This is a genomic window from Streptomyces sp. PsTaAH-124 (genome assembly GCF_000373685.1).
Classification (GTDB): domain Bacteria; phylum Actinomycetota; class Actinomycetes; order Streptomycetales; family Streptomycetaceae; genus Streptomyces; species Streptomyces andamanensis.
The window spans coordinates 1-56,145 of the sequence record NZ_KB892206.1 but is presented as its reverse complement, the minus strand read 5'-3'; the positions used below and the strand labels follow the sequence as shown (position 1 = coordinate 56,145).

The window sequence follows — 56,145 nt, the reverse complement described above, 5'->3', positions numbered from 1 at the left end:
CGTAGCGCTGCCAGATGCCGGATATCTGCTTGACCAGGTACGTCGTCCCGGTCGTCGTCAGCGCCAGGTCGGTCACCACGCGGCGCAGCGCGCGGGCGTGCCGGTCCGGTCGCATGAGGGCGATCTGCGCGCGCGTCCAGTCCAGCACCCAGGCGCCGATCGGATGCCGCTCGGCGGTGTAGGTGTCCAGCAGCGACTCGGGCGCCAGGCCGCGCGCCACGGCCGCCAGCTTCCAGCCGAGGTTCATCGCGTCGCCGAGACCGAGGTTCAGTCCCTGCCCGCCGAACGGCGAGTGCACATGGGCGGCGTCCCCGGCGAGCAGCACGCGGCCCCTGCGGTACGTGCTCGCCTGGCGGGCGTTGTCGGTGAAGCGGGTCACCGAGCGGATCCCCGTCACCGACACGTCGGGGACACCGGAGACCCGGCGCAGGCTGGCCTGCAACTCCTCGGGGGTGACGGGCGCGGAGCGGTCGGCGGGCGGCCCGTCGAACTCGACGGTGAGGACCCGGCCGGGGAAGGGGCCGTGGACGTAGGTGCCGACCTCGGTGGTGTTCCAGCCCTTGCCCAGCTTCTCGGCGCCGGTCAGGTCGGCGATCGCCTGGTAGCCGGTGATCTCCGGGTCGGTGCCGGGGAAGTCGAACCCGGCGAGCTTGCGGACGCTGCTGCGCCCGCCGTCGCAGCCCACCAGCCACCCGGCGGAGACGCGCCGGGGCGCGGAGCCGTCGGCCGGGGCGAGCTCCACGGTGACGCCGTCGTCGCCGTGGTCCCGGAACCCGGTCAGGGCGACACCGCGGCGCACCTCGACGCCGGTCTCCGCCGCCCGCACGGCGAGGATCCGCTCCAGCTCCGCCTGCGGGACACCGAGCCCGGCGTCCGCGGCGGGCCCCAGGTCGGCGTAGGCCGGGTCGGACTCGTCGAACAGGGCCGCGTCCAGCATGATTCCGGCGAAGTGCCCGGCGAACTTGGGCGGCATACGGTCCTGGAGTCCCGCCTCCCCGCCCTGGCCTTCCTGGCCTTCCTGTTCCTGGCCCTGGGGCGCGTTCGCGCGCATGAAGGCGAGGATGCGGGCCGCCGACTGCTCCCACACCCGCGTCACCTCGGGCAGCAGCCCCCGCCGGTACAGCGCCACCGCGCTGGGCGTGTTGATCGCCCCCGCCTTGATCGTCTCGTCCACCTCGGCCAGCCGCTCCGCCACCAGCACCCGCGCCCCGCCGAGCCGCAGCTCACAGGCGAGGAACAGCCCCACCGGACCGGCGCCGGCCACCACCACGTCGTAGTCAGTCATGGGTTCACTGTAGCGACTAAAAGTTTCTATCGGCTATATTTTTCTTCATGAACACACAGCGGTCCACCGGCGAACCGGGTCTGAGGGAACGGAAGAAGCGCGAGACCCGGCAGCGGATCTCGGACGTGGCGACCGGGCTCTTCGTGGAGCGCGGCTTCGACGAGGTGACCGTCGCGGAGATCGCCCGCGCGGCGGAGGTGTCCCCGATGACGGTCTTCAACTACTTCCCGCGCAAGGAGGACCTGTTCCTCGACCGCATCCCCGAGGCGGTGGACCTCGTCGCGGAGGCCGTACGCGGACGCGCCCCGGGCGAGCACCCGCTCACCGCGCTGCGCCGCCTCGCCCTCGGCCTCCTCGACACCGGGCACCCGCTGTCCGGCGCCCGCGCCCGCTTCCGCCCCTTCCTGTACGTCGTCGCCGCGTCCCCGGCGCTGCGCGCCCGCGCCCGCGAGGCGGTGGACGAGGTGGAGCACGCCCTGGCCGAAGCCGTGGCCGAGACCGCGCCGGACGTCCCCGACCCCCGGCTCCTGGCCGCCCTCGCGATCGCCGCGTACCGCGCGGTCGGCACCGGTACGGTCGCCCGCCTGCTGGCGGACACGGACGCCACCCCCGAGGACGCCCTCGCCGAGGACCACCGGCTGCGCCTGACCGCCGCCTTCGACGCCCTGGACCGCGCCTTCGCCCCGCCCGCCCCCTGACCCGGGCGCGCGCACCGGGCCCCCGGCCGCCCGGTATCATGGTCCGTACGGCAGACGAGCCGGGCGGACGGCCGCGTGAAGTTCCCGCGAGGGACTTCCCGAGGAACGTCCGGACTCCACAGGGCAGGGTGGTGGCTAACGGCCACCCGGGGTGACCCGCGGGACAGTGCCACAGAAAACAGACCGCCGGGGACCTCGGTCCTCGGTAAGGGTGAAACGGCGGTGTAAGAGACCACCAGTGCCCAGGGTGACCTGGGCAGCTAGGTAAACCCCACCCGGAGCAAGGTCAAAAGGAGACACCCCGGTGTCTCTGCGCGGACGTTCGAGGGCTGCCCGCCCGAGTCCGCGGGTGGACCGCACGAGGCCGGCGGCAACGCCGGCCCTAGATGGATGGCCGTCTCCCCGGCCGCCGCGAGGCGACCGGGCGACAAAATCCGGCGTACAGCCCGACTCGTCTGCCGCCCAGGCCGCTGCACCGCGTCTCGCGGGTCAGCGGCCTTTTCTCACGGAACCGCGGGCGTCGGCCGGCTGCCGGAGCGCGGCGGGTGCCGCGGGCCGGCCCGTCAGGGTGCCGGAGGCTTCCGGTGTCTGCCGGTCCCGGGGCCGAGCCTCGGTGTGGCCGTGGGGGCGGGTGAGGGTGCGGAGTCGGCCTCGGTGCGGGGGAACAGGACGCGCCGTGCTTCCGCGAGGTTCGCCGCGAAGCCGTGCGGTTCCCACAGGTGGCCGTTCCACCGCTGGATCGCCCGGGGCGCCTCGGGGTTCAGATGCGATGCCCTCGGGCCGTCGCCGGTCACGAGGGGTACGGCGCGGAGCTGCCCGATCCTCGCGTCACGGCGCTCGGCCCATCGGGAGAGCGGTTCGTCGTCCATGTCCGGAGCGTAGTGGGCCGGGCGATCCGGTGCTCCCGGCGCAGGGAGGCCGTCCGTACCCCCGATGGTGCGCCGGGTGCGTCCGGTGGCGTGATGACGGACACCGTCCGGGGGTGCGCCCGGGGGAGGTGCCCGGGGCGGCGTCTTGAGTGAACCGGTAAGTCGTACCGGTGCCCTTCCCGCCGATGTGTCGTCGGTCGCCGCCCCCGGGAGCACGCCGTATGGACCCTCTTCAGAAGCTCCACCGCATCCTGCTGATCCTGATCGTCGCGGGGCTCGTCACCTATGTGGCGTTCCTCGATCCGCTGCTCGGCACCGCGCTGCTCGTGGGTGTCGGGGTCGCCCTGTTCGTGCATCAGCTCCTGAGCTGAGGGGCGGGGCCGGGGACTCCGTCCCCGGCCGTCGCTCGAAGTCACGGAAAGTCGCGGAGACCGAAACGCACCCCACCGGCCTCCCCCGCACGGCACAAGTGAGTGAGAAGCCCCCAACCGCCGGTCGCCGGCCGCTCGGTCGGCCGCGCTACGGGAAGGACTGGTCCAGATGCACAATGCCCCCGATGTTCGAGGGCCGACGGACCCGCACGACCTGCCGCGTACTCCGCAGGGACTCGTCCCGGAAGCACGCACCGCTCCGGAAGCCAAGCCGCGCCGCCGGCTGACGCCGGACCAGGTGGACGAACTCCAGCGGCTCAAGCCCTTCCTGGAAGGCATGGTGCGCCAGGCCCGCATGCAGTACGCGATGGAGGACCTGGTGCAGACCGCGGTGCTCCAGCTCGTACGCGCCTGGTCCCGCCCGGACTTCGTGCTGGACCGGCGCGACGGTGGCCGGGCCTTCGCGCGCAAGGTCATGCGGAACGTCATCGCGGACGCGGCGCGCGGCAACGACCGCGACCGCTCGACGCCGGTGGCGGAGGTCCCCGAGACGGTGGCGGTCGAGCCGGACGAGGGCGACCACATCCGCGACGACCGGCTCAGGGCCATCGACCGGTTCCTCGCGGCCACGCTGCCCGACCGGCTGTACCCGGTCGCCCGGCTCGCGATCGTCGAGGGCCTGACCCAGGCGGAGATCGCCCAGGTCCTCCGCGTCGACCGGCACACGGTGGCCCGCCGCTACACGAAGGTGCGCCAGGCACTGGAGCCGCACCGCGCCACCGTCCACGACGAGGTGCTCGGTGACGTGACGAGCTAGTGCCGTTACTCGGACTCACGGGAGGGGGCACGCACGTCGCCTCCCGTGAGTCCAGGTTGGGTCCTAGCGACCCGTAGGACAACAACGAAGAACAGTGGCGAACCATGAAGAACAGCCAAGCCATGAAGAACAGTCAAGCCATCAAGAAAAGTCAAGCGTCCGCTCGAAGCCCATACGCACCACTCGGGAGGGACACACGGAATGTCTGAAACATTCGATCACCTCCGCCGCCTCGCGGAGGAACACCGGGAGGGAACCCGGCAGCAGAAGGACGGGGACGGGATCGACCCCGTCAGCTGGGAAGCGCTCCTGGACCGGGTCGAGGACCAGCTCGACGAGGACGAGCGGGACGGTGGCGGCGTCCCGGCGACCGCCGGACCCCTACCGCCCCAGCCCCGCAGGCCGGTCGCGATCCCGCTGTCGCTCTTCACCGGCGGCGCGCTCGGCGCCGCACTCGTCCATCCGGCGGTGGGCGCACCCGGCGGCGCACCACAGGTCGTCCAGTGCCTGGCCGCGGGAGCCGCGCTGGCGGGACTCGGGCTGGCCGCGTCCCTCGACCGCGGCCCCCGCCGGGGACCGATGCGGGAAGGCGGTGTCGCGATCCGCTAGCGACCGACCGGAAGCGGCCGGATCGGTCCGGTCGCGCGGCAGTGGCCGTGACAGTGGGGCGCCGCCATGGCGCCGGGTGCCGGATCCCCACGGGGGGTGGATGCGGCGCCGGACAAGAACCGCCGGTCGGGGCTGACCGGCCGCGGCAGCGTGCGACGGCGTGCCGCTCCGGCTCAGGGAGTACGGGGCGGCACGCCGTCGCCGTTCGTCGTGCCCGTGCCTGTTCCCGTGCCCGTGCCCAGCGAGCGGTCTCTGACCCGTGCCAGATGGCGCCCGAAGACCTCCTCGGCGTCCGGGGTCAGCGTGCGCAGGGCGACCAGGGCCGTGATCACCACGTCGCACAGCTCGGCCTCGACGTCCTGCCAGGTGTGGGTCGTGCCCTTGCGCGGGTTCTGGCCGGTCGCGCCGATGACCGCCTGGGCGGCCTCGCCGACCTCCTCGGAGAGCTTGAGCAGACGCAGCAGCAGCGTCTCGCGCTCGCCGTGCGCGCGGTGGCCGTTGAGCCAGGTCCACAGGGCGTCGACGGTCGGCCAGAGAAGAGGGGTCGCGGGGGTCGCGGAGGGCGAGGAAGGGACGGAGGGGGCTGCGGGGTCCGGGGCGGTCATGGGCGGCAGCCTGCCACGAACCCGGGGCGGCTGCCCTCTGCTCCTGCCCTCTGCTCCGCTGCTCCTGTACTGCTCTACTCCTCGAACAGCGCCTCCTGCTGCCCCTCCTTCTGCCGCCGCAGGTACCGGACCCGGGCGCCCAGGACCGCCGCCGTGCCCGCCGCCGTCGCCGCGAGGGCCGCGGGGACCATCCAGCCGCGGTTGACGCTGTGGCCGAGGGCGTGGTCGAGGGAGAGGCGGCCGGGGCCGGTGATCGCGAGGCCGGTGGCGGTGAGGCCGAGGGAAGCGGCGTACTCGTAGCCGCCGCCCTGCGCGAAGAAGCCGTTGGGGGTGTGCACCGCCGCCGCCCCCGCCATCGCGCCGGCCGCCGCCGCGCCCGCCGCCGGAGTGGCCAGGCCCAGCGCCAGCAGCAGACCGCCGCCCGCCTCGGCGAGACCCGCCGCCGTCGCGCTCGCCCGGCCCGGCCGGTAGCCGACCGACTCCATGAACCGGCCCGTCCCCTCCAGACCGGCCCCGCCGAACCAGCCCAGCAGCTTCTGCGCGCCGTGCGCGGCCAGCACGCCGCCGGTGCCCAACCGGAGCAGCAGCAGGCCGAGATCACGTCGGTCGCAACAGGTCACGGTGACTCCTCGGGAGAAGCGGAGAAGCGGGCAAGCAGAGGGGCGGAGAAGCGGCAACGCCGTGACCACCCTCGCACCGGTCGCGCTCCGGCGGCCCGTTCTGCATGCCGTTCGGGTGGCGGGCGCTGTGAGCGGACCGGCCGGACACCGGGGCCGGACCGATCGGTGAGCGGGGCCGGACCGACCGGGGCCCGGGTGCGCGACACGAGTGATCCGGCGTCCCTCCTTCGGTGATCTTTTGATCAGCCTTTGAAGACCTGTCGTGCGCGGGCCCGCCCCGGCTTTGTACGGTCCCGGAGTGCGCGATTCCTCTCTGTCCCCCCGCTCCCCCCGCCCACCCCGGTCCGCCGCCCCGTCCCCCCTCCCGTCGCGGCGCTCCCTGCTCGCCCTGTGCGCGGCCGCTCCGGTCGCCGCCGTCACCGCCGGTCACCCCGCCTCGGCCGCGTCCCCCACCGCGGCCACCACCGGGACCGCCACGACCGCCACTACCGGCATGACCGCCACTACCGGCATGACCACCACGACCGCCACGACCGGCATGACCACCACGACCGGCACCACCGCCTCCACCAGGTCCACCGCCGTCATCGGCGGTGAGCGGCTGGCCCGTACCGGAGTCCAGGTGCGCGCCGCCGCCCGGCTGCCCGCGAAGCTCTCCGCCCGTGCCTGGCTCCTCGCCGACTGGGCGAGCGGCGAGGTACTGGCCTCCTACCGCGCGCACCAGCGGCTCGCGCCCGCCTCCACGCTGAAGATGCTCTTCGCGGACACGGTCCTGAAGAAGTTCGACCGCACCGCCCGGCACACCGTCACCGCCGCCGAACTCGCCGACATCCCCTCCGGCTCCAGCCTCGTCGGGATCCAGGCCGGGATCACGTACACCGTCGAGCAGTTGTGGCAGGGCGTGTTCCTGCGCTCGGGCAACGACGCGGTGCATGTCCTCGCCCATATGAACGGCGGGGTCGAACAGACGGTCGCCGAGATGCAGGCCAGGGCGGAGGACCTCCAGGCCCTGGACACGCACGTGGTCAGCCCGGACGGCTTCGACCACCCGGGCCAGATCTCCTCGGCGTACGACCTGACCCTGTTCGCCCGGCACGGGCTGCGCAACGCCGACTTCCGCGGCTACTGCGCCACCCGCACCGCCGACTTCCCGGCCGGCGGCCGCAAGACGTTCCAGATCCAGAACACCGACCGCCTGCTGACCGGTTCCTGGGGGCTGAAGCCGTACGACGGCATGATCGGCGTGAAGAACGGCTACACCACCGACGCCGGGAACACCTTCACCGGCGCCGCGGTCCGCGGCGGCCGTACCCTCGTCGCCACCGTGATGCACCCCGAGAACGGCGCGAACGCCGTCTACGAGGAGACCGCCGCCCTGCTCGACTGGGGCTTCGCGCAGGGGAGTTCGGCGCAGGCCGTGGGCACTCTGGTGGAACCGCTGAGCGAGGGCGGCGCACCGGCGGGCGGTGCGCCCGGCTCGCGGGCGGCCGGGGCCGGTTCCGGGACCGGGGCGGCGGCGTCCGCCGGGGATGCCGGACCCTCCACCTGGCGGCTGCTGGAGGGCGCGGGCGGCACCGCGGCGCTGCTCGCGGGCGGCGTCTGGGCGCTGCGCCGGCGCCGGGCCGCCGCGCGGGCGGAGGCGCGGGCGGCGGCCCGGGCGGGCACGGGCGGACGGCATCGCCGCTGAGTCACGTCATCGCGGCGTCTGACAGGCCGTCGCGATCTGCACATACGGAAGAGAAGACTCCGCACCCTGCGGGCTGCTCGGCGACATATGCTCGACTCCTCCTTCACCGGAGCTTCACAGTTGGAGCTCTGGGCTTCCATCAGGCCATGTCCAGGGGGGTAGGCGGCGGCCGTTCCACGGCACCGGCTGGGGGTGGACCTCGCGGGACGCGAGGTGCGCACCGGTCCGTGGGCGGCCGCCGCGCCATATCGGCGGGCGGGCCCGGCGTACGGCTTCTCAGCCGCGCCCGATGTACGGCATCGCCGTCGCCAGCACCGTCGCGAACTGCACATTGGCCTCCAGCGGCAGTTCGGCCATGTGCCGTACCGTGCGCGCCACATCGGCGACGTCCATCACCGGCTCCGGCACCGTGCGCCCGTCCGCCTGGAGGGCGCCCGCCTCCATCCGGGCCGTCATCTCGGTGGCCGCGTTGCCGATGTCGATCTGCCCGACCGCGATCCGGTACGGCCGCCCGTCCAGCGACAGCGCCTTGGTCAGGCCGGTCAGCGCGTGCTTGGTGGCGGTGTAGGGCGCCGAGTGCGGCCGGGGCGTGTGCGCCGAGATCGAGCCGTTGTTGATGATCCGGCCGCCCTGCGGGTCCTGCTCCTTCATCTGCCGGTACGCCGCCTGCGCGCACAGGAACGCCCCGTTGAGGTTGGTGTCCACCACGTGCCGCCACGCTTCGTAGGACAGGTCCTCCACGGGGACGCCGCCGGGGCCGAAGGTGCCCGCGTTGTTGAACAGCAGGTCCACCCGGCCGAACCGGGCCGCCGTCGCCGCGAACAGCGCGGCCACGTCCTCGGGGCGTGCCACGTCGGTGCGTACGGTGAGCGAGGCGGCGCCGGGCACCAGCGCCGCCGTCTCCTCCAGGGGCTCGGCGCGTCGCCCGGCCAGCGCCACGGACCATCCGGCGCGCAGCAGTTCCACGGCGACGGCCCGGCCGATGCCGGAACCCGCGCCCGTCACCACGGCGGTCTTCGACGTCTCGGTGTCAGTCATGCCACCGCAGCGTACGAGCGCGGTCCGCCATGCGGAATCCCATGTCCGCCATACGGATGCCCTGTGCGCCCACGCACCTGCGCGGGCCGGACAGCCGTCACGCGCCCGCGAGCACCGGATCCGCCGCCTCGCCCGGCTCGCCCGTGTCTCCCGCCCCGTCCGCCTCTCCCGTGTCGCCCGGCTCTCCCGGGTAGCGGACCCCGATCCGCTCCCGGACCGCGTCCAGCGTCCGCATCACCGCGAGCGTGCCGTCCAGCGGCACCAGCGGCGACTCGGTCTCGCCCGCCCGCAGCGCCCGCATCACCTCCAGCGCCTCGTGCCGCAGGGTGCTGCGCGGGCCGTCCGCCGGGTCGGCCGCGAACTCCTCCGGGTCGCGGCCGTCGCGGTGCAGCACGAACCGGTCCGGGTGGAAGAAGCCGTACGGCACGTCGATCCGGCCGCGTGAACCGGTGACCGAGGCCGTCGTCCCCGTGTCGCCGGTGATCGAGCAGTGCAGCTGGGCCAGCGCCCCGCCGTCCCAGGAGAGCAGCGCGCCGGTCTGGAGGTCGACGCCCTCGGGGGAGAGCACCGCCTGGGCCAGCACCTCCGTCGGCTCACCGAGCAGCAGATGGGCGAACGACACCGGGTAGACGCCGAGATCGAGCAGCGCGCCGCCGCCGAGCCGCGGGTCGCGCAGCCGGTGGGCGGGCGGGAACGGGCCGGCCAGCCCGAAGTCCGCCCGCACGCTGCGCACCTCGCCGATCGCGCCGTCGTCGACCAGCGCCTTCAGCCGCCGGACCAGCGGATTGCAGTACATCCACATGGCCTCCATCAGGAAGCGGCCCTGCCGCCGGGCCAGCGCGACCAGTTCACCGGCCTCGCGCACGTTCAGCGTGAACGGCTTCTCGCACAGCACGTTCCGCCCGGCCCGGAGGCACAGGCCCGCGGCGGTCCGGTGGGCGACGTGCGGGGTGGCGACGTAGACCACGTCGAGGTCGGCGTCGTGGGCCAGCTCCTCCCAGGTGCCGTACGCCCGCGGGATGCCGAACCGGTCCGCGAACGCCCGCGCCGACTCCGCGCGGCGCGAACCCACCGCCACCACCTCGGCGTCCGGCAGGTCCACCAGATCCGCCGTGAACGCCGCGGCGATCCCGCCCGTCGCGAGGATCCCCCAGCGGACCTTCTCCTGCGCCCCACCGGATATTCCAGGCATCACGGACCCCACCCTCGCTCATGCGTTCCTCGGCACGGTGTACGAGCTGAGAGCATAGGTGGCGGACCGGTCGGAGAGGGAGGGACACATGTCCGAGGGTGGGGCGTCGGCACCGCACAGGCAGGCCGCGGGGGAGACGGCCGCCGCGCGGACGGCACCGGGACCCCTGCCACCGCCGGGACCCCAGGCACCACCTGGGCCCCGGCCGTCACCGGGATCCCAGCCGTCACCGGGATCCCAGCCGCCGCCGGACCGCTCGGCCCGCCGTACCGGTGTGCTGGTCACCCTGATCCTGGGCGGCCTGACCGCCACGCCCCCGCTCGCGATGGACATGTACCTGCCCTCGCTGCCGGAGGTCACCCGCACCCTCCACGCGCCCGCCGCGACCGTCCAGCTCACCCTGACCGCCTGCCTGGCCGGGATGGCGCTCGGACAGCTCGTCGTCGGCCCGATGAGCGACCGCTGGGGCCGCAGGCGCCCGCTCCTCGCCGGGCTCGCCCTCTACGTCCTGGCCACCGCCCTGTGCGCGGTCGCACCGAACGTCGAGGCGCTGGTCGCGCTGCGGCTGGCGCAGGGCCTCGCGGGCGCGGCCGGCATCGTCATCGCCCGCGCGGTCGTCCGCGACCTGTACGACGGCGTGGCCATGGCCCGGTTCTTCTCCACCCTGATGCTGATCTCCGGGGTGGCCCCGGTCGTCGCGCCGCTGATCGGCGGGCAGATCCTGCGGGTGACGGACTGGCGGGGCGTGTTCGCCGTGCTCACGGTGGTGGGCGCGCTGCTCGGCGCGGTGGTGTGGGCGCGGCTCCCCGAGACGCTGCCGCCGGCCGCCCGGCACGAGGGCGGCGTCGGCGAGGCGCTGGGCTCGATGCGGCGGCTGCTCGCCGACCGCGTCTTCACCGGCTACCTGATCGCGGGCGGCTTCGCCTTCGCCTCGCTGTTCGCCTACATATCGGCCTCGCCGTTCGTGATCCAGGAGATCTACGGCGCCTCGCCGCAGACGTTCAGCCTGCTGTTCGGGCTGAACTCGATCGGCCTGGTCGCCGTCGGCCAGCTCAACGGCGCGGTGCTGGTCGGCCGCCTCCGCATGGACCGGGTGCTGGGCGCGGGCCTCCTCGTCGTCATCGCCGCGGCCACCGCGCTGCTGCTGATGGCCGCGGGCGCCTTCGGTGACGTGGGTCTGGTCCCGGTGGCCGCCGCGCTGTTCGTGCTGATGTCCGCCATGGGCATCACCCTGCCCAACACCCAGACGCTCGCCCTGATGCGCACCAAGCGCAACGCCGGATCCGCCTCCGCCCTGCTCGGTGCCTCCTCCTTCCTGATCGGCGCGGTCGCCTCCCCGCTGGTCGGGATCGCCGGGGAGCACACCGCCGTGCCCATGGCCGTGGTCCAACTGGCCGCGGCTCTGGTGGCGCTCGGCTGCTTCGTGGGAATGTGCCGTCCCTGGAGCACACCGGCGGCGGCAGGAACATCAGGAGCCGCGGAGGCAGCGGGAACGCCGGGGGCGCCAGGGGCAGCAGGAGCACCAGGGGCAGCAGGAGCAGCAGAGGGAGCCGAAGGAGCGGACAGCTGAGCGCGTCGAGACTGCGGCGGGACAGCCCGGAGCGGGCCGGGCTCGACCCCGCCGAACTGCGCCACCTCGTCCGCGAGGTGCGCGCCGCCACCGAGGGCGAGCACCCCTGGGCCGCGGGCGCCGTCGTGGTCGCCGGACGCGGCCCGGTGATCGCCGTCGCGGAGGCCGCCGGCTGGGCCGTACGGTACGCGTCCTACGACCCCGCCACCGACCGCGGCGTCGAACTCCCGCCCGACGAACGCGTCCCCATGACCGTCGCCACTCCCTTCGACCTGGCCTCCGTCACCAAGCTGTTCACGGCGGTCGCCGCGGTGCAGCAGATCGAACGGGGCACACTCGGCGTGGACGCGAAGGTGGGCGCCTACCTCCCCGAGTTCCACGCCGCCGCCGCACACGGCGTCACCGTGCGCCAACTGCTCACCCACACCTCCGGGCTGCGGCCCGAGATCCCGCTGTACGACTGCCCCGACCAGGCCGCCCGGCTCGCCCGGCTGCGCGCCGAACCCCCCGTCGGGGTGCCCGGCACCTACACGTACTCCGACCTGAACCTGCTGCTGCTCCAGCATGTGCTGGAACGCGTCACGGGCCGCCCCCTGGACGTCCTGGTCCAGGAGGGGATCACCCGCCCGCTCGGCATGACGGCCACCCGCTTCGGGCCCTGCCCCGGCGCGGCGGCGACCGAGGACCAGCGGCGGCCCTGGGCCAAGGCGGACCGGGGCATGCTGCGCGGCGCGGTCCACGACGAGAACGCCTGGGCGCTGGGCGGGGTCGCCGGGCACGCGGGCCTGTTCTCCACCGCCACCGACCTCGCCGTCTTCTGCCGCGCCCTGCTGGCGGGCGGCTCCTACGGGTCGGCCCGCATCCTCGGCCCCGACCTCGTCGAACTGCTGCTGGCCCGGCCGGGGCTCGGCTTCGCCGTGGACGAGCCGCGCTTCATGGGGGAGCTGGCCGGGCGCGGCGCGGCCGGGCACGCCGGGTTCACCGGGACGTCCCTCGTCCTCGACCCGGCCACCGACACCTTCCTGGTGCTGCTGGCCACCACCGTGCACCCGCGCCGACGGCGCCCCGACAACCGGCCGCGGGCGGCGGCGGCCACCCGGCTCGCGCGGGCGGTCCGGGGCGTACGGGCCGCACGCGGGACCTGAGCGGGCTCGGGGCCGCCCGCGCGTCAGGCGGCCCCGAGCACCCCGTACCGGCTGAGAGAATCGTGCGGTGAACGACGTCGTACTTGCCTCGGAGACCCTCCGGGGCGCGCTCTCCGGTCTGCTCGACGGACTGCCGCCGCGGCAGGCCGCGGGCGCCGTGGAGCGGCTGATCGCGAACTACCGGGGTACCACCCCGACCGACGCGCCGATCCTGCGCGACCGCGCCGACGTGGCCGCGTACGCCGCCTACCGGATGCCGGCCACCTTCGAGGCGGTCCGCTCGGCGCTCGCCGAGTTCGCGGCGGCCGTCCCCGGCTGGACGCCCGGCGGCCACGTCGACGTCGGCGGCGGCACCGGCGCCGCCACCTGGGCCGTCGCCGACACCTGGCCCGGGGCGCGGCCGGTGACCGTGCTCGACTGGGCCGAACCCGCGCTCGCCCTGGGCCGGGAGATCGCCGCCGCCCACCCGGACCTGCGCGACGCGACCTGGCGGCGGGCCCGGATCGGCGCCGCGCTCGCCCTGGACGAGAGCGACCTCGTCACCGTCTCCTACGTCCTGGGCGAACTGACCGCGGCGGACCGGGCGGCCGTCGTCGACGCCGCTGCCGCCGCCGCGTCCGCCACCGGGGCCGTCGTGGTCGTCGAGCCCGGCACCCCCGACGGCTACGCCCGGATCATCGAGGCCCGCGACCGGCTCGTCGCGGCCGGCTTCCGCGTCGCCGCGCCCTGCCCGCACAGCGCGGCCTGCCCGATCGTGCCCGGCACCGACTGGTGCCACTTCTCGGCCCGGGTCAGCCGCTCCTCGCTGCACCGCCAGGTCAAGGGCGGCTCGCTCGCCTACGAGGACGAGAAGTTCAGCTACGTCGCCGCCACCCGCGCCGCCGCCGTCCCCGCGCCCGCCCGTGTCGTACGGCGCCCCCAGATCCGCAAGGGGCAGGTCCTGCTGGACCTGTGCGAGACGGACGAGCAACTGCGCCGCCGCACGGTCACCAAGCGCCACGGCGAGCTGTACAAGGCGGCCCGAGACACCGACTGGGGCGACGCCTGGCCACCTCGGGACGCCACGCGGGACGGGGACTGACCGGCACGGCACGGACCCCCCGTCCGCCGCACCCGCCCGCCGTCCGCCCGCCCCCGGGCCTCGCCCGCCGCGCGGTTCCCCGGACGGCCGCGCTTCGGCTTTCCCCGCTGCTCTTGCGGGTCCGTCCGGCGGCTCGCAGGCCCGGCGGCCCGCCCCCGGGCCGGTGCTGCTGACCTCCCCCCTCCGCCCGGCGTTCAGCCGCGCAGTTCCAGGGAGCAGCGCCGCACCCCGCCGCCGCTCTTGCGCAGTTCGCCGACCTCCACGCCGACCGGTGCGAAGCCGCGCTCGCGCAGCGCGCCGTCCAGCACGGCGGCGGCCGGGCGTGGCAGCACCACGTGCAGTCCGTCGCCGACGGCGTCCAGCGCGAAGGCGGCGGCGGCCTCCTCGTCCACGAGCAGGGCGTCGGGGAAGAGGCGGCGCAGCACCTCGCGGCTGCCGGGGGAGAAGGCGGGCGGGTGGTACGCCACCTCGTCGGTCGCGTCGTCGAGGACGGCCAGGGCGAGACCGAGGCGGGGGCGGCGCGGGTCGGTCAGTTCCAGGCCGATCACGGGACGGCCCAGGAACTCCTGCGCCTCGCCGTGTGCGAGCGGACCGGTGCGGAAGCCGCGCCCGGCCAGCAGGCACGAGGCGGTCACCGCGAAGTCGCCCTCGCCCGCGTTGTCGTGCTCGGGCAGGCGCAGCCGGGCGAAACCGTGCCCGGCGAACCAGCGCAACTCGGCCTCCTCCTCCGGCTCGCGGCGCGGCCGGGCGGACCGGGCGCCGAGGACCCGCCCGTCCACGACGAGCGCGCCGTCCGCCGTGCGCGCCATGCCCGGCAGCCCCGGTTCGGGGACCAGCACCTCCACCGTGTGCCCGAGCGAGCGGTACACCTCGCGCAGCCGCTCCCACTGGGCGAGCGCCGCCGAGGTGTCGGCCGCGCCCGCCGGGTCCGTGCCCGCGCCGGGCGTGCGGGCGGCGGCGGAGTGGGCGAAGTGCACGGGCGGGCACATCAGATAGCGCCGGGCAGTGGCGCGGCGGGGACGGGCCAAGGCGGGCTCCTCGGGAACGGCGGCGCTGGGACGGCGCGCGGACGGCGTGCCCGTGTGCTCGGCCGCCCGGACGCTCGCTGCCATGGTGCGCCGGGCGCCGCCGCCGCGCGCGGGCCGGACCGCCGCCTTCGCCCGCGCGGGTGGCGCCCGGGACGCCCGGTGGCGAGACGGCCCGTCTCAGCCCCCTGCTACCGTCGCCGCATGGTCAAGAAGCCCACCCCCGACGCCTCCCGCCGCAGCGAGAAGTCGCGCCGGGCGATCTACGAGGCCGCGCTCGCGCTGGTCGCCGAGAACGGCTACCCGAGGACCACGATCGAGGGCATCGCCGCACGGGCCGGCGTCGGCAAGCAGACCATCTACCGCTGGTGGACGTCGAAGGCCGACGTGCTCCTGGACGCCTTCCTCGACCTCGCCGAGCAGGGCGCACGCCAGAGCGGGGAGGAACTGGGCGAGGCAGCGGAGGCACACGGAGGCATCCCGGACACCGGCGACCTCGCCGCCGACCTGAAGGCCGTGCTGCGCGCCACCGTCGACGGGCTGCTCGACCCGAAGTTCGAGGCGCCCTCGCGCGCACTCGCCGCCGAGGGACTGGTGAACGAACAGCTCAGCCGGGAACTCGTGGCCCGGCTGCTGGAACCCCAGCTCCAGCTGTACGTGCACAGACTCCGCTCCGCGCAGGAGAGCGGAGCCGTACGCCCCGACATCGACCCGCGCATCGCCCTGGAACTCTTCGTCTCCCCGGTCGCCCAGCGCTGGCTCCAGCACACCGGCCCGCTCACCTACGCGTACACCGACACCCTCGTCGACTACGCGCTGTACGGACTCGCCCCGCGCTGAACCGCCGCCCGCGCCGCGGACGGGACGTCCCCGTACCGGACACCCGCCGTGCGCCGGGGTGAGCCCCGGCCCGTGCGCCGTGTGAGCCCCGCGAAGACGCCCTGCTCCGACCCCGGATACCGGCTCCGGTCACCGAAGGCGCAGGATGGTGGGACGATGGAGAGCCACGGAGCAAGCTGTCCACACAGCGAGGCGAGGGGATAGATGAGCGCGGAGTTCGGCGGTCACAGCGGCCGGCAGGGCAGAATCTCCCAGTGGCTGCGCGGCCGCCGCCCGAAGCAGCCCGCCGGGGACGGCGGCCGGGAGGCCCTGCTGCTCGCCGCCGCCGGTGCGGGACTGCCCCTCGCACCCGCCGCGCACCCGGGCATCGGCTACGGCTGTTCCTGTGACCGCGTCGGCTGTCCCACGCCCGCCCGGCACCCGGTGTCGTTCGCCTGGCAGACGCAGTCCACCACCGACCGCGCCCAGGTCGAGCGCTGGGCCAGGCACCAGCCCGAGGCGAACTTCATCACCGCCACCGGCATGACCCACGACGTCCTGGACGTGCCGCTGGAGGCCGGGCGGGAGGCGCTGGAGCGGCTGCGGCTGGGCGGGGTGGAGGTGGGCCCGGTCGCGGAGAGCGACGACGGGCGCATGCTGTTCTTCACCCTCACCCGCGGCACCCCCGAGGACGAGGACGAGTGGTGGCCGTGCGAGCTGGACTGCCACCCGGAGACCATGGACGAGCACCCCGGACTGCGCTGGCACTGCCGCGGCTCCTACGTCCTGGTCCCGCCGGCCCGGCTGCCCGGTGACACGGACCGCGCGGTGCGCTGGCTCGCGGGCCACGGCCCCGAGCACCCCCTCCCGGACCCGCTCACCCTCCTGGAGACCCTCACCGACGCCTGCGCCCGCCACACCGCGGACGAGCCCGGCCACCCGGCCCCGGCCTGGCCGCTGCGCCACTGAGGCCACCGGCTTCCGGCCCCCGGCGTCGGCTGCCCCTCCTCAGCCGCCCTGCGCCGACGTCATCCCCTGCACGCGCCCCACGACCGAGACCTTCTCGCCGCCGGAGCCGGACCCGGAGCCGGAGCCCGATCCGGCCCCGGACCCGGAACCCGTATCCGCCGCCGGGTCGAGAGCGGCCTCGGTGGAGACGAACTCCATGGTCAGGGACTGCTTGATCTCGCCCTTGGTGAGGGCGCGGACGTCCTTGTTCGGGGTGGGCACCGAGGCACCCGCGGCGGCCGTCTGCTTCTGGAAGTGGCGGGTGGCGAAGAACACCAGCGCGCCGCCGTCCGTGGTGCGCAGCGCCAGCGGGGCGTGGTCGCCGCCGCTCAGCGGCTCGTCGAGGTACTGGGTGGCGAGGCCCGGACGGACCGCGTTCTTGGCGCGCAGCGCGCGCCAGGCCGTGGTGTGCGGGCCCGGGGCGAAGGTGTCGCCGCCGTCCTTCAGATACGTGGCGTAGGCGCGGCTCAGCCCGCTCGGCGCGGCGGCGAGGCCGGGGGAGTCGGCGGGCACGGCCTCGGCCCAGCCGTCCTCGTCCACCCGGAACTTCGGCACCGCGTCCGGGGCCACCAGCGTCAGATACGCCACCTGCCAGGTGCCGGTGAGGGAGTGCCGGGTGAACACCAGCAGCCAGCGCGAGCCGCCGCCCTTGCTGCCCTTGGCGTCGGCGAGGAACCAGCGTGGCCAGCCGGCCTTCTTGGGGATGGTGAACTTCGCGTCCGTCAGCGTCAGCGGGCTGTGCGCGGCGTTGCCCGACGGGCTGTTGGTGCGGCCCGCCCTCAGCCGCGCCGCGTCGATCGCGCCGAACGCGCCGGTGACCCGGTCCGCGTCCAGTGAACTGTCGTACGCCCGGTCGGCCTTGTTGTACGCGGCGGTGAACTGCGCCAGTGCCGTCGCGGCCTCGGCCCGGGTGGCGCCCGGGAGCAGTTCGCGCTCGCCGTGCACCACCACGCAGCCGCTCGCCGTCAGCGCCAGCGCGGTCACCGAGGCCGCCAGGACGGCCGCCCGCTCAAGCCTGCGAAGCCTCCGAGGGCCGCGAACCCTGCTCATCAGCTACCTTCACCTTCCCCTTCCCGGAGGCGAACCCTACCGGGGCGAAGAACAGCGTGAGCGCCGGGACGAGGTACAGCAGCCACACCGTGACCTGGAGGACGGTCGGGTCGGGCTGGAAGTTGAACACGCCCTTGAGCAGCGTGCCGTACCAGCTGTCCGGCTCGATGGTGCCGCTGATGTCGAAGGCGAGGTTCGTCAGGCCCGGCAGCCAGTCGGCCTCCTGGAGGTCGTGGAAGCCGTAGGCGAGCACCCCGGCCGCGACGACGACCAGCATGGCGCCGGTCCAGGTGAAGAACTTGGCCAGGTTGATGCGTACGGCGCCGCGGTAGAACAGCCAGCCGAGCAGCACCGCGGTGGCGATGCCGAGGGCCACGCCGATCAGCGGGCGCGGGGTGCCGTCGGAGGCGGCGTGCACGGACGCCCACACGAACAGCGCGGTCTCCAGGCCCTCGCGGCCCACCGCGAGGAACGCGGTGGCCACCAGCGCCCCGGTGCCCATCGCCAGCGCCGCGTCCAGCTTGCCGTGCAGTTCCGCCTTCAGGTGCCGGGCGGTGCGCCGCATCCAGAACACCATCCAGGTGACCAGGCCGACCGCGATCACCGAGAGGGAGCCGCCGAGGGCCTCCTGCGCCTGGAACGTCATCTCCTGCGAGCCGAACTCCAGCACGCAGCCGAAGCCCAGGGCCAGCGCGATGGCGATGGCGATGCCGGTCCAGATCGGCCGCAGGGCGTCCCGGCGGCCGGTCTTGACCAGGTAGGCGATCAGGATGCACACGACGAGGCTGGCCTCCAGCCCCTCGCGCAGACCGATCAGATAGTTGGAGAACACGGACCTACGCCTCCTCGGACAGCAGGGTGCGCCCCCACCAGTCGTTCGCGTCGCGGACGCCGGGCGGGATCGCGAAGACCGCCGAACCCACGTGCTGGATGTACTCGTTGAGCGCGTCGTGCGCGGACAGCCGGCGCTGGAGCGGGACGAAGCCCTTGCGCACGTCACGCTGGTAGGCCAGGAAGAACAGTCCCGCGTCCAGGCGGCCCAGGCCGTCGGTGCCGTCGGTGAAGGAGTAGCCGCGGCGCAGGATGGTGATCCCGCCGTTGGAGTCGGGGTGCGCCAGGCGCACATGCGCGTCCGGCTTCATCGCGGGCAGGAACGGCTCGTCCCGCTCCTTGGCCTTGCCGACCGGCGCGCCCTCGCCCTTGTCCCGCCCGAAGACGTCCTCCTGCTCCTGGAGCGAGGTGCGGTCCCAGGTCTCGATGTTCATCCGGATGCGCCGGGCGACGAGGTACGAACCCCCGCTCATCCAGGCGTCCTTGCCCCCGCCGTCCTGGGCACCGGCCCACACGTGCTCGTCCAGCCGCGCCGTCTCGGTGCCCGCGATGTTGCGGGTGCCGTCCTTGAACCCGAGCAGATTGCGCGGGGTCTGGGCGTCGGGCGTGGTGGAGGAGGTCTTGCCGAAGCCGAGCTGGGACCAGCGCACGGCGACCTTGCCGAAGCCGATCCGGGCCAGGTTGCGGATCGCGTGCACCGCCACCTGCGGGTCGTCCGCGCACGCCTGGACGCACAGGTCGCCGCCGGTGCGGGAGCGGTCCAGGTTGTCGCCGGGGAAGCGGGGCAGGTCGACCAGGGCGGCCGGGCGCCGGTCCTTGAGCCCGAACCGGTCGAACAGTGTGGGCCCGAAGCCGAGGGTGAGCGTCAGCCGGGACGGCCTGAGGCCCAGCGCCTCGCCGGTGTCGTCCGGCGGCGCCTCGGCCAGCCCGCCGTAGGCGCCGTCGCCGACCGGGGCACCGGCGGTCATCTTGCGCGCGGCGGCCGTCCAGTCCTTCAGCAGCCGGACGAACTCGGCGCGGTCGTCGGTCTTCACGTCGAACGCGGCGAAGTGCAGCCGGTCCTGCACGGGCGTGGCGATGCCCGCCTGGTGGACCCCGTGGAACTCCACGGCGCCCCCGGTGTCGGCCGCGCCGCCGCCGCCGCCGTCGCCGCCGGTGGCCGCGGCCACCGCGCCGCCCGCCGTGACGGCGCCGAGCGCGAGCCCGGCACCGCCCCAGCCGATCAGCGCGCGGCGGGAGGGCGCGGGACGCCGTTCCTGCTCCTCGGCCATGGTCCCGTCCCTACTTCACCACTGCGGCGGCGAGCTTGGACAGCGGCTCGGCGAGCGCGTTCACCGCGTCCGACAGTTCCTTGCGCTGCTCCTTGCCGACCGTGTCGTAGGAGACGAAGTCGTAGGACGTCTTGTCCTTGCGGTACTTGTCCAGGACGGTGTCCAGGGCCGCGAACTGCTTGTCGAGTTCGCCGGTGAGGGCGGCGTCGTTCTTCTGCGCGACCGGCTTGAGGAGTTCGTACGCCTTCTGCGCGCCCTCGACATTGGCCTTGAAGTCGACCAGGTCGGTGTGCGAGTAGCGGTCCTCCTCGCCGGTGACCTTGCCGGTGGCGACCTCGTCGAGGAGTTCCTTGGCGCCGTTGGCCATGGAGGTGGGGGTGATCTCGGCCTTGCCGACCCGCTGCTGCCAGTCCTTCAGGTCGGTGACGAGCTGGTCGGCGAGGGTCTTCTCCTCGGCGCCGATCTTCTTGTCCTGCCACAGCGCCTTCTCCAGGCGGTGCCAGCCGGTCCACTTCTGGCCCTGCTCCAGGCCGTCGGCGCGGGTGTCGGTCTTCGGGTCGATGTCCCCGAAGGACTCGGCGACCGGCTCGGTGCGCTCCCAGCCGATGCGGGAGGGCGCGTACGCCTTCTTGGCGGCCTCCAGGTCGCCGGCCTTGATCGCCTTGGCGAAGACCTCGGCGAGCGGCACGGTGGCGTCGGCCTGGTCCTGCGCGTACTGGCGGTACTCGGCGACCGGCTTGTCCAGCTCCGGGTTGCGCTGCGCGGCGGCACCCTTGCCGGTGACGGTGAGCTTCTGGCGGACGCCGTGGCCCTTCATGCCCGGCCGGCAGGCGATCTCGTAGGAGCCCGCCTTGACCTCGGCGGTCAGCGTGTACTTGGTGCCGGGGCCGATGTTCTCCTTCTCGGAGACGATCCGGTCGTCGGGGAAGAGGATCTCGACCTCGGTGGCCCGCGAGCCCTTGTTCTCTATCTTCAGGGTGACCTGTCCGGCCGGTACGGTCTTGGCCGAGGTGTCGCACGTGGAGTCGGCGGCCGTCACCTGGATCGCGTCGCCGTCCGCGGCGTCGCTCTTGGAGGTGCAGGCCGTCACGGCGGTCAGGGCGACCGCAGCGGCGGCGGCGGTGACGACGGAGCGTCGGACGGCTCTCATGCAGGGACTCCCGGATGACTGGAACTGGGCGTGACGGCCCTCACAGTGGTTGGTGAGGCTTGCCTAACTTAACCGACACCTCCCGGCTTGTTACCCGCGCGTGCCGTGATTCAGCTCTCACGCGCGGGGCAAGGACACGGGCCGGTCGCGGCCTGCCAAAGGCGGGGCAAAGAACCGGCCACAGGCGCGTCAAAGGTGCCGTCTCGGGGTCACCAGGAGCGTGCCCGTGCGCGGATGCGGCAGCACCTCGACGGGCTGGTCGTAGACGCGGGAGAGCAGTTCCTCGGTGAAGATCTCGCCGGGCGGCCCGTCGGCGGCGACCCGCCCGGCGGCCAGCACCGCGACCCGGTGCGCGTAGGCGGCGGCGAGCCCCAGGTCGTGCAGGACCACGACCACCGCGTCCCCGGCGGCGGCCCGTTCCCGGCACAGCCGCAGCACCAGTTCCTGGTGGCGCAGGTCCAGGGCGGCGGTCGGCTCGTCGAGCAGCAGCAGCGGGGCGTGCTGGGCCAGCACCCGGGCGAACGCGACCCGGGCCCGCTCGCCCCCGCTGAGCGCCGGGAAGGGCCGCCCGGCGAACGCGCTCACCTCGGTGGCGGCCATCGCGGCGGCCACGGCCGCCTCGTCCTCGGCCGGGGAGGCGGGGTGCGGCGCGCGGCCCATGCGCACCACCTCCGCCACCGGGAACGGGAAGGACAGCTCCGCCGACTGGGGCAGCACGGCCCGGCGCAGCGCGAGTTCGGGCGCCGACCACTCCCGTACCGGACGGCCGTGCACCCGTACGACACCGGCGGCGGCCGGGAGATCGGCGGCGAGCGCGCCCAACAGGGTCGACTTGCCGGCCCCGTTGGGCCCGACCAGGGCCAGCACCTCACCGGCCCGTACGCGTACGTCCACCCCGCGCAGCACCTCCCGGGCGCCCAGGCGCACCCGCAGCCCCTCCGCCTCGGCGAGCACCTGCCCGGCGCGCGGCGGACCGGGGGGCTCCGGCCGGCCGCGCAGCCGCTTCACGTCAAGTCCCCGCAGAGCCTTCACGCCCAGCCTCCTTGCCTGCGTCGGGTGCGGCGCAGCAGCCAGAAGAAGAACGGGCTGCCGAGCAGTGCGGTGAGCACGCCGAGCGGGAGTTCGGCGGGTGCGGCCACGGTGCGCGCCGCGAGGTCGGCGGCGAGCAGGACCAGCGCGCCCAGCAGCGCGCTGCCCGGCACCAGGAACCGGTGCCCCGGCCCCGCGGCCATCCGCAGCAGATGCGGCACGACCAGGCCGACGAAGCCGATGATCCCGGAGACGCTGACCGCGGCGGCGGTCAGCAGGGCGATCACCAGCACCAGCACGATCCGCAGCCGCTCCACGTCCACGCCCAGGTGCCGGGCCGGGCGTTCGCCGAGCGCCAGCAGGTCCAGGCGGCGCGAGTACAGCGGCGCGAGGCCGAGCCCGAGCGCGGCGCACGGCAGCACGGCCAGCACCTTGGGCCAGGTGGCCTGGGCGAGCGAGCCGAGCTGCCAGAAGGTGATCTGGCTGACCGCGGCGCTGTCCGCGAAGAACAGGAAGAGGCCGATCAGCGCGCCCGCGAAGGCGTTCACCGCGATCCCGGTGAGGATCAGCGTCACCACTTCCGTACGGCCGCCCGAGCGCGCCATCACATACACCAGCAGGACGGTGCCGAGGCCCCCGGCGAACGCGAACACCGGCACCGTCCAGGTGCCCAGGAAGCCGATCCCCAGGGCGATCGAGGCCACCGCGCCGACCGCGGCGCCCGAGGAGACGCCGATGACGCCCGGTTCGGCCAGCGGATTGCCGAACACGCCCTGCATCAGGGCGCCCGCGCAGCCCAGCGAGGCGCCGACCAGCAGGGCCAGCACGATGCGCGGGAACCGCACGTTCCACAGCACCGACTCGGCCACCCGGTCGAGCCCGGAGCCGCCGAGCCCGGCCCGGTGCAGCACGGAGGACAGCACGTCGCCGAGCGGGATGGGATAGGCGCCGAGACCGGCGGCGACCGGCACCAGTACGAGCAGCGCGGCCAGCAGAGCGGCCGTCAGGAGCCAGGGCCTGCCCCGCCGCCGACCGGCGCCGGGCTCCGTCAAGTCCGCTGCGGGGGAGGGGTGTTGCGGTTCCTCGTGGTCCTCGGCCGTGCCGTCGAGGGCGGGCGCGCTCATCGCTTCTCCCCGTCGCCGTAGAGCTGGCCGACGATCGAGCGCAGCACCTGGTCGGTGCGCGGACCGTAGTTGAGCAGCACGCCGTCCTCCACGGACACGACGCGCCGCTTCATCCCGGCCGGGGTCTGGGCCACGCCCGGGATCTTCACCAGGCCGTCGACGCCGCCCACCGACTCGAGTCCCTTGCTCATGACGAGGATCGCGTCCGGCGCGGCCTTGGCCAGCGCCTCGGTGGTGATGGCGGTGAAGTCCTTGTCCAGGCCCGAGGCGGCGCCCGCGTCGATCCCCCCGGCCGCCTCGATCAGCGAGGTCGCGCCCGACTTCGCGCCGCCGATGAGGTAGACGGCGGCCGAGCCGCGCAGATAGAGGAACGCGACGCGCGGCCGGTCGGCGTGCGCCGGGATCGACCTGCGCACCGCCTCGATCCGGTCCTGCGCCCGCCGGGTCAGGCGCTCGCCCGCGTCCGGGACGCCGAGCGCGGCGGCGACCGCGTGGATGCGCGGCCCCACGTCCGTGAGCCCGGCGGCGGGCTTCACCACGAGCACCGGGACGCCCGCGGCACGGATCTGGTCCATGGCCTCGGCCGGGCCCGACGTCTCCTCGGCCACCACCAGGTCGGGGTGGAGCGAGAGGACGCTCTCGGCGGACACGTCGTGATTGCGGGTCACCACCGGCAGCTTCCGGGCCTGCGCGAAGGTGGCGGTGATGTCGCGGGCCACGACCCGCCCGCCGAGCCCCAGCGTGAACACGATCTCGCTGAGGCTGCCGGACAGCGGCACGATCCGCCGGGCCCCGGTCACCGTCACCTTCCGGCCGTCGGCGGAGTCGACGGTGACGGGCAGCCGGGGCGCGGCGACGCCGGTCAGCGGTTCGACCCGGTCGTCGACGGCGCCCGCCGAGGCGGCCGGGCCGGTGGTGGTGCCGGTGCCGGAGGCGCCCGCCGTGCCGGTGCAGCCGGTGGCGGTCAGGGCGAGCGCGAGCACCGACAGCAGTGCTCCCGCCAGATGTGTGCGCAAGCGTCGCACGGTGCGGTCCGTCCGTTCCTCTCGGGGAGTGCCGATCTCCGGCACGTTGACCTTAGGTTAGCCTTACCTTCGTTCGCTACCGGCTGTGGATCCGGAGGACATTTCCATGCCCCTGCCCCCGCGCTCCCCGCGCACCGTTCTCAGCGCGGCGAGCACCGCCCTCGCCGTGCTCGCCGCGGCCCTGCTGACCGCCCTGCTCCAGGCCCCCGCCGCCCAGGCGGCGGACCGCGCCGTGCAGGGCGGCCGACTGGACTGGGGCATCAAGTCCTCCTTCCAGAGCTATGTCACCGGGCCCATAGCGAAGGGGAGTTACTCCCTGACCCAGGGCGCGGCCACGGTCGGCGCCAGCACCTTCCGCTTCCACTCGGCGACCGGCTCCTACGACGGCTCGACCGGCGCCTTCCGGGCCGCCTTCTCGGGCGGAGTGCACTTCACCGGCCACCGGCAGGCGGGCGGCGGCTACCAGCTGGACCTCACGCTCAGCCGTCCCACCGTGCGCGTCGCGGGCTCCTCCGGGACCCTCTACGTGGACGTCGTCAGCAAGGCGAAGGGCACCGGGGCGGTCACGACGTCCTCGCAGGTGCCCTTCGCCTCCCTCTCCCTGGCCGGGATCGACATGCGCGGCGCCGGCACCTCGGTCGCCCTGAACAACCTGCCCGCCACCCTCACCGCACAGGGCGCCAGGTCCTTCGCCGGGTACTACACGGCCGGGACCCCGCTGGACCCGGTCAGCCTCTCGGCGGACGTACGCCCCGAGGACCGCGCACCCGCCACGTCCCCGTCCGCCCCGGCCGCCCCCTCCAGCAAGGCCCCCGCGCACAAGGCCGCCTCCGGCGACGCGATCGTGACCGGCGCCGTCGACTGGGGCGTACGCCGCACCTTCCGCGAGTACGTCACCGGGGACATCGCGCGCGGCAGGTGGACGCTGTCCGACGGCGCCCAGGACGGCGGCGCCCTCTTCCGCTTCCCCTCGGGCACCGGCACCTTCGAGGACGGCACGCTGCGCGCCGCCTTCCGGGGCACCGTCCGCTTCACCGGCGCACACGGCCTGGACCTGCGCCTCACCGGCCTGCGCGTCACCGTCGAGGACGGCCGCGGCACCCTCTCGGCCGATGTGACCGGCACCGCCCTGACGGGCAGCAACGTCCCCCTGGTCACCTTCACCGCCAAGGGCCTCACCGCCCGGGACGGACTGGCGCGGGTCACCGAGGCGCCCGCCGTCCTCACCGAGCGCGGCGCCCGTGCCTTCGGCGGGATGTACCCGGCGGGCACCGCGATGGACCCGGTCTCCGTGGCCGTCGCCCTCACCGCGGGCGCCGCCCTGCCCGCGCTGCCCGACCTCGGCACCGCGCCGGCCGCCTCCGCCCCGGCGTCCGCCGCTCCCAAGGCGGCCGAGGGCTCCGGTCTCGCGGCCGAGCCCGTGGCGGCCTCCGGCCACGGCGACGGCGACGGCTTCCCGGTCCTGCCGCTCGTCCTGGTCGCCGCCGGTGTCCTCGTGGCCTCCGCGCTCGGCACGCTGATCGTCCGCGGCAGGCGCCGCGCCCGCCCGGCCGCCGAGGACACCGCCGCGGCCGAGGACCCGGCCCCCGCGTCCAAGACCTCCTGACACCCGCCGCGGCACAGCGCCGCGGCAGCACGGCAGCACAGCGCCGCGACACCGCGCGCACGCATCCGCCCACCCGTCCCGCAGGCCCGCACCGGGCCGCTCCCCGCACGAGGAGAACCACCATGTCCCGCACCACCGGAGGCCGTTCCCGCAGACGGCCCCTCGCCCTCGCCGCCGCCGTGGCCACCGTCACCGCCACCGTCGCCTCGGTGGGCGCCGCCGCGCTCGCCGGCGCCCCCGGCGCTGCGGCGGCCGACCGCCCCCTCAGCGGCTACGAACTCACCTGGGGCATCAAGGACTCGTACCGCTCCTACGTCACCGGCCCCTACGCCAAGGGCACCTTCACCACCGCCGACGGCGCCGTGCAGGCGTCCGGCAACGGTGCCTTCACCTTCACCGAGGGCCAGGGCACCTACAACGGCACCACGCACGCCGTGCACCTCACCTTCAAGGGCACCCTGACCGCCGAGTCCAGCGCCCACCGCTTCAAGCGGGTGCTCAGCGACTTCCAGTACGACAGCGGCACCGGCGTGCTCACCGCCGATCTGACCGCCGACGACGGCACCACCCAGCAGGACGTGCCGTTCGCCGAGGTCGCCGCGCCCACCAGCGCGGACATGACCGGCCTGGCCACCAAGCTCACCACCCAGGCCGGCACCTTCCTGGGCAGCGACACCTACGCGGGCGCGGCGGGCGACCCGCTCTCGGTGGTGAAGAAGGAGGTCCCGGCGTCGCCGAGCCCGTCCACCGGCCCCTCCACGGAGCCGTCCGCCCCGTCCTCGCCCTCGGCGTCCGCCTCCTCGTCCCCGACGCAGAGCACCGGGACCTCGCCGTCCCCCTCGGCATCGGCCACCGGCGGCACGAGCACCTCCCCGTCCCCGTCCGCCACCGCGACGGGCTCCTCCGCCCCGGTCCCGGCCAAGGGCGTCCTCGCGGACGGACGGCTCACCTGGGGTGTGAAGGCGTCCTTCCGGTCCTATGTGACGGGCTCGCTGGCCAAGGGCACCATCACGGTGTCCGGCGGGGCGTCCCAGGCGTCCGGCAACGGCGCGTTCACCTTCACCGACGCCACCGGCAGCTACGACACCCGGGCCGGCACCCTGTCCGCCGCGTTCAAGGGCGCGGTGAACTTCAAGGGCCACAAGGGCGAGGGCGAGGGCGGCGGTTACGGTCTCGACCTCACCCTCAGCGGTGTGAAGGCGTCCTTCTCCGGCACGTCCGGCAGGCTCACCGCCGATGTCACCAGTCTCGGCAAGCTCTCCAAGGGCGTCGTCCTGGCCGATCTGAAGGCCCCCGCGGGCGGGCTCACCCCGAAGGGCGACGTCATCTCCCTGAGCGGGGTGAGCGTGACGCTGACCGACGCGGGCGCCACGGCGTTCAGCGGCTTCTACCCCAAGGGCACCGTGCTCGACCCGCTGAACCTGTCGGTGGCCCTCACCGACGGCGCCGAACTCCCCTCGGGCGACGGCACGTCGGGCTCCTCCGGCGGCGCGGGCTCCGCGGGCACCGGCGGTGAGGCGGGCACGGGCGGCGGATCGGCGTCCGGCACCGGCGGCACGGCGGGCGGCATCGGTTCCACGACCGGGGGCACCGGCTCCACGATCGGCGGCGGCAGCCTCGCCTCCACCGGTTCCGGAGTGCCGGTGGCCGCCCTCGGCTCGGCCGCGGCGGCGGCCGTGGCGGCGGGCGCGGGCGTGGTGTTCGCGCTGCGCAGGCGGCGCAACGCCACCCAGGTCTGACGGCAGATCCGGCGGAGGGGGCGGGACCGGTCCCGCCCCCTCCACGGCGCCCGGGTGCTTGAATGCCCCGGTGACCGACTACGACGTGCTGCGCGTGTTCTGCGCGGCGAACGGCGGCTACGGCAACGAACTCGGTGTCGTCCGCGACGGATCCCTGCTGCCCGACTCCGACGAGCGCCAGGCGCTGGCCGCGAAACTCGGCTTCAGCGAGACCGTGTTCGTGGACGACCCCGAGCGGGGCGTCATCGACATCCGCACGCCGACCCTGCGGCTGCCCTTCGCGGGTCACCCCTGCGTGGGCGCGGCCTGGCTCCTGGACGTCCCCGAGCTGCGCACCCCGGCGGGACCGGTCGGCACGCGCCTGGACGGCGAGTTCACCTGGATCGAGGCCCGCCCGGAGTGGGCCCCGCCGCGCACCCTGCGCCGGTACGCGAGCGCCGCCGAGGTCGATGACCTGGCGGTGCCGCCGCCCGGCGAATGGATCTACGCCTGGGCGTGGGAGGACGAGGCGGCCGGGCGGATCCGCGCCCGCGCCTTCCCCGGGCGCGGGGACGGCATCGAGGAGGACGAGGCCACCGGCGCCGCCGCGCTGCTGCTGACCGCGCGGCTGGGCCGCGCCCTGAACATCGTCCAGGGCGCGGGCTCCCAGATCCTGACGGCCCCGCAGCCGGAGGGCTGGGTGGAGATCGGCGGCCGGGTCGTCCTGGAGCGCTGAGACCCGGCGGCGGGGCCGGGCCCGCTCACGCGGTGAGCGGGAACTCCTCGCCCAGCGCCCGGAAGACGGCGGTGTTCAGGGCGAACGCCCGCTTGCACTCCGCCACGATCCGCTGCTTCTCCAGGTCGTCCGCCCGTACGCCGTCCAGCAGTTCGCGGTACTCCCGCTTGAAGGCGGCCGGGTTGACGACCTCCTCGAAGGTGTAGAAGCGCACGCCGTCGCCCCTGCGCTCGAAGCCCCAGGTGCGTTCCGCGCGGTCGCGGATGATCTGGCCGCCGGACAGGTCGCCGAGGTAGCGGGTGTAGTGGTGGGCGATGTACCCGGCCGGCCACTGCTCGCGGCACTCCCGCACCCGGGCCGCGTACGCCTCGGTCGCGGGCAGCGCGCGCAGGCCCGCGCGCCAGCCGGCCCCGCGCAGATGCGCGAGGTCGCGCTCCAGCGCGGACAGCCGGAACAGCTCGGGCCGCACGAAGGGCCCGGCCACCGGATCGGCGGCGAGCCGGTCGGCGCCCGTCTCCAGGGCCTCGTAGACGAACCAGAGCTGCTCGGTGTAGCGCGCGTACGCCTCCAGGTCGAGGCGGCCGCCGAGCAGATCGCTCATGAAGGTCGAGTTCTCCGCCTCCACGTGCTGTTCGTGGGAGGCGGTGCGCAGGAGAGTCGAGAAGGAGTCCATGAGGGGATCCTCTAAGGTAAGGCTTACCTAAGTCAATGCCTTGCCGACGTCTGGTCGGTAAACTTTCCGACGCGCTGTCGGTAAAACCGTACCGCGACACGCGAGGGCCCGCCTCCCCTGGGGAAGGCGGGCCCTCGTGAGACGTGAGATGTGAGACGTGAGGCTGCTGCGCGGCGGCGGCGCCGCACGGGTCACGGCAGCGTGAGGATGTCCGCTCCGCTCTCGGTCACCACGAGCGTGTGCTCGAACTGCGCGGTGCGCCTGCGGTCCTTGGTGACGACGGTCCAGCCGTCCTCCCACACGTCGTACTCGATGGTGCCCAGCGTCAGCATCGGCTCGATGGTGAAGGTCATGCCGGGCCGCATCACGGTGGTGGCGTGCGGGCTGTCGTAGTGCGGCACGATCAGCCCGGAGTGGAAGGACGTGTTGATGCCGTGCCCGGTGAAGTCGCGGACCACGCCGTAGCCGAAGCGCTTGGCGTACGACTCGATGACCCGGCCGATGACGTTGATCTGCCGGCCCGGCCGGACCGCCTTGATCGCGCGGTTCAGCGTCTCGCGGGTGCGCTCCACGAGCAGCCGGCTCTCCTCGTCGACGTCGCCGACGAGATAGGTGGCGTTGTTGTCGCCGTGCACCCCGCCGATGTACGCCGTCACGTCCAGGTTGACGATGTCGCCGTCCCGCAGCACCGTCGAGTCCGGGATGCCGTGGCAGATGACCTCGTTGACCGAGGTGCACAGCGACTTGGGGAAACCGCGGTAGCCGAGCGTGGACGGATAGGCGCCGTGATCGCACATGTACGCGTGCGCCACCCGGTCGAGTTCGTCCGTGGTGACGCCGGGCGCGATGTGCTTGGCGGCCTCCTCCATCGCCCGCGCGGCGATCCGCCCGGCGACCCGCATCGCCTCGACGGTCTCCGGGGTCTGCACCTCGGGCCCCGTGTACGGCTTCGGCGCGGGCCTGCCGACGTACTCGGGGCGGCGGATGTTTCCGGGCACGGAACGGGCAGGGGACAGCTCCCCGGGGACGAGCAGTGACTGGCCAGACATGCCGGTGAGTCTATCCAGCGCCGATGGGGGAACATGTCGGTGGCGAGAGGAGCTGGTCATGGCCCTGTTCAAGAAGCGCACCGCGGGCAAGCCGGGTGAGTGGTTCTACTGCCTGGAGCACCAGAAGGTCGAGGAGGGGCCGGAGTGCCCCGCCAAGGACCGGTTCGGCCCGTACGCCTCCCGCGAGGAGGCCCAGCACGCGATGGACACCGCGCACGAGCGCAACCTCCAGTGGGAGACCGACCCACGCTGGCACGACACCCCACCCGGCGACCGGCCCCCCGGCCCCGGCCAGAGCTGACCGCACGGGCCCCGCAGCGCGGTCGGCCGTGGGACCGTCGTCCGGTGCACGGGACCGCTGGGGTTCGGCGGGCCCTCGGTCAGGCGGCCGTCCGCAGCCCCGTCGCCCGCAGTTCGCGCTGGCGTACCGCGTGTTCGTTCGTGCGGACGTCGTAGGCCATCAGGCCGGGCAGGCAGAGGGCGAGCAGGCCGACCGCGCCCGCGCACAGGACGCCGCCGGACCACACGGACGCCCGTACGCCCCACCAGGCGGCGAGCCCGCCGGAGCGGACCTGGCCGAGCTGCGGGCCCACCGAGTACGAGAGCAGCTCGATCCCGGCCAGCCGGCCGCGCAGCTCGTCCGGGATGGTCTGGTTCCACATGGCGCCCCGGAAGATCCCGCTGACCATGTCGCAGCCGCCCGCCACGGCGAGGAACAGCAGCACCAGCCAGACGTTCCCGGCCACCCCGGCGGCGGCGATGGCCAGACCCCACAGCAGGGCCGCGAGGACCACCATCCGGCCGTGCCGGTGCACCCGCGAGGTCCAGCCGCTGGTCACGCTCACCAGCAGCGACCCGAGCGGCACGGCGGCGTACATCAGCCCCAGCGACCAGCGGGCGTCCAGCTCGTCCGCGAGGAACGGCAGCACCGCCAGCGGCATCGCCAGGAACATCGCGGCCAGGTCCACCGCGTAGGTGCCCAGCAGCTCCTTGCGGTTCCAGGCGTACCGGGCGCCCTCCGCGACGGCCCGCAGCGACGGCTTCGCGGCCTCGTGGGAGGCGGGCTGCGCGGCGATGCGGACCACCAGCACCACCGAGAGGGCGAAGGTCGCGAGGTCGGCCGCGTAGGCCGGGGCCAGGCCCGCGTACGCCACGATCACACCCGCCACCGCCGGACCGGCCACCCCGCCCACGGTCCAGCGCAGCGAGTTCAGCGCGGTCGCCGAGGGCAGGTGCTCATGGGCCACGATGCGCGGCCACAGCGCGTCCAGCGCGGGCCGCTGCACGGCGGTCAGCGCGGAGGACAGCGCCGCCACCACGTACAGCGGCCACACCGCCGGGTGCGGCAGCAGGGCGTCCACCAGCAGGACGGCGCTGAGCACCCCGAGGCCGGCCTCGGTCCACAGGATCAGCCGCCGCTTGTCCATCGCGTCCGCGAGCGCCCCGCCGTACAGCCCGAACACGATCAGCGGCACCAGCTCCACCGCGCCGATCGCGCCGACCGCCGCCGCCGAGCCGGTCAGCTCCTTCATCTGCACCGGCAGCGCGACGAAGGTCAGGAACGTACCGAAGTTGGAGATCAGCCCGGACACCCACAGCCTGCGGAAGTCGCGGGAGGAGCGCCACGGGGCGAGATCGGGCAGCAGCGCCCGCAGCCCGGACGGAGAAGCGGGTGAAGGCGGAGAAGACGGTGAAGGCGGAGAAGACGGAGAAGACGGGGCGTGATCGGTCACGTCGGGTCATGTTCAGGCACAGGCCCGGCTGGAGCAAACGGGTTTTCCCGGGGCGGACTCCCCGGGGCCTACCAGCGGGCGGGCGGCGGAGCCGTCAGCGCCTCCGCCAGCCGGGACAGCCGGTCCCGCCACCGCCCGCGCCCGCGCGGCCCCGGCAGCGGGTTCTCCCCGGCCGCCGCGCTGACCAGGTGCTGCACGGTGTCCAGGTCCAGTTCGCCGCCGTCCGGCACCGCCAGCGTCTCGTGCGCCATCGCCGCCAGCTCGCCGCCGCCCGCGCCCAGCGCCAGCACCGTCGCCCCGGCCCGCCGCACGTCGTGCACCCGCGTCAGCAGCTCCGCGGGCTCGCCCCCGCCGCCGGGCACCTCGGGCGCCACCACGAGCAGCGTCTCGCCGCGCCGGGCCGCCGTCAGCCGGCCGAGCCCGACCGCGAGGTGCGCCGGATCCGCAGGACCCGCGCCGTGCCGCACCAGGGTCGGCGCCAGCTCCGGCGTGCCCGACCAGGCGGCCTCGTCCACCAGATGCGCGGCCAGATGCCACGGCTCGTGCTCCGGCGTGCCGACCAGCAGCAGCCCGCCCCCGTGCGCCACCACCGACCCGCGCAGCGCCCCGGCGAACCGCCGGGTGGTGGCCAACCACTCGGTCCCGGCGAGCACTTCGCGCAGCAGCGCGACCCGTACGGCGTCCATGGGAGCGCATGCTGCCCCAAACGGCTGCTCCCGGCGCGCAGTTCGCACCCGGTTCGCCCGCACCGGGGACACCGGGCGGCACCGCTGACCCGGCTCACCCGGACGGGTGGGGGAGGGGCCGCGGACGTAGAGTCGGCCCATGACCTCTACCGACAGTGCACAGAAGGCCCCCGCCAAGGACCCCTGGGACCTGCCCGACGTCTCCGGACTGGTCGTCGGCGTGCTCGGCGGGACCGGCCCGCAGGGCAAGGGGCTCGCCCACCGGTTCGCCCGGTCCGGCCAGAAGGTGATCATCGGCTCGCGGGCCGCCGACCGGGCGCGCGCGGCGGCCGAGGAGATCGGGCACGGCGTCGAGGGCGCCGACAACGCCGAGACCGCCCGCCGCAGCGACGTCGTGATCGTCGCGGTGCCCTGGGAGGGCCACGGCAAGACCCTGGAGTCGCTGCGCGAGGAACTGGCCGGCAAGCTCGTCGTGGACTGCGTCAACCCGCTCGGCTTCGACAAGAAGGGCGCCTACGCGCTCACCCCGGAGGAGGGCAGCGCCGCCGAGCAGGCCGCCGCCCTGCTGCCCGGCTCGCGGGTGACCGCCGCCTTCCACCACCTGTCGGCCGTCCTGCTCCAGGACCCCGCGATCGAGCGGATCGACACCGATGTGATGGTCCTCGGCGAGGAGCGCGCCGACGTGGAGATCGTGCAGGCGCTGGCCGGCCGGATCCCCGGGATGCGCGGGGTCTTCGCCGGGCGGCTGCGCAACGCTCACCAGGTGGAGTCGCTGGTCGCCAACCTGATCTCCGTCAACCGCCGCTACAAGGCGCACGCGGGGCTGCGGCTCACCGACGTCTGAGCACCGCCCGCGCGCCGGTCCGGGACGCGCATGGGGGACACTGGTCGGCGAAGCAGTCCCGAGCAGTGTCCCCGTGTCCCCGACAGGAGCCCGCCCCCATGCCCCGCCTCGCCCTCTACGCCCTGATCGTCTGCGTGCTCACCGTGGCCGCGGCCGTCGTCTCCTTCGTCCAGGGCAGCTGGCTGGGGATCGTGTGGGTCCTGCTGGCCGGACTGTCGTCCAACATGACCTGGTACTACCTGCGCCGGGGCCGCGCGGCCCGCGGCGGCTCGGTCACCGGCTGACCGCGCAGTACTCGTTCGTCCCCTGCCAGAAGCGGTACAGCTCCTGACCGCAGTAGCGGTCGTGGCCGTCCACGCCCAGATGGCCGAGGACGGCGTAGACCGCGTCGAAGAAGGCGCTGTTGACCGAGGGCAGCCACAGCAGCGCGAAGACGAACAGCAGTCCGAACGGCGCGAACGGCTCCACCTGCCGCTTCAGCCCCTGCGACAGCCACGGCTCCAGCACGCCGTAGCCGTCCAGGCCCGGGACCGGCAGGAAGTTCAGCAGCGCGGCCGAGACCTGGAGCAGCGCGAGGAAGGCGAGCGCGTACCGGAAGTCGCCCGGCACCCCGTCCAGCGCGCCCAGCCAGAACGGCGCGGTGCACACCGCCGCGAACAGCACGTTGGTCAGCGGCCCGGCCGCCGAGACCAGGCTGTGCCGCCAGCGGCCCCGGATCCGGCCCCGCTCGATGAAGACCGCGCCGCCGGGCAGCCCGATCCCGCCCATGATCACGAAGATCACCGGCAGCACGATGCTCAGCAGCGCGTGTGTGTACTTCAGCGGGTTCAGCGTCAGATAGCCCTTCGCGCCGACCGTGATGTCACCGCTGTGCAGCGCGGTGCGGGCGTGCGCGTACTCGTGCAGGCACAGCGAGACGATCCAGGCGGCCGTCACGAACAGGAACACCGCGACACCGGGCCGCTCGGCGAACCCGGTCCAGGTGGCCCACCCGGTGACGGCGGTGACGGCCAGGATCCCCAGGAACACGGGGCTGATCCGGCGGTCGCCGTGGCGGGCGGTGGCGGTGGTCATGGGCGGGGCGCTCCAAAGGACGGGTCCGGTGCCGGGCGCGACCGGCGGGTGGGGTCGACCGTACCGGTGACACGGGGGGAACGTGCTGCGGCGGGTCCTCGGTTCCTGATAGTCGGTAGGCTGGAATCGACTCGACCAGGGAGGTGTCGTGACCACTACCGAGGAGTGGGTGGCAGATGCGCTTGAGGCAGTTCGCCTGCCCAGGCGGCTGCGGCTCCGCCTGACACGGAACGGACTCACGGTGGTACCTGTCACGCAGGCGCATCTCATGACCCAGCGCCGCATCGCGAACCAGATCGAGACACGGGCGCCGGGCTGGGTGCCGATCGGTGAGTTCAAGATCGTTCCCCGGCGTGAGGGCTACTCGCCCGAGCCGGATGTCTCCGCCCTGCCGGAGAGCGAGTGGAACTCCGGCAAGAGCGAGTTCGACGAGGGGCAGCTGCCCTTCGTCGTCGAAGTCGTCTCCCCCGAGAGCAGGAACCGCGACTACAGCACCAAGCCCGACCACTACGCGCTGCGCGGCATCCCCGCCTACCTCGTCGTCGACGTGCTCAGCGCCCGCTGGACCCTGCTGACCCGGCCCGAGGACGGCGTCTACCGGCACGAGGAGTCGGGCGCCTTCGGGGACGAGATCCGCATCCCCGTCGCCGACCAGACCCTGACCCTCGACTCCTCCCAGTTCGTCCGCATCTGAGACGCCTGTCCTCGCTGCTTTCCCGCCGCTTTCCGCTGCGAGGAAACCCCCGAGCGGCTCCGGGGCGTCCCCGGGGACAATGGACCCCGTGCGCTACCGCATCCTCGGCACCACCCAGGCATTCCGCCCCGACGGCACCGCCGTCCCGGTCGGCGGTGCGCGGCTGCGCGCCCTGCTGACCGTGCTCGCCCTGCGGCCCGGACGCACGGTCCCGGTGTCCGTCCTGGTCGACGAGGTCTGGGAGGACGATCCGCCCGCCGACGCCACGGGCGCGCTCCAGGCCCTGGTCGGACGGCTGCGCCGGGCACTCGGCGCCGACGCGGTGGCCTCCGCCGAGGGCGGCTACCGGCTCACCGCCACGGCCGACGACATCGATCTGCACCGGTTCGAGCGCCTGGCGGGCGAGGGCCTGGCCGCGCTCGCCGACGGCGACCCGGCGAAGGCCGCCGCCACCCTCGACGACGCCCTCGCCCTGTGGCACGGCCCCGCCCTCGCCGACCTGCCCGACCGCACCGCGGAGGCGGCCCGCTGGGAGACCCGGCACCTGGATGTGCGCCGGGCCCGCCTGGCCGCCGCGCTCGCCCTCGGCGACACCGACCGGGCCCTGCCCGAGCTGACCGCCCTGTGCGACACCCACCCCCTGGACGAGCCCCTCCAGGCGCTCAGGCTGCGCGCCCTGCACGAGGCCGGCCGCACCGCCCAGGCGCTCGCCGCCTACGAGGACGTACGGCGGCTGCTGGCCGACCGGCTCGGCTCCGACCCGGGGCCCGAACTGCGCGCGCTGCACGGGCGGCTGCTCGGCGGCGACGGACCGCGGCAGGACCGGCGGCGGGGCACCGGCGGCCCGGACCCGTACGCCACCGCCGTCGCCCCCGGCCGCCCGGCCACCGTCCCCGCCGATCCCGCGCCCCCCGCCGCCCCGGCGCCCCCGCCCAGCAACCTGCGCGCCCGGCTGACCTCCTTCGTGGGCCGCGAGAGCGACATCGACGCGCTCCGCGCCGACCTGGGGAGCGCGCGGCTCATCACGCTCCTCGGGCCCGGCGGGGCCGGCAAGACCCGGCTGTCGCAGGAGGCCGCCGAGGCCCTGCGGCCCGCCCCGCCGGACGGCGTGTGGCTGGCGGAACTGGCTCCGGTCGACGACCCGGACGCGGTGCCCGAGGCGGTGCTGACCGCGGTGGGCGCCCGCGAGACCGTGCTCTACGGCGCCGGTGCCGAGGAGATAAGGGCCGCCGTCGCCGACCGCCACGACGACCCGGTCGAACGGCTCGTCGAGCACTGCGCCCGCCGCCGCATGCTCCTGCTCCTGGACAACTGCGAGCATGTCGTCGACGCCGCCGCCCACCTCGTCGAGGAACTCCTCGCCCGCTGCCCCCGCCTCACCGTCCTCGCCACCAGCCGCGAGCCCCTCGGCGTACCGGGCGAACTGCTGCGCCCGGTGGAGCCGTTGCCCGATCCGGTCGCGCTGCGCCTGTTCGCCGAGCGCGGCGCCGCCGTACGGCCCGGGTTCCGCACCGACGCCGACGCGGACACCGCCGCCGCCTGCGCCGAGATCTGCCGCCGCCTGGACGGGCTGCCGCTCGCCATCGAACTGGCCGCCGCCCGGCTGCGGATGCTCTCCCCGCGGCAGATCGCCGACCGGCTCGACGACCGTTTCCGGCTGCTCACCTCCGGCAGCCGCACCGTGCTGCCCCGCCAGCAGACCCTGCGCGCCGTCGTCGACTGGTCCTGGGACCTGCTGGACGCGGGGGAGCGGGAGGTGCTGAGCCGGCTGTCCGTCTTCGCCGGCGGCTGCGACCTGGCCGCCGCCGAGGCCGTGTGCGGGCCCGCCGCCTTCGACGCCCTCGGCTCCCTGGTCGACAAGTCGCTGGTGGTGGCCGCGCCCGCCGCCGACGGCGCGATGCGCTACCGGCTCCTGGAGACCGTCGCCGAGTACGCCGCCGAGCGGCTGGCACAGACCGGCGGCCGGGCCGCCGCCGAGCGCGCCCACCTCGTCCACTACCGCGAACTGGCCCGCACCACCGACCCGTTGCTGCGCGGCTCCGGCCAGCTCGCCGCCATCGCCCGCTTCGAGCTGGAGTACGAGAACCTGCGCACCGCCCTGCGGCACGCCGTCGCCGAACGCGACGAGCAGGAGGCGCTGTGCCTGATCCACTCCCTGGGCACGTACTGGCAGATGCGGGACGTGCGTATCGAGGCCCGCAACTGGTGCGCGGACGTCATGGCGTTCACCCCCGACCCGTTCGCCGAGCCGGTGCGCCGCGCGGTGCCGGTGTGGCAGCGGTGCACGGACGCCCCGCCGCCGATGAGCGAGGACGTCCTGGCGGAGGCCCGCCGCGGCCTGCACCTGCTCCACCTCGCCTGCATGGACACCGAACTGGAGGCGTGGGAGACCCCCGAGGCCGAGCGGAAGCTCCGGGCCGTCACCGAGGTCTACGAACCCGGCCTGCCCCAGACCTGCCGCTACCCCGGCATGCTGTGGTTCTTCGCGGTGATACTGAGCGGCGACATGGTGCGGCTGCGTACCGTCATCGACGCGACCGTGGCCACCTGCCGCAGCACCCCCGGCTACGAACACGAACTGGCCGGCGCCCTCCAGATGCGGGCCAACCTGCTGGCCAACCGCGTCGAGTGGACCGGCGACGCCACCCGTGACGCCGACGAGTCGCTGGAGATCTACCGGAGCTTCGGGGACGCCTGGGGCGCCGCCGAGGCGCTGTCCGCGCGCGGCGAGTCCCATGAGCGCGCCGGACGGTATCTGCGGGCCGCCGCCGACTACGAGGAGGCCGTGGAACACGCCGAACGGCTCGGCGCGCGTGCCCAGACGGCGGTGCTCAAGTCGCGGCTGGGCAGCGTCCTGATCGAGGCGGGCGAGGCGGAGCAGGGCGAGCTGCTGCTGCGCGAGGTGATCGACGGCAGGCCGGACACCGGGCACGAGGCGAAGCCCGCCGCCCGGATCTTCCTGGCCGGCTACCTCGGCATGACCGGCCGCGTCCCCGAGGCGCGTGAGCAACTGCTGCGGCTGCGCGAGGAGTTCGGCATCTCCCGCTTCGTCGTCTTCGACTCCTTCATCCTGGGCGCCGAGGCGTGGCTCGACGCGGTCGACGACCGCCACGAGGAGGCGCTGGCCAAGGCGGGGCAGGCGATGCGGCGGGCCGGTGATCCGCTGTCCCTGGCCATCGCCCCGCACATGCGCGCGACGTATCTGACGGTCGGCGCGATGGCCCTGGCCGCGCTGGACGGCGGCGGCCGGGCCCGGGACGCGGCCCGCTGCCTGGCCGCCGCCGACGCCCTGCTGCCCGCCTGCCATGTCTCCTCCGCCATGGAACGCCATGTCCGGGACCGGGTCGTGGAGCGGATCCGGGGCGCGCTGGGCGCGGACGGCTTCGAGGCCGCGTACGCCGAGGGCGGCGGCCTCTCCCCGGAGGAGGCCGCCGCCCTGTTCTGAGGCGCGCGGCCTCAGGTCTTGGTGCGGAACTTGTGGATGGCGAGCGGCGCCGCGACGGCGGTGATCGCGACCGACCAGGCCACGGTGATCCACAGGTCGTGCGCGACCGGGCCGCCCAGCATCAGACCGCGGGCCGCGTCGGCGAGCGTGGAGAGCGGGTTGTAGTCGGTGAAGTGCTGGAGCCAGCCCGGCATCGACTGGGTCGGCGCGAAGATCGACGAGCCGAACTGGAGCGGGAAGAGCACCAGGAAGCCCATCGCCTGCACGGACTGCGCGTTCTTCAGCACGACGCCGAGGGTGAGGAACACCCACATGATCGACGAGGCGAACAGCGCGGACAGGGCCACGGTCGCGAACAGACCGGCCCAGTGGGTGATGTGGAAGCCGACCAGCATGGCGACGACCATCAGCACGACCGTGGCGAACAGCATCCGGAACAGCTCGACCGCGATCTTCGCGAACAGCACCGAGCCGCGGCCGATCGGCAGCGACCGGAAGCGGTCCATGACACCGCTGTTGAAGTCCTGGCTGAAGCCCGTGCCGACGCCCTGGGACAGCGTCATGCTGTTCATCGCCAGCATGCCCGGGATGACGTACTGCACGTACTGCGACTGGCCGCCGCCCAGCGCCTGCCCGATCGAGCCGCCGAAGACGTACACGAACAGCAGGGTGAAGACGATCGGCATCAGCAGCGCGTCGAACATGGACTCCGGGTCCTGGCGGATCCAGAGCAGGTTGCGCCGGATCAGCGCGCCGGTGTGCCGCAGATGCCCGCGCAGCGGGATCCGGACGTCGGCGGTCGGGATCTGAGTGGTGACGGCGCTCATACGGCGACCTCCTCGCGGGCGTCGGCGGGGCTGGCGTCCTGCGGGGCACTGGCGCGGTGGCCGGTGAGGGACAGGAAGACCTCGTCCAGGCTGGGCAGTTCGGTGGTGATGGAGCTGATGGTGATGCCGCGCGCGGTCACCGCGCCGACCACGGCGGTCAGCTGCTCGTCGCTGAGGACGGGCACCAGCAGGGAGCCGGTCTCGGTGTCCACGGTGGTCGTCGCCAGTCCGGTGATGCCCAGCTCGTCCAGCATCCCGGCGAGCGGGCGCAGTTCGCCCGGGTCGGCCGGCCTGACGCGCAGGGTGCGCCCGCCGACCTTGGCCTTCAGCTCCTCGATGCGGCCGCCCGCGATCACCTTGCCGCGGTCGACCACGGTCAGCTCGGAGGCGAGCTGCTCGGCCTCCTCCATGTACTGGGTGGTCAGCAGCACGGTCACACCGTCGCCGACCATCGTCTTGACCTCGTCCCAGACCTCGTTGCGGGTGCGCGGGTCCAGGCCGGTGGTCGGCTCGTCCAGGTAGAGCACCGCGGGGCGTCCGATCATGGACGCGGCCAGGTCGAGGCGGCGCCGCATGCCGCCGGAGTAGGTGCTGGCCGGGCGCTTGGCCGCCTCGGTGAGCGAGAACCGCTCCAGCAGCTCGTCGGCGCGGGTGCGGGCGTCCTTGCGGGACAGGTCCAGCAGCCGCCCGATCAGATAGAGGTTCTCCCAGCCCGGCAGCTTCTCGTCCACGGACGCGTACTGCCCGGTGAGCCCGATGACCCGGCGCAGCTGCCGGGGCTGGCGCACCACGTCGTACCCGGCGACGGTGGCCTCGCCGGAGGTGGGGGCCAGCAGGGTGGAGAGGATGCGGACGAGGGTGGTCTTGCCTGCGCCGTTCGGCCCGAGCACGCCCATCACGGTGCCCTCGCGCACCTCGAGGTCGACGCCGTCCAGCGCCTTGGTCTCGCCGTAGTGCTTGACCAGTCCCCGTACCGTCACGGCGATCCCCGCGCCGCCGGGGTGCTTGTCGATTCGTGTCATGGCGAAGACGATGCCATCCCCCACCGACAAACCACCGACAGTCCGCCGACGCCCGCCCGGCCGCCGCCGACAGGCATCCGGGCGCGGGGGCCGCGCCGGTCGGGGCGTCCGCTCAGCGGTGCAGCGGTGCGGTCGCCTCCGGTATGTGGCCGGTGACGACGCGGGCCGTGGGGACCTGGGCCGGACGGCGGCGGTCTACGGCCTGCGCGGCGGCGGCCACGGCCAGGCCGAGGACGGCCAGGGCGCCGCCGGCCAGCGCCGGTGAGGTCGCGCCGAAGCCCGCGGCCAGCGCGAGCCCGCCGATCCAGGCACCCCCGGCGTTGGCCAGGTTGAAGGCGGCCTGGTTGGCGGAGGAGGCCAGCGAGGGGGCCGCCGCCGCCTTCTCCATCACCATGAGCTGGAGCGGGGAGCCGGTGACGAAGGCGGCCGTGCCGAGCAGGGTCACCGCGAGCGCCGCGCTCCACCCGGCCCGCATCAGCACCGGGAAGAGGAGCAGCACGACGGCCAGCGAGGCCAGTCCGCCGAAGAGGGTGCCGCGCATCGCGTGGTCGGCGAGCCGCCCGCCCAGCAGGTTGCCCGCGGTCGCGCCGACGCCGAACAGGGCCAGCAGCAGGGTCACGCTGGACTCGGCGTACCCGGCGGTGCCGGTGAGCATCGGCGTGATGTAGCTGTAGGCGGCGAACAGCGCGCCGAAACCGGCCACGGTGGTCAGCAGCGCCAGCCACACGGGCAGCGAGCGCAGGGCGGCCAGTTCACCGCGCAGTCCGGCCGCCGGGGCGGCGTGCGCATGGTCGCGGGGGATGAGCAGGGCGAGCGCGGCGATGGCCGCCACGCCGATCGCGCCGACCCCGAGGAAGGTCGCCCGCCAGCCCAGGTGCTGGCCCATGAGCGTGGCGACCGGGACCCCGGCGACATTGGCCATGGTGAGGCCGAGGAACATCAGCGACACCGAGCGTGCCTTGCGCTCGGGCGGCACCATCCCGGTGGCGACCACCGCGCCGACGCCGAAGAAGGCGCCGTGCGGCAGTCCGCTCAGGAAGCGGGCGGCCAGCAGCCAGTTGTGGCCGGGGGCGAGCGCGGACAGCGCGTTGCCCACGACGAACAGCGCCATCAGGCCGATCAGCACCCGGCGGCGGGACATCCGGGAGGTGAGCGCGGCCAGCAGCGGGGCGCCGATGACCACGCCCAGCGCGTACGCGGAGACCAGGTGCCCGGCGGCGGGGATCGAGATGCCCAGGTCGTCGGCGACATCGGGCAGCAGCCCCATCATGACGAACTCGGTCGTGCCGATGCCGAAGGCGCCCACGGCGAGGGCGAGCAGGGCCAGGGGCATGAAAGACCTTTCGGGGTGGGTTCCGTACAGCGTGTTGACCTGTATGTTCAGCTGCGGAACAAAGTCTTTCAGGCCCGGTATTCCAGCAGGTTACGAGCTGGTTGCCGATGTGGTGACCTTCACACGCGCCGCGATCGGCAGATGGTCGCTGTCCGTGCGCGGCAGCGTCCAGGAGCTTACCGGCTCCACGCCCCTGACCATGATCTGGTCGATCCGGGCCAGCGGGAACGAGGCCGGCCAGCTGAAGCCGAAGCCGCTGCCCGCCGCGCCCTGCGTCGAGCGCATCTGGGAGGTGACCGCGCCCAGCGAGCGGTCGTTCATCGTGCCGTTCAGATCGCCGAGCAGCACCACCCGCTCCAGCTTCTCGTGCGCGATGGCCGTGCCCAGCGCGGTCGCGCTGTGGTCCCGCTGCTGCGCGGTGAACCCGGCGTTCAGCTTCACCCGCACCGAGGGCATGTGGGCGACGTACACCGCGAGCGGACCCTCGGGCGTGGCCACCGTGGCACGCAGGGCACGGGTCCAGCCGAGCCGGAGGTCGACCGGGCGGACCGCGCTGAGCGGGTACTTGCTCCACACCCCCACCGTGCCCTCCACGGCGTGGTACTTGTACGCCGACGCCAGCGCCCGCTCGTACACCGGCACCGCGGCGGCCGTCAGCTCCTCCAGCGCCAGCACGTCCGCGCCGGACGCGGCGACCTCGCGCGCGGTGCCGGTCGGGTCGGGGTTGTCCGCGTTGACGTTGTGCGTGGCCACCGTCAGATCACCGCCGCCGCCGGTCTTGTCGGTGACCAGACCGCCGAAGAGGTTCAGCCAGACGGCGACGGGCAGCACCAGCGCGATCAGCGCGGTGGCCGACTTGCGCACCAGCGCCACCACCAGCAGCACCGGCACGAGCAGCCCCAGCCAGGGCAGGAAGGTCTCCGTCAGACTGCCCAGGTTGCCGACCCGGTTGGGGATGTGCGAGTGCAGCAGCATCACCAGCGCGGCCAGCACCGCGAGGACCGCCGAGACGATGCCCCGGCGCCAGATCCGGCGGTCGCCGCGCCAGCCGCGCAGCAGCCGGTCCAGCAGGCGCCGAATCCGGTTCTCCGAGCGCTCGGGCCCCGAGCCGCCGTCGTCCGTCTCCGTCAAGTACGCCTGCTGCGCCATACCGTCGCCTCACTGCCTGCCGTGCCTGCCGTGCACCGTCACCCCGTGGGCTACGACCCTAGGGGATGATCGGCTCCGTTCCTGCCGTCCATGACGGCCGTACGAGCACGAGGACGAGCGAGCCGGGGCGCGGAGTTCCGGTCACGCCGTGCGGGGCCTGCTCTGTGACGAAACGGGCACATTCACTCCGGCGCCGGACCGGCCGGGCGCGGCACGGGCCGCAGGCCCTCCAGGACCGTGTCCACGATCTGCTCCGACAGCCCCTCGGGCAGGTCCAGGTCGGGCCGCATGATGCTGCGCACCAGCATGGGTCCGACGAGGATGTCGTTGAGCAGTTCCACGTCGACGTCCGCGCGCAGTTCACCGGTGAGCTGGCCGCGGCGCAGCAGCTCCACCTGGATCCGGCGCCGGGGCTCGACGACGGTGGCGTGGTAGGCGCACCAGATCTTCGGGCTGCTCTTCATCTGGGCGTAGACGTTGTGCAGGATCGCCGAGGAGCGGCTGATCAGCCCGCGTCGGCGCAACTGCTCCAGCACCGCCACCAGATCGTCGCGCATGGAGGTGCCGGGCAGATCGGGGTCGGGCGGTTCGGCGGCGCGCACGACGTCGACGAACAACTCCTCCTTGCCGCTCCAGCGGCGGTAGATGGTGGCCTTGCCGACGCCCGCCGTCCGGGCGATGCGCTCGATGGAGAGTTCGGCCAGCGGCACGCCCTCCTCCAGGAGCTTCATCACCCCCTCGACGATGGCGCGTTCCACCGTCTCGCTCCGGGGGCGGCCCCTCACGGGGTACTCCGGGGCGGCTTGGCTGTCGGCGAGGCTCACCTGAGACGTCCTTTCGTCGTACCGGGTCATTGTCCACCCGGTGGCCGGCGGTGCTGCTGCCCACCGCCGGCCGGCCGCCCCCGTATGACTGCTCCGCCCCCGTTCCCGTCTCTTCCCCCGTGCGGTGCCGCGGTCAGTCGGCCGCCGCCACCAGTTCCGGTTCCTCCTGGTTCTCGGGCCGGCGCGGGGTGCGGCCGGGCAGGAAGACGGCCACCACGACCGCGCCGGCCAGCGCCACCACGGTGCCGCACAGCGAGGTCACGTGCATGGCGTGCAGGAAGGCGTCGTTGGCCGGGCCGACCAGCGCCTGCCCGCGCGGGCCGAGCTTCTCGGCGACGCCGAGCGTGGCCTCGATGGACTCGCCCGCCGTGCCGCGCAGGTTCGCCGGGAGCATCCCGAGCTTGCCCTCGATGCTGTCGCGGTACGCGGTGGAGAGCACCGAGCCGAGCACGGCGATGCCGAGCGCGCCGCCGACCTGGCGGAAGGTGTTGCTCAGCGCGGAGGCCGAGCCCGCCTTCTCGCGGGGCAGGGCCTGCATGATGACCACGCTGGTCGGCGTCATGATGTGCGCCATGCCGGTGCCCATGAGGAAGAAGGCGACCTCCAGCACCCAGATCGGGGTGTCGGCATCGAACCCGGCGAACGCGGCGAGCATCCCGGCCAGCAGCACCAGGCCCGCCGTGGTGGTCGCCTTGTAGCCGAAGCGGTCGACGACCAGCCGGGCCCGCGGCGCGAAGACCATCTGCGCGGCGGCCAGCGGGATCATGAGCAGGCCGGACTCCAGCGGGGAGTAGCCGCGCACGCTCTGGGTGTAGAAGACGGAGAAGAACGTGATGCCCATCAGGGCGAAGAAGACCAGCGCGATGGCGGCCATGGCCGCCGAGAAGACCTTGTTCTTGAAGTAGGTGACGTCCAGCGACGGGTGGTCGCTGCGCTTCTCGAAGACGATGAACGCCGCGAGGACGACGACACCGGCGATGATGGTCGCCAGCACGGTCGGGTCGGTGAAGTCGGCCAGTTCGCCGCCCTTGATGATGCCGTAGACGAGCAGCACCAGACCGACCACGGACAGCACGACGCCGATGGGGTCGAGGCGGCCGGGGCGCGGGTCGCGCGAGTCGGGCACCAGCCAGATCATCAGCGCCACCGCGGCGACCACGATCGGCACGTTGATCAGGAAGACCGAGCCCCACCAGAAGTGGTCGAGCAGCAGACCGCCGGTGATCGGGCCGATGGCGATGGCGAGGCCGACACCGCCCGCCCAGATGCCGATGGCCTTGGGCTGCTCGTCGCGCTCGAAGACGTTCATCAGCACGGCGAGGGTGGCCGGCATGACGAACGCGGCGCCCACCGCCATCAGGGCGCGGTAGGCGATCAGCTGGCCCGGCGAGCCGGACTCGGCGGCCAGCGCGGAGCCGATGCCGAAGACGACGAGGCCGCCCAGCAGCACCTTCTTGCGGCCCACCCGGTCCCCGATCAGGCCCGAGGTGAACAGCAGTCCGGCGAAGACGAGCGTGTAGGCGTTGATCGCCCACTCCAGCTCGCTCTGGGTGGCACCCAGCCCGGTCGGAGCCGGGGTCGAGATGGTCTTGATGGCGACGTTCAGGATCGAGTTGTCGAGCACCACTATCAGCAGGCTCAGCATCAGGACGCCGAGGATCGCCCAGCGGCGGCGGTGCACCGCCTCCGGGATCCCGGGCCCCGTGGTGGCGCGGTCGGCAGGAGTAGTCATGGGCCCGAGCGTAGGGCCATTGCGATACGGAACCGTCTCGTATCGGAAATCCTTTGCTCAGATCTTACGACCGGCCGCCTTGCCCGTCCCGCGCCCGCTCGAAGCGCACACCGGCCCACGGCGGACCGAGACTTGAGGCACACGGGGGTCCTCTGGCCCGCCGCGGGCGGAGATGTCACCATGGAGGGGAGTCCGGGGACGCCGTCAGGGCGCCTCGAGATGATTGAAGGAGCCGTTGCAATGACGCAGCTTCCGGCTGCCCAGCCTGCACAGAAGAGCACCTCCGACGGCAGTGCCAACACGCTGTACGGAGGAAAGGGCACCCGCCGCATCACCGTCCGCGACCTCGCCCTCGCCAAGGAGCGCGGCGAGAAGTGGCCCATGCTCACCGCCTACGACGCGATGACCGCCTCCGTCTTCGACGAGGCCGGCATCCCCGTGATGCTGGTCGGCGATTCGGCGGGCAACTGCCACCTCGGGTACGAGACGACCGTCCCCGTCACCCTCGACGAGATGGCCATGATGTCGGCCGCCGTGGTGCGCGGCACCCGGCGCGCCCTCATCGTCGGCGACCTCCCCTTCGGTTCCTACCAGGAGGGCCCGGTGCAGGCGCTGCGCTCGGCCACCCGCCTGGTCAAGGAGGCGGGGGTCGGCGCCGTGAAGCTGGAGGGCGGCGAGCGCTCGCACGAGCAGATCCGCCTGCTGGTGGAGGCCGGCATCCCCGTCATGGCCCACATCGGCCTGACCCCGCAGTCCGTCAACGCCATGGGCTACCGCGTCCAGGGCCGCGGCGAGGAGGCGGCCCAGCAGATGCTGCGCGACGCCAAGGCCGTCCAGGACGCGGGCGCCTTCGCCGTCGTCCTGGAGCTGGTCCCGGCGGAGCTGGCGGCCGAGGTGACGCGGGTGCTGCACATCCCGACCGTCGGCATCGGCGCCGGACCGGACACGGACGCCCAGGTCCTGGTCTGGACGGACATGCTCGGCCTGACCGGCGGCCGGGTGCCCAAGTTCGTCAAGAAGTACGCCGACCTGCGCGGTGTCCTGGGCGACGCGGCGCGGTCCTTCGCCGAGGACGTGATCGGCGGAGCGTTCCCGCTGGAGGAGCACTCCGTCCACTGATCCGCCGGCCCACCCGGACCACTGCGGAAACACCCGGAACAGCCCCGCCGATCTTCCCCCGTCGGCGGGGCTGTTCTCCGTCGCGCGCCCGCCCGCGCCGGGTGCTACGCCTGCTCGCGCCAGCCGTCGGTGATCGGCAGCCTGCGGTCCTTGCCGAAGCCCTTGGCGGAGATCTTGGTGCCCGGCGGGTACTGGCGCCGCTTGTACTCGGCCCGGTCGACCATCGTCAGCGTCTTCACGACCAGCTCGCGGTCGTAGCCCGCCGCGACGATCTCGTCGCCGCCCCGGTCCCGGTCCACGTACAGCTCCAGGATCGCGTCCAGCACCGGGTAGTCCGGCAGCGAGTCCGTGTCGACCTGCCCGGGGCGCAGCTCCGCGCTCGGCGGCTTGCTGATCGAGTTCTCCGGGATCGGCGGGGTCTCGCCGTGCTCGGCGGCGGCCCGGTTGCGCCACTCGGCCAGCCGGAACACCGACGTCTTGTACACGTCCTTGATCGGGCCGTACGCGCCCACCGAGTCGCCGTACAGCGTCGAGTAGCCCACCGCCAGCTCCGACTTGTTGCCGGGGGCGAGGACGATGTGGCCCTCCTGGTTGGAGACCGCCATCAGCAGGGTGCCGCGCAGCCGGGACTGGAGGTTCTCCTCGGCCAGCCCGGTCAGCCCCAGCGCGCCCATGTACGCGTCGAACATGGGGGCGATCGACACCGTGCGGAAGTGCAGCCCGGTGCGCCGGGCCAGCTCGGCCGCGTCGCCCTTGGAGTGCTCGGAGGAGTACTTGGACGGCATCGAGATCCCGTACACGTTCTCCGCGCCCACCGCGTCGCAGGCGATCGCCGCGACCAGCGCCGAGTCGATGCCGCCGGACAGGCCGATGAGGACGGACCGGAAGCCGTTCTTGCGGACGTACGCCCGCAGGCCCGTGACGAGCGCCGTGTAGACCTCCTCGTCGTCGTCCAGCCGCTCGGTGTACCCGCCGGTGAACCGCGGCTCGTACGCGGGCAGCGGCTCCTCGGACAGCACCACCCGCTCCACGCGCAGCCCGTCGTCCACCCGCTGCCCGTCGGCCGCCGCGTCGGCCGCCACCCCCGGCAGGTCCAGGTCCAGCACCACACAGCCCTCGGTGAACTGCGGCGCCCGCGCGATCACCTCGCCGTCGGCGCCGACCACGATGGAGTCGCCGTCGAAGACCAGCTCGTCCTGGCCGCCGGTCATGGCCAGGTACGCGGTGGTGCAGCCGGCCTCCTGGGCCCGCTTGCGCACCAGTTCGAGGCGGGTGTCGTCCTTCTCCCGCTCGTAGGGGGAGGCGTTCACGGACAGCAGCAGGCCCGCGCGCGCGGTGCGGGCGGCCGGGACGCGCCCGCCGTCCTGCCACAGGTCCTCGCAGATGGCGAGCGCCACGTCGACGCCGTGCACCCGCAGGACGGGCATGGTGTCGCCGGGCACGAAGTAGCGGAACTCGTCGAACACGCCGTAGTTCGGCAGGTGGTGCTTGGCGAAGGCCAGCACCACCTCGCCGCGGTGCAGCACCGCCGCCGCGTTCTGCGGCGCGCCGGCCGGCATGCCGTACTTCGGCTGGGCGGTCTCGCAGCGGTCGAGATAGCCGACGACGACCGGCAGCTCCCCGAGGCCCTCCTCGGCGAGCCGGGCGGCGAGGGCGCGCAGCGCGGCCCGGGACGCCTCCACGAAGGACGACCTGAGCGCCAGGTCCTCGACGGGATACCCGGTCAGCACCATCTCGGGGAACGCCACGAGATGGGCTCCCTGCTCGGCGGAGTGCCGGGTCCAGCGGACGACCGCCTCGGAGTTCGCGGCGAGGTCGCCGACGCGCGAGTCGGTCTGGTTCAGGGCGAGACGTAGTTGAGGCACGTCCACCAGTGTAATCGTCAGAGCGACGCGATGGGGGGACGGGCGGTGTGGGCCGCCCCACGCCGAAGGCGGCGCGGGCCGGGCGCACGCACGGGCGCCCGTCCCCCGGAAGCCGGGGGACGGGCGCGCCGCGGTGCGGATGCGGGTCAGTGACGGCGACGGTAGGAGTCGACGTAGCCCTTCGCGGGCGAGCCGACGCCGGTGACGTCGTCGTAGCCCTTGACCGCCTTGAGCGAGCTGTCCTTGCCGAGGCTGCGCAGCGAGACGCTCAGGCCGCCGGTGGCGTCGATGCCGTTGACGAAGTCGACGCGGGCGACCGCGAGGTCCTTGCCGGTCGGCTTGTCCACGACGTCGTGGTACACCTTCGTGCCGTACTGCGAGTAGATCGCCGGGTTGGCGAACCCGATCGCCTTGCCGCCGTTCGCCTGCTGGGCGAGGGCCTGCACGCCCGCGATCACCGGCGCGGCCAGCGAGGTGCCGCCGATCCGGTACTCGGCGTACTGCTGCGACCCGTCGGGGAAGGACTGGGTCTGGCCGACCAGGAAGCCGGTGTTCGGGTCGGCGATGGCCGCGATGTCCGGGACGACGCGGTTGCCGGCGGCGTTGTTCGCCGTGGCCAGCGCGTTCGGGACGACGCCCTTCTGGTAGTACGGCTGCGCCACGGTCTTGCTGGTGCCGCCGCCCGCGCCCGAGGTGTAGGCGCCGGGGAAGCCGTCCCAGCTCTTGCCGTCGGCCGACAGGTTGGCCTTCTCGGTACCCCAGCCGGTCTCCCAGAGGTACTTGTTGCCCTTGCCGACGGCCAGCGAGGTACCGCCGACCGCGGTCACCCACGCCGAGTTGGCCGGGGTGTCGACCTGCTTCGTACCGGTGTTGGCGACCTCGTCGCCGTTGTCACCGGAGGAGAAGTAGAAGCCGATGCCCTCCACCGCGCCGAACTGGAACACCTGGTCGTAGGCGGCGGCCAGGTCGGGCGTCTGGTTGGCCTCGATGTCGCCCCAGGAGTTGGAGACGATGTCGGCCAGGTGGTTGTCGACGACCTTGCTCAGCGAGTCCAGCAGGTCGTCGTCGTAGCAGGAGGCGGCACCGACGTAGGTGACGTCCGCGTCCGGCGCGACCGCGTGCACGGCCTCGACGTCCAGGGTCTCCTCGCCGTACCAGCCGGCCGCCTTGCACTCCTCGGTGCGCGTGTACTGGGCCGGCAGCGACTGGTGCAGCTGGCCGGTCTTCCACGGCTTGTCGCCGTTCTTCTTCGCGTACATGGCCGCGTCGAAGGCGATGGTCGGCGAGGCGTAGGCGTCGGTGATGGCGACCCGGACGCCCTTGCCGGTGTACTTGCCCGCGCCGTAGGCCGCGCGCAACTGCTTGCCCGTGTAGCCCTTGACGGCGTACGGGACCTTCTGGCCGTACGCGGACGGCAGCGTCTTCGCGGTCTTCGAGCCGTAGTACGTGGAGAACGGCCCGGCGTTCTTGAAGACCGCGTCCGGCGGCGGCAGCTGGTCCTTGTGGTCGGACTTGTGCGGGGCGTTGTCCAGACCCGTGACGGTCAGGACGGCGTCCCGCAGCTCCTGCGGCACCGACGCCTGCTGGGCGGGGGCGCGGTAGGTCTTCGCGCCCTTGGCGAAGTTGTGCAGCTGGGTGCCGAACGCCTTCTCCGCGGCGGCGACGTCACCGGAGACGGCGACGTAGTGCGGCGTGACGGACGTGACCTTCAGACCCGTCGACTTCAGCCACGACGTGACGGCGGCCACCTGGGCCTTCGTCGCACCGAAGCGTGTCTGCGCCTGTTCGGCGCTCAGGTACTTGCCGTAGGACGGCGAGGACGGGTCGGCGACCGCCTTGGCGTAGGCGGCCAGGCCCGCCGCGTCGCGGCCGGCCAGGTACACCCGGGCGGTGACCTGGGCGCTGTCGGCGGTGGCACCCTTGTCCGCCTTGGCCGTGGCCCACGCGGGCTTGGTGCCCGTGACGGCCTGACGGCCCGAGTGGCCCGCGGCGTGCGCCGCGGGTATGCCGAGCACCAGCGCGCCGGCGACCATCGGCAGTGTCGCTGCCAGGCTCACTCCGGCCCGCACGGTGGCGCGGTTCGATCTCATATAACCCCCTGCGATGCGGATCGCATGTAACGCAATGAGTGGTCGGACCTCGCGTGACCCGGCATGACGACCGCGGCGGTGTGGCCCCTGAATGGATCACACGATCGAGTGCCACTCTTCCCGATGAACCGTGCATGCCAGGGGAATACGCAGGCCAAGAGAAACCCAAGGAACCGTCAGGAGCGGTGTATAGCGCACGAATTGCGGTCTTCGTTCCCCGGATTCCGGTCGTGCGGTGTCACGAACCGGTCGCCGCGCCACGCTTCCTGAGCATGTCCGCCATCAAGTCGATCTCCGACTGCTGCGCGTCCGCCATGCCCTGCGCCAGCCGCTTCTCCGCCCCCACCGCGCAGGCGGCGGCACACGCCTGTGCCATGTGGATGCCGCCGCGGTGATGCGCCGTCATCAGCCGCAGATACAGCACCTCGGCCGCACGTCCGCGCAGCCGGCCCAGCTCCTTCAACTGCGCGTCGGTGGCCATCCCCGGCATCAGCGCGCCGTCCGCGCCTGTCGCTCGGGAGGCCGCGCCGCCCATCCCCATCCACGCCATCGGCGGACCCGCCGACACCTTCGGCAGCCCCCACAGATCGAGCCAGCCCAGCAGCATGCCGCGCTGGTTGGCCTGGGTCTGCGCGATGTCGTAGGCGAGCCGCCGCACCTCCGGGTCGCTCGTGCGGTCGCGCACGATGTACGACATCTCGACGGCCTGCTGGTGGTGGACCGCCATGTCCCGGGCGAAACCGGCGTCCGCCGAGCCGGCGGCCGGCACCGTCAGGGCCGGAGCCGTGGCGCCCGCCGCCGCAGAGCCGTCCGCCGGACCGGCCGGGCCGCCGCCCTCCGCGACCGCGTAGCCGATCGCGCCGACGGCGATCACGGCCGTGGCCACGGCACCCGCGACCAGCCCGGCGACCCTCACCGGTCCACCCCGCCCGTGCAGGCGGCCCCCGGCTCCGGCGTCTGGGGGCCCTGGACGAACTGGGCGAAGAACGCGTCCACGTTCGGGTCGGCCGCGCCCGTCACCGTGCGCTGGTGCGCCCACGCCGACAGCATGATCGGGTCCTTCTGGTCGGCCACCGGGCTCATCAGCGAGTACGGCGTCCTGCGCACCTTCGCCGCGAGCGCGTCCACGTCCGCCTTGGGCGCCTTGGCGTCGTACGTCACCCAGACCGCGCCGTGCTCCAGCGCGTGCACGGCGTGCTCGTTCTTCAGCGGGGCGGTGTAGACGTCGCCGTTGCAGTTCTGCCAGACCGGGTTGTGGTCACCGCCGACCGGGGGCTCCATCGGATACGTCACGGGGTCCGTGGTGTGCGTACGGCCCAGCGTGCCCTTCCAGGTCCGCACCCCGTCCTTGCCCGTCTCGAAGTGGCCGGAAGTGCCCTTCCCGTTCTTGTCGTTGTTGTTCTTGCTGTTCTTGCCGTCCATGCCGCTCGACGCCGACCCGGACGCGCTCTCCTTCGCGACCGGGGTGCCGTCGTCGGACCGCGACTGGACCAGCACCACGCCGCCCACGGCCAGACCCACGACGACGACCACGCTCGCCGCGATCACCAGAAGCCGGTTGCGGCGCTCCCGGGACCGGTCGGCACGGCGCATCTCCTCGATGCGCGCCTTGCGCTGCCCGGTGGCGGTGCTGTCCGGCTTCTTCGCGGAGCCCATGGGGAAGTCCTTCGTGTCACGGTCGGATGGGGATGGGGGTTCGGACGGGACGGACGGGACGGATGGGACGGGTGGGGCGGCATGGCGGGGGTGCCGTGGGGCCGGGCGGCGGGGCCCGGACGCCGGGGGCGCGGTGCGAGTGCGCGCTGATCGTAGTGGGGGAGGGCGCGCGGAGGGGAGAGCGGGAAGCGCCAGACGCGGGTACGGGGATACGGCTGTGCGGCTGTGCGGATAAGTTGAATGGCAGATGCGCATTATTTAGGCTGGCGGCATGCGGCTGCTGCGCTCCACCGACATGGCGCTGCGCGTCCTGATGAGGCTCGCCGTCGCGGGCGGATCGAGCCCCACGACCAGGGAGGTCGCGGCGGACATGGGCGTGCCGTACACGCACGCCGCGAAGGTCGTCGCCGAACTCCAGCACCGGGGCCTGCTCGCCGCCCGTCGCGGCCGGGGCGGCGGCCTGACCCTCACCGAGGCGGGCCGCGGCGCGTCGGTCGGCGCGATCGTGCGCGCCCTGGAGGGCGAGGGCGACGTCGCCGACTGCGAGGGCGCGAACCCCTGCCCGCTGAACTCCGACTGCCGCCTGCGCGGCGCCCTGCGCCGGGCCCAGGAGGCGTTCTACGCCTCCCTCGACCCGCTCACCGTCGCCGACATGGTCGCCTCCCCGACGGGCCCGCTGCTGCTGGGCCTGCCGACCGCGCGGCGGCCGGACGGCACCTGACCGTTCAGGGACCGCGGTCGGGGGAACCGCCTCCGGCCGACGGCTTGCACACCGGGCCGGACCCAGGGGCCACGCGGATCAGGCCGCACCCTCCGCCAGCCACAGGTCGGGCCCGAAGACCTCGTAGTGGATGTCGGCCGGGGCCACGCCCCGGGCGAGGAGCTGCTCGCGCACCGCCCGCATGAACGGCAGCGGCCCGCACAGGTAGGCCCGCGTACCGGCCGGGACGTCGATGCCGGTGAGGTCGGCCAGGCCGGACCGCGCGGCGCCCTCGGCGCCCTCCTCGTAGAAGAAGGCCGTCCGCCCGTCCGCCAGCTTGGCCGCGTACGCCTCGTGCTCGGCGCGCAGCGCGTGCGCGGCGGGGGAGCGGTCGGCGTGCACCACGGTCACGGGGGCGGTGCGGCCGTCGAGCACGAGCTGCTCCAGCATGGCGATCACGGGGGTGACGCCGATGCCCGCGGAGGCGAGCAGCAGCGGCGCGGTGGTGTCCTCGACGACGAGGTCGCCGTAGGGGGCGGACAGCTGGAGGACGTCACCCTCGCGGACGTGCGCGTGCAGGTGGTTGGAGACCTCGCCGTCGGGGGTCGCGGCGTCGCCGCTCACCCGCTTGACGGCGAACTGCCGCTCCGGTGAGCCGGGGGCGGCGGTCAGGCTGTACTGGCGGATCTGCCGGGCGCCGTCCGCGAGACGGACGCCGACCGAGACGTACTGCCCGGCGCGGTGGCCGGGCACCGGGCCGCCGTCGGCGGGGCGCAGCCGGAAGGTGGCGACGTCGGCGGTCTCCTCGACGCGTCCGACGACCGTCCACGCGCGCCAGCCGGTCTGCTCGCTCTGCTCGTACAGGCGCTTCTCGACGGCTATGAGGGCGTTCGCCATCAGCCAGTAGACCTCGGTCCAGGCGGCGGCGACCTCGGGGGTGACGGCGTCGCCGAGGATCTCGGCGATGGCGGCGAACAGGTGTTCGTGGACGATCGGGTACTGCTCGGGGGCGATGCCCAGCGAGGCGTGCTTGTGGGCGATGCGGTGCAGCATCAGGTCGGGGCGCTGGTCCGGGTGGTCCACCAGGTGGGTGGCGAAGGCGGCGATGGAGCCGGCGAGCGCCTGCTTCTGGGCGCCGGACGCCTGGTTGCCGCGGTTGAACAGATCGCGCAGCAGCTCCGGGTGGGCCTCGAACAGCCGGGCGTAGAAGCGCTCGGTGATCTCGCCGATGGCCGCGCCCACGGCGGGGAGGGTGGCGCGGACGGTGGCTGCTGACTGCTCGGACAGCATCGTGTCTCCTCGAAGGCTCGACGAAAGATCGACCGGACCGCTCGGACCGCTCGGACCGCTCACAAGTTCGACCGCTCGACCGCTTCGACGGTATGAAAACTTGCATCTGAGATGCAAATTAAAAGGGAGTGGCGTCGCTCACGCCGGAGGAGGTTCCGGCCATTACGGGGGAGCCGTACAGGGGGCAAGATGGGCAGCGGAGCAGCACACCCGCCGACCCGGCGCCCGGACCCGGCGCACCTGGTCCCGGCCGGACCCGGGACGGCCCCCGGCCCGAGGCCCGTGACGCGTGGGAACGACGGTCCGCAACGCGTGTGAAACGGTGGTGTGGTGTGATGCTCGCGTGCCCGACCGCCTCTCGTGCCTACGTACGGACACAGGCGGCCTGACCAGCAAGGATGGGGAAGCGGAAGATGGACAAGCAGCAGGAGTTCGTGCTCCGGACGTTGGAGGAGCGCGACATCCGGTTCGTGCGCCTGTGGTTCACCGACGTGCTGGGCTTCCTCAAGTCCGTGGCCGTGGCCCCCGCCGAGCTTGAGCAGGCGTTCGACGAGGGCATCGGCTTCGACGGCTCCGCCATCGAGGGCTTCGCCCGGGTCTACGAGTCGGACATGATCGCCAAGCCCGACCCGTCCACGTTCCAGATCCTGCCCTGGCGCGCGGAGGGCCCCGGCACGGCCCGGATGTTCTGCGACATCCTGATGCCGGACGGCTCCCCGTCCTTCGCCGACCCCCGCTACGTCCTCAAGCGGGCCCTCGCCCGCACCTCCGACCTGGGCTTCACCTTCTACACCCACCCGGAGATCGAGTTCTTCCTGCTGAAGAACCGTCCGCTGGACGGCTCCCGCCCCACCCCCGCCGACAATTCCGGGTACTTCGACCACACCCCGCAGGCCATCGGCATGGACTTCCGCCGCCAGGCGATCACCATGCTGGAGTCGATGGGCATCTCGGTGGAGTTCTCCCACCACGAGGGCGCGCCCGGCCAGCAGGAGATCGACCTGCGCTACGCCGACGCGCTCTCCACCGCCGACAACATCATGACGTTCCGCCTGGTCATGAAGCAGGTCGCGCTGGAGCAGGGCCTCCAGGCCACCTTCATGCCCAAGCCGTTCTCGGAGTACCCCGGCTCCGGCATGCACTCGCACCTCTCCCTCTTCGAGGGCGACCGGAACGCGTTCTACGAGTCCGGCGCCGAGTACCAGCTCTCCAAGGTGGGCCGTTCCTTCATCGCGGGCCTGCTGCGGCACGCGGCGGAGATCAGCGCGGTCACCAACCAGTGGGTCAACTCCTACAAGCGCATCTGGGGCGGCTCCGAGCGCACCGCGGGCGCCGGCGGCGAGGCCCCCTCCTACATCTGCTGGGGCCACAACAACCGCAGCGCCCTGGTCCGCGTCCCCATGTACAAGCCCGGCAAGACCGGCTCCGCCCGTGTGGAGGTCCGCTCCATCGACTCCGGCGCGAACCCGTACCTCACCTACGCCGTCCTCCTGGCCGCCGGCCTCAAGGGCATCGAGGAGGGCTACGAACTCCCCCCCGGCGCCGAGGACGACGTCTGGGCCCTCTCCAACGCCGAACGCCGCGCCATGGGCATCGAACCCCTCCCCCAGAACCTCGGCGAGGCCCTCACCCTCATGGAGAACAGCGACCTCGTCGCCGAAACCCTCGGCGAGCACGTCTTCGACTTCTTCCTCCGCAACAAGAAGCAGGAGTGGGAGGAGTACAGAAGCGAGGTCACGGCGTACGAACTGCGGAAGCATCTGCCGGTGCTGTAAGCGCAGGTCAGAGCTGGTCTATCGCTGACTTGGCAGGTGGGGCGGGCGGTCACGGACCGTCCGCCCCACCGCGTCTCACTGGCCCTGGGCCGTCTCTGGGCCGTCCGGCACCGGATCGGTGGCCTCGTACAGGCTGTCCACGGCCTTTCTGGCCCGTGCGTCGCTGCTCGGCATCAGATGCGTGTAGACCCGGAGCGTGAAGCCCGGATCGTTGTGCCCGAGGTAGTCAGCGTTTTCAGCGTTTCCTCTCCAGAGTGAGACCGCGGTGACGTAGGCGTGTGCGGTGCCGACGGATATCCCGAACGCTGCGGCGATACGGGCGAGGGTGTCGTGGCGGCGCAGGTACACGAGTGCGACCAGCGCACGCCAGTGCGGCGGCAGTTTGCACCGCCGGTCACCTTCACGGGTGACGATGAGCATCGTGACCCATTCGATCAGCGCGTGAGGCAGGTCGAGTGCGGCAGGATACGGAACCAACAGGACCCCCGTGCTGCTGAGTCGGGACGTCCAATACCTCCCTCAACGGCCCGGCAGCCCTGCCCGTTGCGCACCTTGACCACACACCGCCCCGCCCCCGGATCAGCGG

The 56,145-nt window shown here is 73.6% G+C and carries 51 protein-coding genes, 1 other RNA gene and 1 pseudogene (1 of these 53 only partly in view); 22 read left to right on the top strand and 31 right to left on the bottom strand.

Features of this window, described 5'->3' with window-relative positions; all coding sequences use genetic code 11:
- On the bottom strand, window positions 1-1,285 hold the 5' portion of the coding sequence (locus tag B086_RS41330; protein ID WP_018570541.1) for an FAD-dependent monooxygenase. Its footprint begins 359 nt before the window's first position; only the first 1,285 of its 1,644 coding nucleotides appear in the window; its start codon is at window positions 1,283-1,285; its stop codon lies beyond the left edge, outside the window.
- Window positions 1,286-1,332: 47 nt separating this feature from the next.
- Here B086_RS41330 and B086_RS0132100 point away from each other — a divergent pair, with 47 nt between their 5' ends.
- Together B086_RS0132100 and rnpB are read left to right on the top strand one after the other, a co-directional pair.
- The gene (locus tag B086_RS0132100; protein WP_018570540.1) at window positions 1,333-1,983 is read left to right on the top strand and encodes a TetR/AcrR family transcriptional regulator; all 651 of its coding nucleotides are present in this window, start codon (window positions 1,333-1,335) and stop codon (window positions 1,981-1,983) included.
- A 55-nt stretch (window positions 1,984-2,038) separates the two neighbouring features.
- Window positions 2,039-2,441: RNase P RNA component class A (rnpB, locus tag B086_RS42160), an RNA gene on the top strand.
- 105 nt (window positions 2,442-2,546) lie between these two features.
- On the opposite strand, the gene B086_RS0132095 is transcribed toward rnpB, so the two are convergent.
- Complete coding sequence (locus B086_RS0132095) at window positions 2,547-2,852, bottom strand: DUF6087 family protein (protein ID WP_018570539.1); 306 nt, start codon at window positions 2,850-2,852, stop codon at window positions 2,547-2,549.
- Between the two features lie 221 nt (window positions 2,853-3,073).
- Between B086_RS0132095 and B086_RS45175 the strand changes: the two genes are divergently transcribed.
- The 3 genes from B086_RS45175 to B086_RS0132080 all read left to right on the top strand — a co-directional run bounded on the left by B086_RS45175 (window position 3,074) and on the right by B086_RS0132080 (window position 4,649).
- Window positions 3,074-3,223: a hypothetical protein gene (locus B086_RS45175; RefSeq protein ID WP_018570538.1), complete on the top strand. Its 150-nt coding sequence runs from the start codon at window positions 3,074-3,076 to the stop codon at window positions 3,221-3,223.
- A gap of 169 nt (window positions 3,224-3,392) precedes the next feature.
- Window positions 3,393-4,040, top strand: a complete 648-nt coding sequence (locus tag B086_RS0132085; RefSeq protein ID WP_078531253.1) for a sigma-70 family RNA polymerase sigma factor — start codon at window positions 3,393-3,395, stop codon at window positions 4,038-4,040.
- A 201-nt stretch (window positions 4,041-4,241) separates the two neighbouring features.
- The gene (locus B086_RS0132080; protein WP_018570536.1) at window positions 4,242-4,649 is read left to right on the top strand and encodes a hypothetical protein; all 408 of its coding nucleotides are present in this window, start codon (window positions 4,242-4,244) and stop codon (window positions 4,647-4,649) included.
- A 173-nt stretch (window positions 4,650-4,822) separates the two neighbouring features.
- Here the strand turns inward: B086_RS0132080 and B086_RS41325 are convergent, their stop codons facing one another.
- Both B086_RS41325 and B086_RS0132070 read right to left on the bottom strand, forming a co-directional pair.
- Window positions 4,823-5,254, bottom strand: coding sequence for a MazG-like family protein (locus B086_RS41325; protein ID WP_018570535.1), 432 nt, complete (start codon window positions 5,252-5,254; stop codon window positions 4,823-4,825).
- 74 nt (window positions 5,255-5,328) lie between these two features.
- Window positions 5,329-5,874, bottom strand: coding sequence for a DoxX family protein (locus B086_RS0132070; RefSeq protein ID WP_018570534.1), 546 nt, complete (start codon window positions 5,872-5,874; stop codon window positions 5,329-5,331).
- A 538-nt stretch (window positions 5,875-6,412) separates the two neighbouring features.
- Between B086_RS0132070 and B086_RS41320 the strand changes: the two genes are divergently transcribed.
- Entirely contained in the window at window positions 6,413-7,561 is a 1,149-nt protein-coding gene (locus B086_RS41320; protein ID WP_018570532.1) for a D-alanyl-D-alanine carboxypeptidase family protein, read from the top strand.
- Window positions 7,562-7,837: 276 nt separating this feature from the next.
- Here the strand turns inward: B086_RS41320 and B086_RS0132055 are convergent, their stop codons facing one another.
- Together B086_RS0132055 and B086_RS41315 are read right to left on the bottom strand one after the other, a co-directional pair.
- Window positions 7,838-8,599 (bottom strand): SDR family oxidoreductase, encoded by a 762-nt coding sequence (locus B086_RS0132055; RefSeq protein ID WP_018570531.1) that lies wholly within the window; start codon window positions 8,597-8,599, stop codon window positions 7,838-7,840.
- A 97-nt stretch (window positions 8,600-8,696) separates the two neighbouring features.
- Window positions 8,697-9,791, bottom strand: coding sequence for a Gfo/Idh/MocA family protein (locus B086_RS41315; protein ID WP_018570530.1), 1,095 nt, complete (start codon window positions 9,789-9,791; stop codon window positions 8,697-8,699).
- 88 nt (window positions 9,792-9,879) lie between these two features.
- Here B086_RS41315 and B086_RS0132045 point away from each other — a divergent pair, with 88 nt between their 5' ends.
- From B086_RS0132045 to B086_RS0132035, 3 genes are all read left to right on the top strand, one after another.
- The gene (locus B086_RS0132045; protein WP_051115962.1) at window positions 9,880-11,361 is read left to right on the top strand and encodes a multidrug effflux MFS transporter; all 1,482 of its coding nucleotides are present in this window, start codon (window positions 9,880-9,882) and stop codon (window positions 11,359-11,361) included.
- The gene (locus tag B086_RS0132040; RefSeq protein WP_078531263.1) at window positions 11,358-12,506 is read left to right on the top strand and encodes a serine hydrolase domain-containing protein; all 1,149 of its coding nucleotides are present in this window, start codon (window positions 11,358-11,360) and stop codon (window positions 12,504-12,506) included. Before B086_RS0132045 ends, B086_RS0132040 begins: the two co-directional genes overlap by 4 nt.
- A gap of 67 nt (window positions 12,507-12,573) precedes the next feature.
- Window positions 12,574-13,587 (top strand): small ribosomal subunit Rsm22 family protein, encoded by a 1,014-nt coding sequence (locus tag B086_RS0132035; protein ID WP_018570527.1) that lies wholly within the window; start codon window positions 12,574-12,576, stop codon window positions 13,585-13,587.
- 194 nt (window positions 13,588-13,781) lie between these two features.
- Here B086_RS0132035 and B086_RS0132030 read toward each other — a convergent pair whose 3' ends face one another.
- The gene (locus B086_RS0132030) at window positions 13,782-14,615 is read right to left on the bottom strand and encodes a dimethylarginine dimethylaminohydrolase family protein (protein ID WP_018570526.1); all 834 of its coding nucleotides are present in this window, start codon (window positions 14,613-14,615) and stop codon (window positions 13,782-13,784) included.
- A 201-nt stretch (window positions 14,616-14,816) separates the two neighbouring features.
- Between B086_RS0132030 and B086_RS0132025 the strand changes: the two genes are divergently transcribed.
- Together B086_RS0132025 and B086_RS0132020 are read left to right on the top strand one after the other, a co-directional pair.
- Entirely contained in the window at window positions 14,817-15,452 is a 636-nt protein-coding gene (locus tag B086_RS0132025; RefSeq protein ID WP_018570525.1) for a TetR/AcrR family transcriptional regulator, read from the top strand.
- Window positions 15,453-15,656: 204 nt separating this feature from the next.
- Complete coding sequence (locus B086_RS0132020) at window positions 15,657-16,400, top strand: bifunctional DNA primase/polymerase (RefSeq protein ID WP_018570524.1); 744 nt, start codon at window positions 15,657-15,659, stop codon at window positions 16,398-16,400.
- Between the two features lie 39 nt (window positions 16,401-16,439).
- Here the strand turns inward: B086_RS0132020 and B086_RS0132015 are convergent, their stop codons facing one another.
- The 7 genes from B086_RS0132015 to B086_RS0131985 all read right to left on the bottom strand — a co-directional run bounded on the left by B086_RS0132015 (window position 16,440) and on the right by B086_RS0131985 (window position 23,910).
- Complete coding sequence (locus B086_RS0132015) at window positions 16,440-17,489, bottom strand: hypothetical protein (RefSeq protein WP_026252978.1); 1,050 nt, start codon at window positions 17,487-17,489, stop codon at window positions 16,440-16,442.
- Window positions 17,449-18,321 (bottom strand): iron uptake transporter permease EfeU, encoded by an 873-nt coding sequence (efeU, locus tag B086_RS0132010; protein WP_018570522.1) that lies wholly within the window; start codon window positions 18,319-18,321, stop codon window positions 17,449-17,451. Before efeU ends, B086_RS0132015 begins: the two co-directional genes overlap by 41 nt.
- Before the next feature lie 4 nt (window positions 18,322-18,325).
- A complete protein-coding gene (gene efeB / locus B086_RS0132005) occupies window positions 18,326-19,591 on the bottom strand; it encodes an iron uptake transporter deferrochelatase/peroxidase subunit (RefSeq protein ID WP_018570521.1) in 1,266 nt (421 codons plus the stop codon).
- 10 nt (window positions 19,592-19,601) lie between these two features.
- Complete coding sequence (gene efeO, locus B086_RS0132000; protein WP_018570520.1) at window positions 19,602-20,741, bottom strand: iron uptake system protein EfeO; 1,140 nt, start codon at window positions 20,739-20,741, stop codon at window positions 19,602-19,604.
- A 189-nt stretch (window positions 20,742-20,930) separates the two neighbouring features.
- The gene (locus B086_RS0131995) at window positions 20,931-21,773 is read right to left on the bottom strand and encodes a heme ABC transporter ATP-binding protein (RefSeq protein ID WP_018570519.1); all 843 of its coding nucleotides are present in this window, start codon (window positions 21,771-21,773) and stop codon (window positions 20,931-20,933) included.
- Window positions 21,770-22,894, bottom strand: a complete 1,125-nt coding sequence (locus tag B086_RS0131990; RefSeq protein ID WP_018570518.1) for a FecCD family ABC transporter permease — start codon at window positions 22,892-22,894, stop codon at window positions 21,770-21,772. The genes B086_RS0131995 and B086_RS0131990 overlap by 4 nt, the downstream gene beginning before the upstream one ends.
- On the bottom strand, window positions 22,891-23,910 hold the full coding sequence (locus B086_RS0131985; RefSeq protein ID WP_018570517.1) for an ABC transporter substrate-binding protein: 1,020 nt from the start codon (window positions 23,908-23,910) through the stop codon (window positions 22,891-22,893). Before B086_RS0131985 ends, B086_RS0131990 begins: the two co-directional genes overlap by 4 nt.
- 115 nt (window positions 23,911-24,025) lie before the next feature.
- Between B086_RS0131985 and B086_RS0131980 the strand changes: the two genes are divergently transcribed.
- The 3 genes from B086_RS0131980 (at window position 24,026) to B086_RS0131970 (ending at window position 27,979) form a co-directional block, all read left to right on the top strand.
- Window positions 24,026-25,525, top strand: a complete 1,500-nt coding sequence (locus tag B086_RS0131980) for an HtaA domain-containing protein (protein ID WP_018570516.1) — start codon at window positions 24,026-24,028, stop codon at window positions 25,523-25,525.
- 122 nt (window positions 25,526-25,647) lie between these two features.
- Window positions 25,648-27,264, top strand: coding sequence for an HtaA domain-containing protein (locus tag B086_RS0131975; protein WP_018570515.1), 1,617 nt, complete (start codon window positions 25,648-25,650; stop codon window positions 27,262-27,264).
- Window positions 27,265-27,334: 70 nt separating this feature from the next.
- Window positions 27,335-27,979 (top strand): PhzF family phenazine biosynthesis protein, encoded by a 645-nt coding sequence (locus B086_RS0131970; RefSeq protein WP_018570514.1) that lies wholly within the window; start codon window positions 27,335-27,337, stop codon window positions 27,977-27,979.
- 25 nt (window positions 27,980-28,004) lie between these two features.
- Here B086_RS0131970 and B086_RS0131965 read toward each other — a convergent pair whose 3' ends face one another.
- Window positions 28,005-28,652 carry a heme oxygenase (biliverdin-producing) gene (locus B086_RS0131965; protein ID WP_018570513.1) on the bottom strand — a complete coding sequence of 216 codons (648 nt, stop codon included), beginning with the start codon at window positions 28,650-28,652 and terminating at the stop codon, window positions 28,005-28,007.
- 191 nt (window positions 28,653-28,843) lie between these two features.
- A complete protein-coding gene (gene map, locus B086_RS0131960) occupies window positions 28,844-29,701 on the bottom strand; it encodes a type I methionyl aminopeptidase (RefSeq protein ID WP_026252976.1) in 858 nt (285 codons plus the stop codon).
- Between the two features lie 58 nt (window positions 29,702-29,759).
- On the opposite strand from map, the gene B086_RS0131955 reads away from it, so the two are divergent.
- The gene (locus B086_RS0131955) at window positions 29,760-30,002 is read left to right on the top strand and encodes a hypothetical protein (protein WP_018570511.1); all 243 of its coding nucleotides are present in this window, start codon (window positions 29,760-29,762) and stop codon (window positions 30,000-30,002) included.
- Window positions 30,003-30,081: 79 nt separating this feature from the next.
- Here the strand turns inward: B086_RS0131955 and B086_RS0131950 are convergent, their stop codons facing one another.
- Complete coding sequence (locus B086_RS0131950) at window positions 30,082-31,356, bottom strand: MFS transporter (RefSeq protein WP_026252975.1); 1,275 nt, start codon at window positions 31,354-31,356, stop codon at window positions 30,082-30,084.
- A gap of 146 nt (window positions 31,357-31,502) precedes the next feature.
- Window positions 31,503-32,120 carry a hypothetical protein gene (locus B086_RS0131945; protein WP_018570509.1) on the bottom strand — a complete coding sequence of 206 codons (618 nt, stop codon included), beginning with the start codon at window positions 32,118-32,120 and terminating at the stop codon, window positions 31,503-31,505.
- A gap of 139 nt (window positions 32,121-32,259) precedes the next feature.
- Here B086_RS0131945 and npdG point away from each other — a divergent pair, with 139 nt between their 5' ends.
- Entirely contained in the window at window positions 32,260-32,964 is a 705-nt protein-coding gene (npdG, locus tag B086_RS0131940; RefSeq protein ID WP_018570508.1) for an NADPH-dependent F420 reductase, read from the top strand.
- A gap of 98 nt (window positions 32,965-33,062) precedes the next feature.
- Window positions 33,063-33,248, top strand: a complete 186-nt coding sequence (locus tag B086_RS0131935; protein ID WP_018570507.1) for a hypothetical protein — start codon at window positions 33,063-33,065, stop codon at window positions 33,246-33,248.
- On the opposite strand, the gene B086_RS0131930 is transcribed toward B086_RS0131935, so the two are convergent.
- Window positions 33,238-34,038, bottom strand: a complete 801-nt coding sequence (locus B086_RS0131930; protein WP_018570506.1) for a site-2 protease family protein — start codon at window positions 34,036-34,038, stop codon at window positions 33,238-33,240. The two genes, B086_RS0131935 and B086_RS0131930, sit on opposite strands and share 11 nt — an antisense overlap.
- A 148-nt stretch (window positions 34,039-34,186) precedes the next feature.
- Between B086_RS0131930 and B086_RS42145 the strand changes: the two genes are divergently transcribed.
- Window positions 34,187-34,732 (top strand): Uma2 family endonuclease, encoded by a 546-nt coding sequence (locus B086_RS42145; RefSeq protein ID WP_078509953.1) that lies wholly within the window; start codon window positions 34,187-34,189, stop codon window positions 34,730-34,732.
- A 79-nt stretch (window positions 34,733-34,811) separates the two neighbouring features.
- Entirely contained in the window at window positions 34,812-38,177 is a 3,366-nt protein-coding gene (locus tag B086_RS0131920; RefSeq protein ID WP_018570504.1) for an AfsR/SARP family transcriptional regulator, read from the top strand.
- An 11-nt stretch (window positions 38,178-38,188) separates the two neighbouring features.
- Here the strand turns inward: B086_RS0131920 and B086_RS0131915 are convergent, their stop codons facing one another.
- The 6 genes from B086_RS0131915 to B086_RS0131890 all read right to left on the bottom strand — a co-directional run bounded on the left by B086_RS0131915 (window position 38,189) and on the right by B086_RS0131890 (window position 45,064).
- Entirely contained in the window at window positions 38,189-39,004 is an 816-nt protein-coding gene (locus tag B086_RS0131915; protein WP_018570503.1) for an ABC transporter permease, read from the bottom strand.
- Window positions 39,001-40,026 (bottom strand): ATP-binding cassette domain-containing protein, encoded by a 1,026-nt coding sequence (locus B086_RS0131910; protein WP_018570502.1) that lies wholly within the window; start codon window positions 40,024-40,026, stop codon window positions 39,001-39,003. The genes B086_RS0131915 and B086_RS0131910 overlap by 4 nt, the downstream gene beginning before the upstream one ends.
- A gap of 112 nt (window positions 40,027-40,138) precedes the next feature.
- Window positions 40,139-41,359 carry an MFS transporter gene (locus B086_RS0131905; protein WP_018570501.1) on the bottom strand — a complete coding sequence of 407 codons (1,221 nt, stop codon included), beginning with the start codon at window positions 41,357-41,359 and terminating at the stop codon, window positions 40,139-40,141.
- A gap of 90 nt (window positions 41,360-41,449) precedes the next feature.
- Entirely contained in the window at window positions 41,450-42,508 is a 1,059-nt protein-coding gene (locus tag B086_RS0131900; protein WP_018570500.1) for an endonuclease/exonuclease/phosphatase family protein, read from the bottom strand.
- 182 nt (window positions 42,509-42,690) lie between these two features.
- Window positions 42,691-43,332, bottom strand: a complete 642-nt coding sequence (locus B086_RS0131895; protein ID WP_018570499.1) for a TetR/AcrR family transcriptional regulator — start codon at window positions 43,330-43,332, stop codon at window positions 42,691-42,693.
- A 133-nt stretch (window positions 43,333-43,465) separates the two neighbouring features.
- A complete protein-coding gene (locus B086_RS0131890) occupies window positions 43,466-45,064 on the bottom strand; it encodes an MFS transporter (RefSeq protein ID WP_199790798.1) in 1,599 nt (532 codons plus the stop codon).
- A 240-nt stretch (window positions 45,065-45,304) separates the two neighbouring features.
- Here B086_RS0131890 and panB point away from each other — a divergent pair, with 240 nt between their 5' ends.
- Complete coding sequence (gene panB / locus B086_RS0131885) at window positions 45,305-46,183, top strand: 3-methyl-2-oxobutanoate hydroxymethyltransferase (RefSeq protein ID WP_018570497.1); 879 nt, start codon at window positions 45,305-45,307, stop codon at window positions 46,181-46,183.
- Between the two features lie 104 nt (window positions 46,184-46,287).
- On the opposite strand, the gene B086_RS0131880 is transcribed toward panB, so the two are convergent.
- The 4 genes from B086_RS0131880 to B086_RS0131865 all read right to left on the bottom strand — a co-directional run bounded on the left by B086_RS0131880 (window position 46,288) and on the right by B086_RS0131865 (window position 51,794).
- On the bottom strand, window positions 46,288-48,048 hold the full coding sequence (locus tag B086_RS0131880; protein WP_026252974.1) for an NAD+ synthase: 1,761 nt from the start codon (window positions 48,046-48,048) through the stop codon (window positions 46,288-46,290).
- A 146-nt stretch (window positions 48,049-48,194) separates the two neighbouring features.
- Window positions 48,195-50,138, bottom strand: a complete 1,944-nt coding sequence (locus tag B086_RS0131875; protein ID WP_026252973.1) for a S53 family peptidase — start codon at window positions 50,136-50,138, stop codon at window positions 48,195-48,197.
- 238 nt (window positions 50,139-50,376) lie between these two features.
- Window positions 50,377-51,054, bottom strand: coding sequence for a DUF305 domain-containing protein (locus tag B086_RS0131870; protein WP_018570494.1), 678 nt, complete (start codon window positions 51,052-51,054; stop codon window positions 50,377-50,379).
- A complete protein-coding gene (locus B086_RS0131865; protein WP_018570493.1) occupies window positions 51,051-51,794 on the bottom strand; it encodes a DUF3105 domain-containing protein in 744 nt (247 codons plus the stop codon). The genes B086_RS0131870 and B086_RS0131865 overlap by 4 nt, the downstream gene beginning before the upstream one ends.
- 271 nt (window positions 51,795-52,065) lie before the next feature.
- Here B086_RS0131865 and B086_RS0131860 point away from each other — a divergent pair, with 271 nt between their 5' ends.
- Window positions 52,066-52,515, top strand: coding sequence for an RrF2 family transcriptional regulator (locus B086_RS0131860; RefSeq protein WP_018570492.1), 450 nt, complete (start codon window positions 52,066-52,068; stop codon window positions 52,513-52,515).
- A gap of 78 nt (window positions 52,516-52,593) precedes the next feature.
- On the opposite strand, the gene B086_RS0131855 is transcribed toward B086_RS0131860, so the two are convergent.
- The gene (locus B086_RS0131855; protein ID WP_018570491.1) at window positions 52,594-53,784 is read right to left on the bottom strand and encodes a globin domain-containing protein; all 1,191 of its coding nucleotides are present in this window, start codon (window positions 53,782-53,784) and stop codon (window positions 52,594-52,596) included.
- A 413-nt stretch (window positions 53,785-54,197) separates the two neighbouring features.
- On the opposite strand from B086_RS0131855, the gene glnA reads away from it, so the two are divergent.
- On the top strand, window positions 54,198-55,559 hold the full coding sequence (gene glnA / locus B086_RS0131850; RefSeq protein ID WP_018570490.1) for a type I glutamate--ammonia ligase: 1,362 nt from the start codon (window positions 54,198-54,200) through the stop codon (window positions 55,557-55,559).
- 255 nt (window positions 55,560-55,814) lie between these two features.
- On the opposite strand, the pseudogene B086_RS43810 reads toward glnA, so the two are convergent.
- Window positions 55,815-56,036, bottom strand: a pseudogene (locus tag B086_RS43810) (helix-turn-helix domain-containing protein); the annotation flags it as partial.
- Window positions 56,037-56,145 lie beyond the last annotated feature (109 nt).

Coding starts and splice junctions, on each gene's coding strand:
- B086_RS0132100 (WP_018570540.1), top strand. CDS start 1,333: ATGAACACACAGCGGTCCACCGGCGAACCGGGTCTGAGGGAACGGAAG.
- B086_RS0132095 (WP_018570539.1), bottom strand. CDS start 2,852: ATGGACGACGAACCGCTCTCCCGATGGGCCGAGCGCCGTGACGCGAGG.
- B086_RS45175 (WP_018570538.1), top strand. CDS start 3,074: ATGGACCCTCTTCAGAAGCTCCACCGCATCCTGCTGATCCTGATCGTC.
- B086_RS0132085 (WP_078531253.1), top strand. CDS start 3,393: ATGCACAATGCCCCCGATGTTCGAGGGCCGACGGACCCGCACGACCTG.
- B086_RS0132080 (WP_018570536.1), top strand. CDS start 4,242: ATGTCTGAAACATTCGATCACCTCCGCCGCCTCGCGGAGGAACACCGG.
- B086_RS41325 (WP_018570535.1), bottom strand. CDS start 5,254: ATGACCGCCCCGGACCCCGCAGCCCCCTCCGTCCCTTCCTCGCCCTCC.
- B086_RS41320 (WP_018570532.1), top strand. CDS start 6,413: ATGACCACCACGACCGGCACCACCGCCTCCACCAGGTCCACCGCCGTC.
- B086_RS0132055 (WP_018570531.1), bottom strand. CDS start 8,599: ATGACTGACACCGAGACGTCGAAGACCGCCGTGGTGACGGGCGCGGGT.
- B086_RS41315 (WP_018570530.1), bottom strand. CDS start 9,791: ATGCCTGGAATATCCGGTGGGGCGCAGGAGAAGGTCCGCTGGGGGATC.
- B086_RS0132045 (WP_051115962.1), top strand. CDS start 9,880: ATGTCCGAGGGTGGGGCGTCGGCACCGCACAGGCAGGCCGCGGGGGAG.
- B086_RS0132025 (WP_018570525.1), top strand. CDS start 14,817: ATGGTCAAGAAGCCCACCCCCGACGCCTCCCGCCGCAGCGAGAAGTCG.
- B086_RS0132020 (WP_018570524.1), top strand. CDS start 15,657: ATGAGCGCGGAGTTCGGCGGTCACAGCGGCCGGCAGGGCAGAATCTCC.
- B086_RS0132015 (WP_026252978.1), bottom strand. CDS start 17,489: ATGAGCAGGGTTCGCGGCCCTCGGAGGCTTCGCAGGCTTGAGCGGGCG.
- efeB (WP_018570521.1), bottom strand. CDS start 19,591: ATGGCCGAGGAGCAGGAACGGCGTCCCGCGCCCTCCCGCCGCGCGCTG.
- efeO (WP_018570520.1), bottom strand. CDS start 20,741: ATGAGAGCCGTCCGACGCTCCGTCGTCACCGCCGCCGCCGCTGCGGTC.
- B086_RS0131990 (WP_018570518.1), bottom strand. CDS start 22,894: ATGAGCGCGCCCGCCCTCGACGGCACGGCCGAGGACCACGAGGAACCG.
- B086_RS0131980 (WP_018570516.1), top strand. CDS start 24,026: ATGCCCCTGCCCCCGCGCTCCCCGCGCACCGTTCTCAGCGCGGCGAGC.
- B086_RS0131975 (WP_018570515.1), top strand. CDS start 25,648: ATGTCCCGCACCACCGGAGGCCGTTCCCGCAGACGGCCCCTCGCCCTC.
- B086_RS0131965 (WP_018570513.1), bottom strand. CDS start 28,652: ATGGACTCCTTCTCGACTCTCCTGCGCACCGCCTCCCACGAACAGCAC.
- map (WP_026252976.1), bottom strand. CDS start 29,701: ATGTCTGGCCAGTCACTGCTCGTCCCCGGGGAGCTGTCCCCTGCCCGT.
- B086_RS0131955 (WP_018570511.1), top strand. CDS start 29,760: ATGGCCCTGTTCAAGAAGCGCACCGCGGGCAAGCCGGGTGAGTGGTTC.
- B086_RS0131945 (WP_018570509.1), bottom strand. CDS start 32,120: ATGGACGCCGTACGGGTCGCGCTGCTGCGCGAAGTGCTCGCCGGGACC.
- npdG (WP_018570508.1), top strand. CDS start 32,260: ATGACCTCTACCGACAGTGCACAGAAGGCCCCCGCCAAGGACCCCTGG.
- B086_RS0131935 (WP_018570507.1), top strand. CDS start 33,063: ATGCCCCGCCTCGCCCTCTACGCCCTGATCGTCTGCGTGCTCACCGTG.
- B086_RS0131930 (WP_018570506.1), bottom strand. CDS start 34,038: ATGACCACCGCCACCGCCCGCCACGGCGACCGCCGGATCAGCCCCGTG.
- B086_RS0131920 (WP_018570504.1), top strand. CDS start 34,812: ATGGACCCCGTGCGCTACCGCATCCTCGGCACCACCCAGGCATTCCGC.
- B086_RS0131915 (WP_018570503.1), bottom strand. CDS start 39,004: ATGAGCGCCGTCACCACTCAGATCCCGACCGCCGACGTCCGGATCCCG.
- B086_RS0131910 (WP_018570502.1), bottom strand. CDS start 40,026: ATGACACGAATCGACAAGCACCCCGGCGGCGCGGGGATCGCCGTGACG.
- B086_RS0131905 (WP_018570501.1), bottom strand. CDS start 41,359: ATGCCCCTGGCCCTGCTCGCCCTCGCCGTGGGCGCCTTCGGCATCGGC.
- B086_RS0131900 (WP_018570500.1), bottom strand. CDS start 42,508: ATGGCGCAGCAGGCGTACTTGACGGAGACGGACGACGGCGGCTCGGGG.
- B086_RS0131890 (WP_199790798.1), bottom strand. CDS start 45,064: ATGACTACTCCTGCCGACCGCGCCACCACGGGGCCCGGGATCCCGGAG.
- panB (WP_018570497.1), top strand. CDS start 45,305: ATGACGCAGCTTCCGGCTGCCCAGCCTGCACAGAAGAGCACCTCCGAC.
- B086_RS0131875 (WP_026252973.1), bottom strand. CDS start 50,138: ATGAGATCGAACCGCGCCACCGTGCGGGCCGGAGTGAGCCTGGCAGCG.
- B086_RS0131865 (WP_018570493.1), bottom strand. CDS start 51,794: ATGGGCTCCGCGAAGAAGCCGGACAGCACCGCCACCGGGCAGCGCAAG.
- B086_RS0131860 (WP_018570492.1), top strand. CDS start 52,066: ATGCGGCTGCTGCGCTCCACCGACATGGCGCTGCGCGTCCTGATGAGG.
- B086_RS0131855 (WP_018570491.1), bottom strand. CDS start 53,784: ATGCTGTCCGAGCAGTCAGCAGCCACCGTCCGCGCCACCCTCCCCGCC.
- glnA (WP_018570490.1), top strand. CDS start 54,198: ATGGACAAGCAGCAGGAGTTCGTGCTCCGGACGTTGGAGGAGCGCGAC.